Source organism: Pseudomonas sp. SWI7, from assembly GCF_006351945.1.
GTDB classification, from domain to species: Bacteria; Pseudomonadota; Gammaproteobacteria; order Pseudomonadales; family Pseudomonadaceae; genus Aquipseudomonas; species Aquipseudomonas fulva.
Genome location: NZ_CP040930.1, coordinates 1782539 through 1838915, shown reverse-complemented (window position 1 = coordinate 1838915; position 56377 = coordinate 1782539). Strand labels below are relative to the sequence as shown.

Annotated in this window: 57 protein-coding genes (2 of these 57 cut by a window edge); 29 read left to right on the top strand and 28 right to left on the bottom strand. The window is 61.0% G+C overall.

Features of this window, described 5'->3' with window-relative positions:
- Positions 1–159, top strand: the final stretch of a protein-coding gene (gene cobF / locus FH041_RS08250; RefSeq protein WP_140174392.1) for a precorrin-6A synthase (deacetylating). 648 nt of this gene lie to the left of the window's left edge; the window shows 159 of its 807 coding nt (coding positions 649–807); its start codon lies off the left edge, out of view; the stop codon is at positions 157–159.
- Here the strand turns inward: cobF and FH041_RS08245 are convergent.
- A complete protein-coding gene (locus FH041_RS08245) occupies positions 131–490 on the bottom strand; it encodes a response regulator (RefSeq protein ID WP_059183115.1) in 360 nt (119 codons plus the stop codon). The genes cobF and FH041_RS08245 overlap by 29 nt on opposite strands.
- A 235-nt stretch (positions 491–725) precedes the next feature.
- On the opposite strand from FH041_RS08245, the gene FH041_RS08240 reads away from it, so the two are divergent.
- The 5 genes from FH041_RS08240 to FH041_RS08220 are packed head-to-tail and all read left to right on the top strand — an operon-like array spanning position 726 to position 7223.
- Positions 726–4190, top strand: a complete 3465-nt coding sequence (locus tag FH041_RS08240) for a response regulator (RefSeq protein ID WP_028686987.1) — start codon at positions 726–728, stop codon at positions 4188–4190.
- Positions 4187–5008 carry a protein-glutamate O-methyltransferase CheR gene (locus FH041_RS08235; protein ID WP_027914713.1) on the top strand — a complete coding sequence of 274 codons (822 nt, stop codon included), beginning with the start codon at positions 4187–4189 and terminating at the stop codon, positions 5006–5008. Before FH041_RS08240 ends, FH041_RS08235 begins: the two co-directional genes overlap by 4 nt.
- Positions 5005–5580, top strand: a complete 576-nt coding sequence (locus tag FH041_RS08230; protein WP_027914714.1) for a chemotaxis protein CheB — start codon at positions 5005–5007, stop codon at positions 5578–5580. The genes FH041_RS08235 and FH041_RS08230 overlap by 4 nt, the downstream gene beginning before the upstream one ends.
- Complete coding sequence (locus FH041_RS08225; RefSeq protein ID WP_088522968.1) at positions 5574–6800, top strand: hybrid sensor histidine kinase/response regulator; 1227 nt, start codon at positions 5574–5576, stop codon at positions 6798–6800. Before FH041_RS08230 ends, FH041_RS08225 begins: the two co-directional genes overlap by 7 nt.
- 45 nt (positions 6801–6845) lie before the next feature.
- Positions 6846–7223, top strand: a complete 378-nt coding sequence (locus tag FH041_RS08220) for a response regulator (protein ID WP_027914716.1) — start codon at positions 6846–6848, stop codon at positions 7221–7223.
- An 81-nt stretch (positions 7224–7304) separates the two neighbouring features.
- Here FH041_RS08220 and FH041_RS08215 read toward each other — a convergent pair whose 3' ends face one another.
- Positions 7305–8174 carry a DMT family transporter gene (locus FH041_RS08215; RefSeq protein ID WP_028686989.1) on the bottom strand — a complete coding sequence of 290 codons (870 nt, stop codon included), beginning with the start codon at positions 8172–8174 and terminating at the stop codon, positions 7305–7307.
- A 124-nt stretch (positions 8175–8298) separates the two neighbouring features.
- Between FH041_RS08215 and FH041_RS08210 the strand changes: the two genes are divergently transcribed.
- The gene (locus tag FH041_RS08210; protein WP_088522967.1) at positions 8299–9681 is read left to right on the top strand and encodes a PLP-dependent aminotransferase family protein; all 1383 of its coding nucleotides are present in this window, start codon (positions 8299–8301) and stop codon (positions 9679–9681) included.
- 106 nt (positions 9682–9787) lie between these two features.
- Positions 9788–11212, top strand: coding sequence for an MBL fold metallo-hydrolase RNA specificity domain-containing protein (locus FH041_RS08205; RefSeq protein WP_166741476.1), 1425 nt, complete (start codon positions 9788–9790; stop codon positions 11210–11212).
- Here FH041_RS08205 and FH041_RS08200 read toward each other — a convergent pair.
- Positions 11185–12096 (bottom strand): LysR family transcriptional regulator, encoded by a 912-nt coding sequence (locus tag FH041_RS08200; RefSeq protein ID WP_088522966.1) that lies wholly within the window; start codon positions 12094–12096, stop codon positions 11185–11187. The two genes, FH041_RS08205 and FH041_RS08200, sit on opposite strands and share 28 nt — an antisense overlap.
- 94 nt (positions 12097–12190) lie before the next feature.
- On the opposite strand from FH041_RS08200, the gene FH041_RS08195 reads away from it, so the two are divergent.
- Entirely contained in the window at positions 12191–13360 is a 1170-nt protein-coding gene (locus FH041_RS08195; protein WP_027914721.1) for an MFS transporter, read from the top strand.
- Between the two features lie 32 nt (positions 13361–13392).
- Here FH041_RS08195 and FH041_RS08190 read toward each other — a convergent pair whose 3' ends face one another.
- Positions 13393–14016, bottom strand: coding sequence for a glutathione S-transferase family protein (locus tag FH041_RS08190; protein WP_140174391.1), 624 nt, complete (start codon positions 14014–14016; stop codon positions 13393–13395).
- Between the two features lie 166 nt (positions 14017–14182).
- Here FH041_RS08190 and FH041_RS08185 point away from each other — a divergent pair, with 166 nt between their 5' ends.
- Together FH041_RS08185 and FH041_RS08180 are read left to right on the top strand one after the other, a co-directional pair.
- Positions 14183–14485: a DUF3077 domain-containing protein gene (locus FH041_RS08185; RefSeq protein ID WP_088522965.1), complete on the top strand. Its 303-nt coding sequence runs from the start codon at positions 14183–14185 to the stop codon at positions 14483–14485.
- 83 nt (positions 14486–14568) lie between these two features.
- The gene (locus FH041_RS08180; RefSeq protein ID WP_059183110.1) at positions 14569–15291 is read left to right on the top strand and encodes a hypothetical protein; all 723 of its coding nucleotides are present in this window, start codon (positions 14569–14571) and stop codon (positions 15289–15291) included.
- A gap of 7 nt (positions 15292–15298) precedes the next feature.
- Here the strand turns inward: FH041_RS08180 and FH041_RS08175 are convergent, their stop codons facing one another.
- The 3 genes from FH041_RS08175 to FH041_RS08165 form a co-directional block, all read right to left on the bottom strand.
- The gene (locus FH041_RS08175) at positions 15299–15835 is read right to left on the bottom strand and encodes a WYL domain-containing protein (protein ID WP_027914725.1); all 537 of its coding nucleotides are present in this window, start codon (positions 15833–15835) and stop codon (positions 15299–15301) included.
- A gap of 228 nt (positions 15836–16063) precedes the next feature.
- Entirely contained in the window at positions 16064–17917 is a 1854-nt protein-coding gene (locus FH041_RS08170) for an ABC transporter ATP-binding protein (protein ID WP_140174390.1), read from the bottom strand.
- A gap of 126 nt (positions 17918–18043) precedes the next feature.
- Positions 18044–18493 (bottom strand): GNAT family N-acetyltransferase, encoded by a 450-nt coding sequence (locus FH041_RS08165; RefSeq protein ID WP_059183109.1) that lies wholly within the window; start codon positions 18491–18493, stop codon positions 18044–18046.
- A gap of 219 nt (positions 18494–18712) precedes the next feature.
- Here FH041_RS08165 and FH041_RS08160 point away from each other — a divergent pair, with 219 nt between their 5' ends.
- The 5 genes from FH041_RS08160 (at position 18713) to FH041_RS08140 (ending at position 22016) form a co-directional block, all read left to right on the top strand.
- Complete coding sequence (locus tag FH041_RS08160) at positions 18713–19618, top strand: LysR substrate-binding domain-containing protein (RefSeq protein WP_027914728.1); 906 nt, start codon at positions 18713–18715, stop codon at positions 19616–19618.
- Positions 19619–19702: 84 nt separating this feature from the next.
- A complete protein-coding gene (locus FH041_RS08155; protein WP_027914729.1) occupies positions 19703–20407 on the top strand; it encodes an SDR family oxidoreductase in 705 nt (234 codons plus the stop codon).
- Positions 20408–20466: 59 nt separating this feature from the next.
- Positions 20467–20709, top strand: a complete 243-nt coding sequence (locus FH041_RS08150; RefSeq protein WP_023536082.1) for a hypothetical protein — start codon at positions 20467–20469, stop codon at positions 20707–20709.
- A complete protein-coding gene (gene xth, locus FH041_RS08145; RefSeq protein WP_132578772.1) occupies positions 20706–21518 on the top strand; it encodes an exodeoxyribonuclease III in 813 nt (270 codons plus the stop codon). The genes FH041_RS08150 and xth overlap by 4 nt, the downstream gene beginning before the upstream one ends.
- A gap of 270 nt (positions 21519–21788) precedes the next feature.
- Complete coding sequence (locus FH041_RS08140; RefSeq protein ID WP_028686992.1) at positions 21789–22016, top strand: hypothetical protein; 228 nt, start codon at positions 21789–21791, stop codon at positions 22014–22016.
- A gap of 17 nt (positions 22017–22033) precedes the next feature.
- Here FH041_RS08140 and FH041_RS08135 read toward each other — a convergent pair whose 3' ends face one another.
- The 8 genes from FH041_RS08135 to FH041_RS08100 form a co-directional block, all read right to left on the bottom strand.
- A complete protein-coding gene (locus tag FH041_RS08135) occupies positions 22034–23047 on the bottom strand; it encodes a UV damage endonuclease UvsE (RefSeq protein WP_140174389.1) in 1014 nt (337 codons plus the stop codon).
- Between the two features lie 27 nt (positions 23048–23074).
- On the bottom strand, positions 23075–25267 hold the full coding sequence (locus tag FH041_RS08130; protein ID WP_028686994.1) for a xanthine dehydrogenase family protein molybdopterin-binding subunit: 2193 nt from the start codon (positions 25265–25267) through the stop codon (positions 23075–23077).
- Positions 25264–26265 carry a xanthine dehydrogenase family protein subunit M gene (locus FH041_RS08125; protein WP_027914734.1) on the bottom strand — a complete coding sequence of 334 codons (1002 nt, stop codon included), beginning with the start codon at positions 26263–26265 and terminating at the stop codon, positions 25264–25266. The genes FH041_RS08130 and FH041_RS08125 overlap by 4 nt, the downstream gene beginning before the upstream one ends.
- A complete protein-coding gene (locus tag FH041_RS08120; RefSeq protein ID WP_028686995.1) occupies positions 26262–26768 on the bottom strand; it encodes a (2Fe-2S)-binding protein in 507 nt (168 codons plus the stop codon). The genes FH041_RS08125 and FH041_RS08120 overlap by 4 nt, the downstream gene beginning before the upstream one ends.
- 97 nt (positions 26769–26865) lie before the next feature.
- Positions 26866–28653: a thiamine pyrophosphate-requiring protein gene (locus FH041_RS08115; protein WP_028686996.1), complete on the bottom strand. Its 1788-nt coding sequence runs from the start codon at positions 28651–28653 to the stop codon at positions 26866–26868.
- A gap of 107 nt (positions 28654–28760) precedes the next feature.
- Complete coding sequence (locus FH041_RS08110; protein ID WP_027914736.1) at positions 28761–29141, bottom strand: hypothetical protein; 381 nt, start codon at positions 29139–29141, stop codon at positions 28761–28763.
- A gap of 82 nt (positions 29142–29223) precedes the next feature.
- Positions 29224–30702, bottom strand: a complete 1479-nt coding sequence (locus FH041_RS08105; protein ID WP_028686997.1) for an MFS transporter — start codon at positions 30700–30702, stop codon at positions 29224–29226.
- 111 nt (positions 30703–30813) lie between these two features.
- Complete coding sequence (locus tag FH041_RS08100) at positions 30814–31257, bottom strand: hypothetical protein (RefSeq protein ID WP_027914738.1); 444 nt, start codon at positions 31255–31257, stop codon at positions 30814–30816.
- A gap of 216 nt (positions 31258–31473) precedes the next feature.
- Between FH041_RS08100 and FH041_RS08095 the strand changes: the two genes are divergently transcribed.
- The gene (locus FH041_RS08095; protein ID WP_140174388.1) at positions 31474–35130 is read left to right on the top strand and encodes a CheR family methyltransferase; all 3657 of its coding nucleotides are present in this window, start codon (positions 31474–31476) and stop codon (positions 35128–35130) included.
- A gap of 144 nt (positions 35131–35274) precedes the next feature.
- On the opposite strand, the gene FH041_RS08090 is transcribed toward FH041_RS08095, so the two are convergent.
- From FH041_RS08090 to FH041_RS22730, 3 genes are all read right to left on the bottom strand, one after another.
- Positions 35275–36399 (bottom strand): mechanosensitive ion channel family protein, encoded by a 1125-nt coding sequence (locus FH041_RS08090; protein ID WP_028687000.1) that lies wholly within the window; start codon positions 36397–36399, stop codon positions 35275–35277.
- Positions 36400–36609: 210 nt separating this feature from the next.
- Positions 36610–36993, bottom strand: a complete 384-nt coding sequence (locus FH041_RS08085) for a low affinity iron permease family protein (protein WP_042139293.1) — start codon at positions 36991–36993, stop codon at positions 36610–36612.
- Positions 36994–37058: 65 nt separating this feature from the next.
- A complete protein-coding gene (locus FH041_RS22730) occupies positions 37059–37208 on the bottom strand; it encodes a hypothetical protein (protein WP_154665190.1) in 150 nt (49 codons plus the stop codon).
- Positions 37209–37335: 127 nt separating this feature from the next.
- Between FH041_RS22730 and FH041_RS08080 the strand changes: the two genes are divergently transcribed.
- Positions 37336–38049, top strand: a complete 714-nt coding sequence (locus FH041_RS08080) for a DUF72 domain-containing protein (RefSeq protein WP_132578777.1) — start codon at positions 37336–37338, stop codon at positions 38047–38049.
- Positions 38050–38122: 73 nt separating this feature from the next.
- On the top strand, positions 38123–38347 hold the full coding sequence (locus FH041_RS08075) for a hypothetical protein (protein ID WP_027914742.1): 225 nt from the start codon (positions 38123–38125) through the stop codon (positions 38345–38347).
- Between the two features lie 182 nt (positions 38348–38529).
- Here the strand turns inward: FH041_RS08075 and FH041_RS08070 are convergent, their stop codons facing one another.
- Positions 38530–38775, bottom strand: coding sequence for a hypothetical protein (locus tag FH041_RS08070; protein ID WP_027914743.1), 246 nt, complete (start codon positions 38773–38775; stop codon positions 38530–38532).
- A gap of 185 nt (positions 38776–38960) precedes the next feature.
- Here FH041_RS08070 and FH041_RS08065 point away from each other — a divergent pair, with 185 nt between their 5' ends.
- Positions 38961–40070 carry a Gfo/Idh/MocA family protein gene (locus FH041_RS08065; RefSeq protein ID WP_111475345.1) on the top strand — a complete coding sequence of 370 codons (1110 nt, stop codon included), beginning with the start codon at positions 38961–38963 and terminating at the stop codon, positions 40068–40070.
- Positions 40071–40112: 42 nt separating this feature from the next.
- Here the strand turns inward: FH041_RS08065 and FH041_RS08060 are convergent, their stop codons facing one another.
- Both FH041_RS08060 and FH041_RS08055 read right to left on the bottom strand, forming a co-directional pair.
- On the bottom strand, positions 40113–40583 hold the full coding sequence (locus FH041_RS08060) for a hemerythrin domain-containing protein (protein WP_027914745.1): 471 nt from the start codon (positions 40581–40583) through the stop codon (positions 40113–40115).
- 100 nt (positions 40584–40683) lie between these two features.
- Complete coding sequence (locus FH041_RS08055) at positions 40684–42438, bottom strand: glycoside hydrolase family 15 protein (RefSeq protein WP_082693216.1); 1755 nt, start codon at positions 42436–42438, stop codon at positions 40684–40686.
- A 224-nt stretch (positions 42439–42662) separates the two neighbouring features.
- On the opposite strand from FH041_RS08055, the gene FH041_RS08050 reads away from it, so the two are divergent.
- A complete protein-coding gene (locus FH041_RS08050; protein ID WP_027914747.1) occupies positions 42663–42956 on the top strand; it encodes a DUF6555 family protein in 294 nt (97 codons plus the stop codon).
- 75 nt (positions 42957–43031) lie between these two features.
- Here FH041_RS08050 and FH041_RS08045 read toward each other — a convergent pair whose 3' ends face one another.
- Complete coding sequence (locus FH041_RS08045; RefSeq protein WP_140174387.1) at positions 43032–43415, bottom strand: hypothetical protein; 384 nt, start codon at positions 43413–43415, stop codon at positions 43032–43034.
- Between the two features lie 133 nt (positions 43416–43548).
- Positions 43549–44052, bottom strand: coding sequence for a CinA family protein (locus FH041_RS08040; RefSeq protein ID WP_027914749.1), 504 nt, complete (start codon positions 44050–44052; stop codon positions 43549–43551).
- Positions 44053–44217: 165 nt separating this feature from the next.
- Here FH041_RS08040 and FH041_RS08035 point away from each other — a divergent pair, with 165 nt between their 5' ends.
- From FH041_RS08035 to FH041_RS08025, 4 genes are all read left to right on the top strand, one after another.
- Positions 44218–44451: a PLDc N-terminal domain-containing protein gene (locus FH041_RS08035; RefSeq protein ID WP_027914750.1), complete on the top strand. Its 234-nt coding sequence runs from the start codon at positions 44218–44220 to the stop codon at positions 44449–44451.
- Between the two features lie 9 nt (positions 44452–44460).
- Positions 44461–44625 (top strand): hypothetical protein, encoded by a 165-nt coding sequence (locus FH041_RS22725; protein ID WP_168199527.1) that lies wholly within the window; start codon positions 44461–44463, stop codon positions 44623–44625.
- Positions 44626–44736: 111 nt separating this feature from the next.
- A complete protein-coding gene (locus tag FH041_RS08030) occupies positions 44737–45261 on the top strand; it encodes a hypothetical protein (protein ID WP_023536033.1) in 525 nt (174 codons plus the stop codon).
- A 107-nt stretch (positions 45262–45368) separates the two neighbouring features.
- Positions 45369–47402, top strand: a complete 2034-nt coding sequence (locus FH041_RS08025) for a PAS domain-containing sensor histidine kinase (RefSeq protein ID WP_027914751.1) — start codon at positions 45369–45371, stop codon at positions 47400–47402.
- Between the two features lie 54 nt (positions 47403–47456).
- Here FH041_RS08025 and FH041_RS08020 read toward each other — a convergent pair whose 3' ends face one another.
- The 3 genes from FH041_RS08020 to FH041_RS08010 all read right to left on the bottom strand — a co-directional run bounded on the left by FH041_RS08020 (position 47457) and on the right by FH041_RS08010 (position 50755).
- On the bottom strand, positions 47457–48662 hold the full coding sequence (locus tag FH041_RS08020) for a zinc-dependent alcohol dehydrogenase (RefSeq protein ID WP_027914752.1): 1206 nt from the start codon (positions 48660–48662) through the stop codon (positions 47457–47459).
- A 114-nt stretch (positions 48663–48776) separates the two neighbouring features.
- Complete coding sequence (locus FH041_RS08015; RefSeq protein WP_104926097.1) at positions 48777–49949, bottom strand: PAS domain-containing sensor histidine kinase; 1173 nt, start codon at positions 49947–49949, stop codon at positions 48777–48779.
- Positions 49946–50755, bottom strand: coding sequence for an alpha/beta fold hydrolase (locus FH041_RS08010; RefSeq protein ID WP_027914754.1), 810 nt, complete (start codon positions 50753–50755; stop codon positions 49946–49948). The genes FH041_RS08015 and FH041_RS08010 overlap by 4 nt, the downstream gene beginning before the upstream one ends.
- A 227-nt stretch (positions 50756–50982) precedes the next feature.
- On the opposite strand from FH041_RS08010, the gene FH041_RS08005 reads away from it, so the two are divergent.
- On the top strand, positions 50983–52581 hold the full coding sequence (locus FH041_RS08005) for a histidine kinase famiy protein (protein ID WP_028687009.1): 1599 nt from the start codon (positions 50983–50985) through the stop codon (positions 52579–52581).
- A gap of 85 nt (positions 52582–52666) precedes the next feature.
- Positions 52667–52906 (top strand): hypothetical protein, encoded by a 240-nt coding sequence (locus FH041_RS08000; protein ID WP_033695037.1) that lies wholly within the window; start codon positions 52667–52669, stop codon positions 52904–52906.
- A 79-nt stretch (positions 52907–52985) separates the two neighbouring features.
- On the opposite strand, the gene FH041_RS07995 is transcribed toward FH041_RS08000, so the two are convergent.
- Both FH041_RS07995 and FH041_RS07990 read right to left on the bottom strand, forming a co-directional pair.
- Entirely contained in the window at positions 52986–53393 is a 408-nt protein-coding gene (locus FH041_RS07995; RefSeq protein ID WP_140174386.1) for a response regulator, read from the bottom strand.
- A 161-nt stretch (positions 53394–53554) separates the two neighbouring features.
- Complete coding sequence (locus FH041_RS07990) at positions 53555–54250, bottom strand: type 1 glutamine amidotransferase domain-containing protein (RefSeq protein WP_027914758.1); 696 nt, start codon at positions 54248–54250, stop codon at positions 53555–53557.
- Between the two features lie 232 nt (positions 54251–54482).
- Between FH041_RS07990 and pstS the strand changes: the two genes are divergently transcribed.
- Together pstS and pstC are read left to right on the top strand one after the other, a co-directional pair.
- Entirely contained in the window at positions 54483–55514 is a 1032-nt protein-coding gene (gene pstS, locus FH041_RS07985; protein ID WP_027914759.1) for a phosphate ABC transporter substrate-binding protein PstS, read from the top strand.
- 65 nt (positions 55515–55579) lie between these two features.
- Positions 55580–56377, top strand: partial view of a phosphate ABC transporter permease subunit PstC gene (gene pstC / locus FH041_RS07980; RefSeq protein ID WP_028687012.1) — the 5' portion only. The gene runs 168 nt beyond the window's last position; 798 of the gene's 966 nt are visible here — the first part of the coding sequence; the start codon lies at positions 55580–55582; its stop codon lies beyond the right edge, outside the window.

Sequence of the window (56377 nt, the reverse complement as noted above, 5' to 3'; positions counted from 1 at the left end):
CCACTTGACGCGGTCAAGGCACGCATTGTGGAGGCCCGGTCAACTCTACGCAGGCGCAAGGGCTGGATAATGGACATCTACCTGCTGCGCCGTGAAGCACGCCCGACAACGGATTATCAAGCCGAACCAACTACCCCGCTTGATGGGCATCAAGGATAGAGGCCACCTTGTCTCGCAATTGGTCAATGGAGTAAGGCTTGCCAATTCTGTACATGCCTTCAGGCACTTCGACGTTGTCGCCATAGCCACTGGCGAACAGCACAGGAAGCCCTGGACGCAGTACGCGTGCACGCTTGGCCAGGTCATGGCCATCCATGTCCGGCAAGCCAACATCGGTTATCATGAGTTCGAGCGTTTGGTCAGGATTTTCGAGTACTTTCTGTGCGGTCGTGGCGTCTTGCGCCTCGATCACGTCATATTTCAATTCGTCGAGGACCTCGACCATGAGCATGCGTACGATGTCGTCGTCCTCGACTACCAGAAGGGACATGGTTCAGATCCTGTCTTGTTGAATGTCTTTTGTTCTGTGCGTCGCCAGGGCCCAGAAGTTCCCGAAGAATACCTATCTGATCGATCCGATGGAACGATTGGAGCAGGTATGTTTCAAATGCTGGCTAAATGCCGGGCACGCTGATCAGGGCGTGCGCCAGGCCAGGGGCTGCCCCTTACTATAAGGAAAGATTGACCATGCTGTTCATGGACCTCATTTGCTCGGGCGTTTTCAGATGATACAAGCTGCCTCGATGGATCAACGTAGCTTTCGCAAGCTGTTGAGCCGCAACATCGGCCTGCCCCTGGGGCTCGGCCTGCTCGGTGCCGTGGCGTTCGTCGCCGTTATCAACTACCTGCTGTCTGCCATGCAGTGGGTGGAACATACCGACCAGGTGATCGGTAACGCCAACGAAACGCTCAAGCTCTCGATCGACATGGAAACCGGGATGCGCGGTTTTCTGATCACAGGCGATGAGCGTTTCCTAGACCCGTACGAGGTGGCCAAGCCCAGGATCTTCAACAGCCTGCAAAGCCTGCGAAGCATGGTCGAGGACAATCCCCAGCAGGTCGAGCGCATCGATCGGCTGATCGCGCTGCAGGGCGCGTGGAACGACTTCGGCAGCCAGATGATCGACCTGCGCCGCGCCGAAGGGGGATACCGAGAACTGATCGGTAACGGCCGTGGCAAACGCCTGACCGACGAAATCCGCAAGGAATTCGAGGACCTGATCGGCGCCGAGCAACAGCTGCGCATGACCCGTAACGAGACGGTCAGCACTGTCACCGTCGCGGGCATCATCACGTTCATTGTGTTGCTGGTCGGGCTCAGCGCATTGCTCGCCTACCTCGGACGCCGAGACCTGCTGGCCTTGTCCGACAGCTACACCAAGAACTTGCAGGCCCAGCAGCGCGCTGCAGAGCGACTGGAGCATCAGGCCTGGCTGCGTAACGGCCAGACCCAACTGGCCCAGCAGGTGCTGGGTCAATTGTCCTTGCCCATGCTGGGTGACAAAATCCTGCGGTTCTTCGCTGCCTACCTGGGCAGCGTGGTTGGCGCCGTGTATGTGCGTGATGAACATGGCCGCCTGGTGCGGGTGGCTAGTTATGGGCTCGAAGCCCAGGAACAGGCCCGCGAGCAGGTGCTGGGTGATCATCACGGCTTGCTGGCACAAGCGGTGCGTGAAGAACGGTTGATCCGCCTCGATGCCTTGCCGGAAGACTATTACCGGTTGGCGTCGGGCCTGGGCAAGGGCCTGCCTCGCAGCGGCCTGATCGTGCCGGCCACCGAGGACGGTCAAGTCAACGGTGTCATCGAGCTGGGCCTGCTGCGCCCCTTGCAGGACCGCGACGCGGAGATGCTCGAGCGTGTGGCGGGCAACCTGGGCATGTCCATCGAAAGCGCCCGCTACCGTCAACGCCTGCAGGAAGTGCTGGCCGAAACCCAGCAGCTCAACGAAGAGCTACAGGTCCAGCAGGAAGAGCTGAAAACCGCCAACGAAGAACTCGAAGAGCAGTCCCGGGTGCTCAAGGAGTCCCAGGCTTACCTTGAGACCCAACAGGCGGAGCTTGAGCAGACCAACGAGCAATTGTCCGAGCGCACCGATGCACTGGACCTCAAGAACGAGGAGCTTAGCCGTGCACAGGCCGAGCTTCAGGCTCGTGCCGATGAGCTGCAGCGTTCGAGCAAGTACAAGTCCGAATTCCTTGCCAACATGTCCCATGAGCTGCGCACGCCGCTCAACAGCTCGCTGATCCTGGCCAAGCTGCTTGCCGAGAACGGCGAAGGCAACCTGAGCCAGGAGCAGGTCAAATTCGCCGAGTCCATCTACTCGGCGGGCAATGACCTCCTTAACCTCATCAATGACATTCTGGACATTGCCAAGGTCGAAGCCGGCAAGCTTGAGGTGCGCCCCGAAACGACCCACGTCGAACGGCTGGTCGAGGGCTTGCGTGACATGTTCACGCCACTGGCCTCTCAGAAGGGGCTGGGCTTCGAGGTCACAGCGGCCGAGCACGTGCCGGCTACCCTGTTCACCGATCGCCAGCGCCTGGAACAGATCCTCAAGAACCTGTTGTCCAACGCCATCAAGTTCACCGAGCGTGGTCAGGTCAGCCTGAATATCGGCTACCAGCCCGAGGCCGGCATCGTGTTCGCGGTGCGCGACACCGGGATTGGCATCGCGCCCGATCAGCAGCAAGCCATTTTCGGTGCATTCCACCAGGTCGATGGCACCAGTAACCGCCGCTATGGTGGCACCGGGCTGGGCCTGTCCATCTCCCGCGACCTGGCCCGCCTGTTGGGCGGGCAGATCACCGTACAGAGCACGCCGGGCCAAGGCAGCGTATTCAGCCTGGTACTGCCAGAGCGCCATGATGTCGACGAACAGCCCGTCGCGCCGCTTACCCTACGCCCTGCGGTGACTGCGTTGCCATCGGTCATCCAGCCGCCAGCAGCGGCGGCCAAACCGCCGATCCTGGCCTTCACCGATGACCGCGAGCGGGCGCCGTTCACCAACCGCTGCATTCTGGTCATTGAGGACGAGCCAAACTTTGCCCGTATTCTCTTCGATCTGGCCCATGAACTGGGCTACAGCTGCCTGGTGGCCCATGGCGCCGACGAGGGCTTCGAGCTGGCTGCTCGGTTCCTGCCCGATGCCGTACTGCTGGACATGCGACTGCCGGACCATTCCGGCCTGACCGTACTGCAGCGCCTGAAGGAACAAGCCGAGACGCGGCACATCCCGGTGCATATCATTTCGGTCGAGGACCGCGTCGAAGCGGCCATGCACATGGGCGCAGTCGGTTATGCGGTCAAACCCACCAGCCGCGAAGAGCTCAAGGAAGTCTTCGCGCGCCTGGAAGCCAAGCTGACCCAGAAGCTCAAGCGTATTCTGCTGGTAGAGGACGATGACCTGCAGCGAGAGAGCATTGCCCGGCTGATCGGCGACGAAGACGTCGAGATCACCGCTGTGGGCCTGGCCCAGGAAGCCTTGGCACTGCTGCGCGAAAACGTCTACGACTGCATGATCATCGACCTCAAGCTGCCTGACATGCTCGGTAACGAGTTGCTCAAGCGCATGACGGCTGAAGATATCCGCGCGTTCCCACCTGTGATCGTCTACACAGGTCGTAACCTGACGCGTGAAGAGGAGGCCGACCTGCTCAAGTATTCGCGCTCGATCATCATCAAGGGCGCACGCTCGCCCGAGCGTCTGCTCGATGAGGTCACCCTGTTCCTGCATAAGGTGGAATCGCAGCTGTCCCATGAGCGTCAGCGTATGCTCAAGACGGCGCGAAGCCGCGACAAGGTATTCGAAGGGCGCAAGATCCTGCTGGTGGACGACGATGTGCGCAACATCTTTGCCCTGACCAGTGCCCTGGAGCACAAGGGGGCCATCGTCGAAATCGGCCGCAACGGCCGCGAAGCCATCGAACGCCTCGAACAGCATGAGGATATCGACCTGGTATTGATGGACGTCATGATGCCGGAAATGGATGGGTTCGAAGCGACCCGGCTGATCCGCCAGCAGCCTCGCTGGCGCAAGCTGCCGATCATCGCCGTGACTGCCAAGGCGATGAAGGACGACCAGCACCGCTGCCTGCAGGCCGGCGCCAATGATTACCTGGCAAAGCCCATCGACCTGGACCGCCTGTTCTCGCTGATACGTGTGTGGTTGCCGCAACTGGAGCGAATTTGATTAGCGAACGCAATACCGACATCGAGATCCGCTTGCTCATCGAGGCCATCTACCTCAAGTACAGCTACGATTTCCGCAATTATTCTGGCGCTTCGATCAAGCGCCGGATCCTGCATGCCCTGCGCCAGTTCGACTGCCAGACCGTGTCTGCGCTTCAGGAGCGGGTACTGCATGACCCTGGCATGTTCATGCAGTTGTTGCAGTACCTGACGATTCCAGTCAGCGAGATGTTTCGCGACCCTGGCCACTTCCTTGCCCTGCGCAACGAAGTGGTTCCGCTGTTGCGCACATGGCCGTCGATAAAGATCTGGATCGCCGGCTGCAGCACAGGCGAGGAGGTGTATTCGATGGCCATCTTGCTGCGCGAGGAGGGTCTGCTGGAGCGCACCATCATCTACGCCACCGACATCAACCCGCACTCGCTGGAAAAAGCCAAGCAAGGCATCTATTCCATGCCAAGCATGCGCGAGTATGAAGAAAACTACAGGTTGGCCGGTGGGCGACGCGACTTCTCCGACTACTACACTGCTGCTTACGGCAACGCCATCATGGACAGCACCTTGCGTGAGCAGGTGACCTTCGCCGATCACAGCCTGGCCACCGACAGTGTGTTCTCGGAAACCCAGCTCGTCTCGTGCCGCAACGTGCTCATCTATTTCGACAAGGTCCTGCAGGACCGCGCCCTGGGCCTGTTCCATGAGTCCCTTTGCCACCGGGGTTTTCTGGTGCTGGGCAGCAAGGAGTCGGTTGATTTCTCGGCCTACAGCCAGCGCTTCGAGCCCTGGGTCAAGCCTGAACGGATCTACCGCAAGTCATGAAGGGCATACAAGCTGTCGTGATCGGCGCCTCGGCGGGCGGTGTGACTGCCTTGTTCAAGGTGCTCGGCGGGTTGCCAGGGGCGTGCAAGGTGCCTGTGGTGTGCCTGTTGCATCTGCCCGAGGACCGGCATAGTCATCTGGCTGAAGTGCTGCAACGTCGCTTGGGCCGACCAGTGCTCGAGGCACGCGACAAGCAGCCTTTGCAAGACGGCGGTATCTTCGTGGCGGGCCCTGGTTACCACCTCTCGGTAGAATGCGACTTCACCCTTTCTCTGAGCCAGGAGCCGGCGCAGCACTTTTCCAGGCCTTCGATCGACTACCTGTTCATGTCGGCAGCCGATGCCTATGGCGCGGCACTGCTGGGCATACTGCTCACTGGCGCAAATGAAGATGGCGCCCAAGGCCTTGCGTACATCAAGAACAGCGGCGGCCGGACCATTGTCCAGGACCCTCGCGATGCACAGGTCGCGCTGATGCCGGAGGCCGCTTTGGCCCTGCATCGTCCCGACCATATTCTTCCTTTGAGTGGTATCGAGCAGTTGCTTGGTACTCTGGAATCCAGCGCATGTTAAGCCAGACCATCGCCAAACTGCTGATCGTCGACGATCTGCCAGAAAATCTCCTGGCCCTCGATGCCCTCATACAGGGTGACGATCGCGAGGTGCATCAAGCCCAGTCCGCCGAAGCGGCGTTGTCACTGCTGCTTGAGCACGAATTCGCCTTGGCCATCCTAGATGTGCAGATGCCTGGCATGAACGGTTTCGAGCTGGCCGAGCTGATGCGCGGTACCGAAAAAACCCGCAACATCCCTATCGTGTTCGTGACCGCGGCTGGGCGCGAAATGAACTATGCCTTCAAGGGCTACGAAAGCGGCGCCGTGGATTTTCTCTACAAACCGCTCGATACCATGGCGGTCAAAAGCAAAGTGTCGGTTTTCGTGGATCTCTACCGACAACGCAAAGTGCTCGACCAGCAACTGCAAGCGCTCGAGCGCAGCCGGCAGGAGCAGGAGGCCTTGCTGGATAAGCTGCAAAGCGCGCGCTGCGAGCTGGAGCACGCCGTGCGGATGCGTGACGATTTCATGTCCATCGTTTCCCATGAGGTGAGAACGCCTCTGAACGGTTTGATCCTGGAAACGCAACTGCGCAAGCTGAACCTGGCCAGGGGCAACCTTGAGGCCTTCAGTGAGGAAAAGCTCAAGGCCATGGTCGAGCGCGACGAGCGTCAGATCAACAGCCTGATACGGCTGATCGAAGACATGCTCGACGTGTCACGCATCCGCACCGGTAAACTCTCACTGCGCCCGAAGCTGTTTGACCTCAGCCAGCTGGTAAAGGGGCTGGTGGAGAACTTCACGGCGCAAGCGATCGCGCTGGATACCCGCATCGACCTGCACTGTGACGGGTGCCTGGCTGGCGAGTGGGATGAATTTCGCATTGAGCAAGTGCTGGCGAACCTGCTGTCCAACGCCCTGCGCTACGGGGAGCGCAAGCCTGTGCACGTGCGGGTGTTCGAGCTGGACGGCATGGCATGCGTGCAGGTGCAAGACAATGGCATTGGCATTGGTGCGGCCAACCAGCAGCGTATCTTCCAGCAGTTCGAGCGGGTCTCGAACCACAAGGCGACGGGTGGCCTGGGGCTTGGGCTCTACATCTCCGAGCAGATCGTCCAGGCCCACCGCGGGCATATTCTGGTCGAAAGCGAGGAGGGCCAAGGTGCCACGTTCACCCTGCAATTGCCGTTGGGCGTGTGCGAACAACAAAACGATCAGGCGCGGGCAACCTCTGCGTGAGCCCGGGGTCTGATGGCAAACTGCAAGAATTTCCAAGGTTTCGATATGAGTGAAGATGCACAAGATGTGGTGCTGGTCGTCGAGGATGAACCGGCTATTCGCATGATTTTGCGGGACTACCTGGCCGGGGAGGGGTACCACGTGCTGGTAGCCGAAGATGGCGAGCAGGCGTTTGCCATCCTGGCTAGCAAGCCGCACCTGGACCTGATGGTGACCGACTTCCGCTTGCCCGGTGGCATCTCAGGCGTGGAAATCGCTGAACCCGCAGTCAAGTTGCGGCCAGACCTCAAGGTGATCTTCATCAGCGGCTATCCAGCGGAGATCCTGGAGTCCGGTAGCCCGATCACCCGCAAGGCGCCCATCCTGGCCAAGCCGTTCGACCTCGACACATTGCATGACAAGATCCAGACCCTGCTGCGCTGACAGCGGCAGGTTAAACCAAAGCGGGTGGCCACTGGTTCAGCAATCAGTGGCCTGGTTCCAGTTCCACCGCAGGATTGAGCGTCAATGGGCGAACCGCTTGGCCCCGGCAACACACAGCACCGCACCCACCGTCACCGACACCATGGCCCAGCTCACCTGCTCGTGCAGCAAAACTGCTGCCAAACCCAGCCCAATGAAGGGCTGTACCAACTGCAATTGGCCGACCGCCGCAATCCCGCCCTGGACGAGCCCGCGGTACCAGAACACGAATCCGATGAACATGCTGAACAACGAGACATAACCGAAGCTGAACCAGGCAGAGGCGCCGACTTGCGTCAGGTTCGCCATCGTGGGCATGGTGATGACCGCCAACACCAGCATCGCGGGCAGCGCGAGCAACAACGACCAGCTGATGACCTGCCAGCCGCCCAATGTGCGAGACAGTCGTGCACCTTCTGCATACCCCAATCCGCATACCACGACTGCCGCGACCATCAACCCATCACCCACTATCGAAGCCTGCCCTGCATAGGCCGATGCATAGCCCGCCACCAACCCGGCACCTGCCAACGAAAATGCCCAGAACAGCGGCCTGGGACGCTCGCCGCCGCGCAGCACGGCAAAGCCGGCGGTGCACAGCGGCAATAGCCCCACAAATACGATGGAGTGGGCGGAGCTGACGTGCTGCAAGGCCAATGCAGTCAGTAGCGGAAACCCGACCACGACGCCGAGCGCTGTCACGGCCAGGGAAGGCCAATCGCCTCGTCGAGGCTGGGGCTGACGCAGCAAGATCAGGCAACAAGCACCCACCAACGCGGCAATGGTTGCCCTTGCGCAGGTCAGAAAGGTGGGTTCGAACGCTGCCACTGCCACGCGCGTTGCGGGCAAGGAGCCTGCGAAAATGACCACGCCGATAAAACCGTTGATCCAGCCGCTTGCTGTTCTCTGCATCTCGCACTCCTTGTCGTCAATGAAGCCAGTACAACACCGATGTGCGCGCAGATGCCATGTACAATCCAGTACAGTTTGGCGGAACTGTTAGGTATTGATGGGCAGTACAGGTGGGAAGAATCCAGTGAAAGAGCACAGCACGCGCATTGCAAAAGTCATGGCTGAAATCCATGCCCGCATCGCGGCCCGTACCTATTTGCCCGGTGCGCGGATACCTTCAGTACGGGCAATGGCGCAGAGCATGCAGATCTCGGTGTCGACCGTGGTCGAAGCCTACGAACGACTGGTGGCCGGAGGGGTACTCCATGCCCGCCGTGGCGCCGGGTTTTATGTGGCAGGGGGCGCGGCGCCCTTGGTGCTGACCGAGCTGGGACCCAAGCTTGAGCATGAGGTCGATCCACTGTGGATCTCTCGCCAGGCGCTGGAACCCGCTGGCGCCCTGTTGAAACCTGGCTGCGGCTGGCTTCCTGCGCACTGGATGTTCGAGGCTGGAGTGCGCAAGGCGCTCCGGGCTACGGCGCGCTCGCAAGCCGAGCAGGTGGTTGAGTACGCATCGCCGCAGGGCCATCGGCCGCTGCGCGATTTTCTGTCGCGGCGACTGGCCGGCTTTGGCATCGACGCACCGGCGGAGCAGGTCATGCTCACAGAGTCCGGCACGCACGCCATCGACCTGATCTGCCGTTTTCTGCTCCAACCTGGTGACACCGTACTGCTCGACGATCCCTGTTATTTCAACTTCCATGCCTTGCTCAGGGCCCACAGTGTCAACATCGTCGGTGTGCGTCAGACCCCTACCGGCCCGGATATCGATGCATTCGGTGCTGCCCTGGCGGCGCATTCGCCACGGCTCTACATCACCAATTCCGGCATTCACAACCCAACAGGTGCCTCCCTGTCACCGGGCACTGCGCACCGGCTGCTCAAGCTCGCTGAGGCCTCGGGCCTGTTGATCGTCGAGGACGACGTTTTCGCCGATTTCGAGCATACGCCAGCGCCCAGGCTCGCAGCCTTCGATGGCCTGGCCCGGGTCATCCAGATTGGCAGTTTCTCCAAGACCGTCTCCGCTTCGGTCAGGTGTGGGTATATCGCCGCACGTCATGACTGGATCCAGAGCCTGGTCGACCTGAAGATCGCCACCACCTTCGGAGGCGGTCGTCTGGCAGCGGACATCGTTCACCATGCGATCACCAGCAGCGGCTACCGCAAGCACATGGAGACCGTGAGGATGCGCCTTGCCATCGAAAGGGACAGAACGGCTGAAAAGCTCAAAGCGCTCGGCATCATTCCCTGGCTGATGCCACAGGCAGGGCTGTACCTGTGGTGCCGTCTGCCGCAGGGCAAGGACGCGGCCGCGTTGGCCAAGGTGTGCTTGAACAATGGCGTGGTGTTGGCGCCTGGGAACGCGTTCAGCCAGTCCCAGACGGCAGGCGATTATGTGCGTTTCAATGTTGCGCAGTCAGCCGACGGGAAAATCTACGAGGTACTGGCGCGGGCTCTGAATGCCTGAGCCTTGCGCCTGGGTAGGCCCGCGAACCCTGACGCCCGAGCTTTTCTGAACCCTCGTCAATCGGGCAGTGCCCAACGTTACTCCAGGCTCAAGCAGGCTAGCCATCATGGACCACCCAGAAATCATTCACCACGGCGCCCGTGAGGGCGTGACCGGCTCCTGCCATCAAGTCTGGATGGACCAGACGGCCAGCTTGCTGATCGACTGCGGCGCCTTTCAAGGCGAGGACGAAGATCAAGGCGGGGAGGGCTTGGCCCTCGACTTCGCCATCGATGGCGTCAAGGCCCTGATCGTGACGCATGTACACCTGGATCACGTTGGGCGAATCCCTCATCTGCTGGCTGCGGGTTTCGAGGGACCGATCCTGTGTAGCGAACCGTCAGCTCAGTTGTTGCCCATCGTACTCGAAGACGCGTTCCGGCTCGGTATCAGTGACGATCCCGAGCAACTGGAACGCTATCTCAAGGTTGTGGAGCAGCGCACCATCGCATTGCCCTACGGCAACTGGTTCACGCTCCACGAAACCGAGGCTGCCCACTGCAAGGTCAGGCTGCAACCGGCCGGCCATGTGCTGGGTTCGGCGTATGTGGAACTCGACATGCAAAGGCCAGGCGCGACTGCCCAACGGGTGGTCTTCAGTGGTGATCTGGGGGCGCCGCATTCGCCACTGTTGCCAGACCTGACGCCTCCCGAGCGCGCTGACCTGCTGATTCTGGAAAGCACCTACGGTGACCGTCGGCATGCCGACCGGAGGCACCGGCGTGAACGCTTGCAGGCCGTCATCGAGCGGGCGCTGAAAGACCAGGGTACGGTGCTGATCCCTTCTTTCTGCATCGGCCGCACCCAGGACTTGCTCTACGAGCTAGAAGAAATCCTCCACGAGCACGAATTGGCGGGAAACGATCAGGCCAACAGCGGCCCGGAAGTGGATTGGCCACACTTGCCGATTATTCTCGATTCACCGCTGGCTAGCCGCTTCACGCAGGTCTACAAGGGCTTGCAAGGGTATTGGGACGAATCGGCCCAGGACCGTATCAAGGAAGGGCGCAAACCCCTGTCCTTCAAGCAACTGATCACCATCGACAGCCATGAGGAGCACCAACGCATCGTTCAGCACCTGGCCGAAACGGCTCGGCCGGCGATCGTCATCGCGGGCAATGGCATGTGCTCGGGCGGGCGTATCGTCAACTACCTCAAGGCGATGCTAGGTGATGCCCGGCACGATGTGGTCTTCGTCGGTTACCAGGCCCATGGCACACCTGGCCGGGACATCCTGACCCACGGCCCGGAAGGCGGGTACGTCATGCTGGACGGCGAACGCATAGACATTCGTGCCGGGATCGAGCGTGTGGAGGGCTACTCAGCCCATGCCGACCAGGCGGATCTGGTCGGTTTCGTCACGCGAATGCAGGTTTGGCCGTCGCATATTCGCCTGATACACGGAGAGCCTGAGGCCAAGCAGTGCCTGGCCGGCGTTCTGCAAGCGCGCTATCGCGAGAGCGGTCACGAGGGACTTGTGCACATCCCCTGATGGTTAGCGACCAGAAAGTCCACGAACACCCGCACGCGTGCGGGCATGTTCGGTCCACCGGCGAAAACGGCGTGGATGGGCTCCCGGTCGCCTGGATTGAAGGCCTCGAACAGTGACACCAGGCGGCCGCTGGCCAGGTCATCGGCGACGGTGAAGGTGCCTATCCGCGCGATGCCTGCGCCCAGCCTGGCCAACTGGGCCAGGGCTTCGCCGCTGCTGCACTCGATGTTGCCGCTTACCTTCAGTGCGAACTCGCGACCGTCACGTACGAACGGCCAGTCCGACGTGGCTCGCCTGAAGTTGAATCGCAGGCAGTTGTGCTTTGCCAGGTCCTCGGGTAGCAAAGGGGTGCCCCACCGGCTCAGATAGTCTGGCGAGGCCACGACCACCTGGCCCGTTTCATCGATTTGCCGAGCATTCAGAGAGCTGTCTGGCAGCGTGCCGAAGCGCACAGCCACATCGGCCTGGCCACCGAGCACATCAACGACTTCGTCACTCAGGGTCAGGTCGACCAATACCTGCGGGTACTGCACGCTGAACGCCGCCACCAAGGGGACGATGCGCAGTCGGCCGTGCCCAAGTGCAGCGCTGACGCGAACTCGACCACGGGGCACGCCCTGGTCCGTAATGGCCTGCTCCACCTCCTGAAGGTCGGTCAGCACGCGGCGTGCCCCGCGTAGATAAGTCTCGCCTTCGGGTGTGAGGGTAATCGCGCGCGTGGTACGCAGCATCAGCCGTGTTCCAAGACGCTGCTCGGTGCGCGCCAGTATGCGGCTGACGGCAGAGGGTGTCAGGCCCAATGCACGGGCGGCTGCCGACAGGCTGCCTGCTTGCGCCACCTGGGTGAACACCTCCATCTCACCTGATCGTCCTGTCAGATCCATTTGTGCCTCGTACGCAAAGGTGGTTCGCACAATCGCTATCTAGTGCCTTGGTGAAACAGATCGTAGCATTCACGGCACAGATAAGGAGTTAGCCATGCGTATCAATCCACCCCTTGTAGCACTCGCCATGGGCGCGTTCGGTATCGGGGTTACCGAGTTTGCTCCCATGGGCATGCTGCCCAACATTGCCACTGACCTGGGTGTGTCCATTCCGGCCGCTGGTCTGCTGGTCAGCGCCTATGCACTGGGTGTGCTGATCGGCGCCCCGCTCATGACCCTGGCAACCGTACGCGTACCGCGCCGATACCTGCTGATCGGGCTGATGGCCATCTTCACCTTGGGCAACCTTATGTCGGCCCTGGCCAGCGACTACGCCAGCCTGTTGGTCGCACGGGTAGTGACCTCCCTCAACCACGGCGCCTTCTTCGGTATAGGTGCCATCGTCGCGGCCAGCGTGGTGCCCGCCGAGAAACGTGCCGGCGCCGTGGCCGCGATGTTCATGGGCCTGACGCTGGCCACCATCGGCGGTGTCCCCCTGGCAACCTGGTTCGGCGAGTTGCTCGGCTGGCGCACGGCGTTCTGGGGCATAGCCGGGCTCGGCCTGGTGGCGATGACCACGCTGTGGTATGCCTTGCCCAATGTGCCATCGCCCAAGGGCGACGGTGCGCTGGCCGAGATACGCGTGCTGACACGTGGGCCTGTGTTGGCAGCCTTGCTCCTGACCGTGGTGGGCTCCAGCGCGATGTTCACGGTGTTCACCTACATTGCGCCCATCCTGCAAAACGAAGCCGGCGCGTCTACCGCATTCGTCACCTCCATGCTGGTGCTGTTTGGTGTTGGCCTGACCCTGGGTAACGTCTGGGGCGGCAAAGCGGCGGACCGGTCCGTGGATCGAACCCTGATTGTCTCGCTCGCCATATTGATCGCGGTACTGCTGGTGTTCCCACTCGTAATGGGCTCATCCCTGCTTACTGCCGGCGCCATCCTGGTCTGGGGCGCAGCCAGTTTCGCCCTGGTTCCGCCCCTGCAGATGCGCGTGATGGAGGCGGCCAAGGATGCACCCAACCTGGCCTCGGCCGTGAACATCGGTGCTTTCAACCTGGGCAACGCCATCGGCGCTGCATTGGGGGGCGCCGTGATCAATGGCGGCCTCGGTTACTCGGCCATCGCGCTGGCGGGCGCAGGCACCGCAGCGCTGGGCTTGATAATGGTGCTGACGTTCGCCTGGCGTGGTCGTCACCAGGTTACCCAGGTCGCGGCCTGAGGCATGCGCCTTCGCGAAGGCTGTGCTAGCTGTCAAGGCGTGCCGTTACGCCCATGTTCGTGATAGGCCGGGCGCTCGCTCAGGCGCTCGTAATAATCGCGTAGGGCAGGCAGGTGAGGGTGTTCGAGCGGCGTTTCGAACCAGCGGTTGACCGACAGGCCTATGGGAATGTCGGCCAGGGTGAAGTCACGCCCGGCTACATAGGCGCCGGTGCGTGCCAACTGGCGCTCGAGAATGAGCATATTGCGCCCCCAGTCGGCACAGGCGTTGGCCAGGGCATGCGGGTCTTGATGGGCGGGGGAGTGTCTGACCAGCGACAGGAACGCGTAGCGCCAGGATGCGTTCAGGTCCGAAGCCTGCCAGTCGATCCATTGGTCGATCCTGGCCCGAGTACGGGCCTCCCCCGGGTAGAAGGCTGCTGGGCCATAGCAATTGGCCAGGTAGCGAATGATGCTGTTGGACTCCCACAAGGTGAAGTCGCCGTCCTGGATGACCGGCACCATGGCATTGGGGTTGAGCGCCAGAAACGCTTCGCTGTCGGTAGCCTGGAAGCCCGTTCCCCAGTCCTCCCGCGCGAATGGGACCTGGAACTCCGCGCACGCCCACAGTACCTTGCGTACGTTGATCGATGAGGCTTTGCCCAGTATGCGCAGCATGTTGACATCCTTGTAGGCGGAGCTTCGATCCTCGGTGACCGACGGCAAACGGTCAAGAGGTAGCGATCGTGTAGGCCCTTTCTGAAATTGCGCGCAGGTACTTGCTGCTCGTTGTGCTCAGGGAAGCACCTGCCTAGTCTCGGCTCTCCAGACAGGAGCAAACAGCATGGACAATGACATCACCAGCCCCCCCCAAGGCCCCACCGTGGTCAACGCAACCCGTCGATTCGCGAGCGCCGGTACCGACCTGGTCCAGATGAAGCCAGCGTTGCCCTTGCGTACTGCCTTAGTGGAAGCATCCGTCATCATGGGTTGCATCACCGAGCTTACCCGCAAGGCCATCGACAAGCCTGCAGACCGCAAGAACGCAATGCTCGCCACCTGCTACCTGGCCGCAATGGCCAAGGCCCTCATCGACGGGCAATTACAGGCGTTGCGCCATGTTCGTGAGGACGATGTCGAACGATAGCGGTCAGGCGCTTGCTTGGGGGCCGCGAACTTGGCACCCTTGGCGGCGCGTATCGCCTGTAACTCGACAAAAGGAAGAGTGCATTGAGCTGGGACAAGGTGGGGAAACTCCTCGTAGCCGTTCTGATCGGGCTGGCGGCCCTGTTGTTCGTCTACAAGGCAGTGATGGGCAACCCGCGCCTGGAAGCGTCGCTGACCTACGCGTACCTGACCTATCCGGGACAGTTCAGCGAGCGTATCAGCAAAGCCAGCGAGCAGCTCAAGTACGAGCAGTTGAGTGCACGCATAAACACGATCGGCCAAGGTCAACTGAGCCGCGACCAGGTCGACCGGCTGGTCGAGATGGCACAGGCGCCTTATGCCCAGCTGTTTGCAAAACCTTTCGAGGCCGGCCTGGTAGACCACCGGACCGGCTTGCTCATCGAGTTGCAGAACACCGGCAATGCCCCCGTGGATCAGGTAAGGATCCGCTTGCCCTCCAAAGGCCTGGTGCAGATCCGGGATTCGGCCGGCAATGACACCTTGCTCGAGGCGGCCACCGCTCAGCTCGAGATCCCGGCGATCGAGGCCGGCGGCTCCAGCAAGGTCTGGGTGTATTTCGATGCTGACTATTCGCAGATTCGCCAGAGTGGGGTAGGCATCAGCTATGCCGAGGGGACGGCGGATGTGCAGGTGTATCAGTCGGTCGCCGGCTTCCCGGCCTGGGCTGCCCGCTACAGCACAGAGCTGATGGGGCTGTTGATTGTAATGGGGTTGAGCGTGTTGGCACTGGGTTACGCCTGCCTGTCCCGCCGGCGGCCGGCCTAGGCATTGCTCAAGCGCCGGTGTCGTGCAGTGCCAGGCTCTGACGCAAGTGCTCCAGCAAGGCCAGGCGCACCGATTGCGGCCCCTGAACGCGGATCGCTCCGGCCTGGGACAGCAGCCAGCCCATCAACGCTCGATCATCCGCTACCGTTGTGACCAGGATGGCACCGCCGTTGGGCAGGCATGTGAGGCGCATACCTGTGCCCAGCGGATGCATCTCCAGATGATGGTAGAGCGACTCGTCCACCCAGGCGTGCAATTCCACTTGAGCGGGCGCATCCCCTGGCGCGGGCGGTGCCCCATCGCGCAATTTGCGTCCGGGCTGCCAGTGCCAGCTATACGGCATGCACGCGCTGTTGCACTGCAACGGGAACAGCCCTGCCAGCTCCACCAGGTCACGCTCGACCGTACGCTTGGTCGTGGCATGGCCCGCGCTCGACAGTGCCGCCTGTAACTGCGTGCAGCTCATGCCGGGATCGCGGCCCGGAAGGAGCTTGAGGAGTTCCCACTGGCGGGCGATGGTGTGACGCGATGACTGACTGGGCAAAGGCTCTTCCTTGAGGGGCAGACAATGAATGCCTAACTGGTGGCTTTAAGCTACCGGAGGATACCGTTTCGCAGGTTTTGAACCAAGTCATTCATACCCGTGAGGCAAGCGACGAGCGCAAACGGTGTCTTCGTACTTGCAACGCCATCGCCCCCGATCAACGACACAGGGGCGATGGGTTAACGCTCGAACATCATCTGTCCAGGCAACGGGTCAGCGTGCGCCCACTCAGTTGAGCGCGTGCGCCATACCCTGGTCTTCGCCAAGGAAACCACCGCTCTGGTGCTGCCACAGGCGCGCGTAGGTACCGTTTTTCTCGAGCAGCTGGGCGTGGGCGCCTTGCTCGATGATGCGCCCTTCATCCATCACGATCAGACGATCCATGGCGGCGATCGTAGACAGGCGATGGGCAATCGCAATTACAGTCTTGCCCTCCATCATCTCGTCCAGGCTTTCCTGGATGGCGACCTCTACCTCCGAATCCAGTGCACTGGTTGCCTCGTCAAGCAGCAGGATAGGTGCGTTCTTGAGCATCACCCGGGCGATGGCGATGCGCTGACGTTGCCCACCGGACAGCTTGATACCGCGCTCACCGACCATGGTGTCGTAACCGGTGCGGCCCTGTTGGTCGCTGAGCTGGCTGATGAACCCGTCGGCTTGCGCATCGCGGGCGGCGGCCTGGATTTGCGCGTCGGTGGCGTCCGGCCGTCCATAGGCGATGTTCTCGCGTATGGTGCGATGCAGCAGTGACGTATCCTGTGTCACCATGCCGATGGCGCTGCGCAGGCTGTCCTGGGTGACCTTGGCTACATCCTGGCCATCGATACGGATCTGGCCACTGTCCACGTCGTAAAAGCGCAGCAGCAGGTTGATCAGCGTCGACTTGCCAGCACCGGAGCGGCCGACCAGGCCCACTTTCTCACCCGGCTTGATGTCCAGACTGAGGTCGGTCAGTACCTGGCGCTCACCGTTGTAGTTGAAACTGACCTTGTCGAATGTCACTGCGCCACCACGGGTCACCAGAGCGGTGGCGTCCGGGGCGTCCTGCACTTTCGGACCGCGCGTCAGGGTGGCCATGCCGTCCTGCAGTGTGCCGATATTTTCGAACAGTGAGGTCATCTGCCACATGATCCAGTGCGACATGCCATTGATGCGCAGGGCCATGGCAGTGATGGCCGCCACAGCGCCGGTGCCCACTTGGCCCTGGTGCCACAGCCACAGCGCATAACCGCCTGCACCAAGGATAAGCCCTACCACCAACGCCTGGTTGACGATCTCGAACTGGCTCACCAGACGCATCTGCCGGAAACCGGTCTGCTTGAAGTCCTCCATGGCCGCTCGGGCGAAATGGGCTTCGCGCTTGGAGTGCGAGAACAACTTGACTGTAGTGATGTTGGTGTAGGCGTCGGAAATGCGCCCGGTCATCGACGACCGCGCGTGGGCCTGCTCTTCGCCTACTGCGCCCAGGCGTGGAACGAAATAAACCATCGCCAGCCCGAATAGCACCAGCCAGGCAATGAACGGCAGCATGAGTTTCAAGGCAAAGCCGCCGGCCAGGGCGATGATGGCGATGAAATAAACGCCAATGCCGGGCAGGATCTCGATGACCGTGAACAGCACCTCGCGCACGGCCAGTGCAGTCTGCATGACCTTGGTGGTGACGCGCCCTGAAAACTCGTCGGAGAAGAACGACAGGCTCTGGCGCAGCATCAGCCGGTGAAAATCCCAGCGCAGTCGCAGCGGCAGGTTGATGGCCAGCACCTGGTGCTGGACCATGGTGCGTAGCGCCACCAGGCCGATGCTGATCACCAGCACGATGCCAATGCCCCACAACACGTGGCTTTCCTGGGCGGCAGCGGTGTCGCCGGCCTGCCAGGCTGACAGCAGGTCCACCACCTGGCCGAGGAAGCTGAACAGCCAGGCTTCGTAGAGGGACACGCTAGCGCTGAGCAGGGCCAGCGCAAGAATGTAGCCGCGCGCCCCACGGGTGCACGCCCACAGGAAAGGCATGAGGCCAACGGGGGGCGGCGGCACCTCATCGGGAGGGAAAGGGTCGAGCCTACGCTCAAAGATACGAAGCATGCAGTGTCTCCGGAAAAACGAATGGCGTGGCTGCCCTGGTACTTCACCAGCAGTGCCCGCCTTTACATAGACACAATGAGTGTCCATCTGATCAAAAACTTCAGCGCCATGGGCCTGCGTAAGGCTTCACATGCTCAAGACCTTTTGCATTGGCTGGTAAATCAGCCCCGCGTGCTCCCCAACTTCACCTGCCTGGCTGAAGCCATAACGCTGATAGGCCGCCACCGATGGCAGCGACGCGCTTACCGTAACCGTCTGGCTGCGGGCATGGCCGAGAGCGGCCTCGATCAAGCGGCGGCCGATACCCTGGCGCTGACGAGCGGGGCATACGAAGAGCATTGCCACATGACGGCCTTGCTTGAGTTCGACCAGCCCCGCAAGCCTTCCTTGGACCTCGCACACCAGCATGAGGTTGTCACCTTGCAATCGCTCTGCAAAGGCGTTCACGCTCGCCACTTCGGTGAATGTCGTGATGGCCTGCACAGGCAAAAGTGGCGCTACCGAATGCATGAACGAAGCCATGCACAGAGCATTGGCCTGATCGAGTTCATGGCGAGAGAGGGTGCGTATTTGCATGCTGACGGTCCGTGTGGGCAAGCGGTGAGCTAATAGTACCAGCGCTTCTTTCTGGCAATTGCAAAGGAGTGTATTCGTGCCTGCTTGAGCGTGCAGCCGGAGAGTTGCTGATCGATTCCATATCACCAGGCGAGTACCCAGTCCTGGACGCTCATCGACTTCCTGCACGGATGGGGCTAGCCTCGTGCCAACCTGCCCAGCCTGGATCGCCTACCCCCTATGCCTGCCGTTTTTTCCGAGTTGCCGTCCCTTGGCGCCCTGCGGGTGTTCGAGGTCGTGGCGCGGCATCTCAATTTTGGCCTGGCCGCCGAAGAGCTGGGTGTCACCCAGCCCGCCGTGGCCCAGCAGATTCGGGGGTTGGAACGCGCCTTGGAGGTACGCCTGTTCGAACGCCTGCCTCGAGGCCTGGCATTGACCGACGCTGGCCGCGGGTATAGCGAGACCGTGCGTACGGCAATGGCCATGCTCGATGAGGCAACGCGCCGGCTGCGCCCTGCGCCTTCTCATATCACCGTCAGCGTGACACCCACTTTCGCCGCCAAGTGGCTGATCCCCAGGCTCGGTGGACTGGCCGAGCGCTACCCGACATTGGATGTGCGAGTATTGGCCACCGATCGTCTGTCGCATTTTCATACCGACGGCGTCGACCTTGCCGTGCGTTACGGGCGGCCACCTTTCGGGCCAGGGCTTGAGCAGGCACTGTTGATGGGTTCGGAGATCATCGCGGTGGCGAGCCCCACCCTGGTAGCGGCGCTTGGCCCGCCTGAAGACTTCGCAACACTGGAGCGCTATGTAGCTCTGTGTGATGCCCACGACTTGTGGCCGTCTTATCGCGCGCAGGTCTATCCCGGTCACCCTGCCGTTGGTGCAAGGTCAGTCCAGTTCAACCAGACATCACTGGCCATTGACGCGGCCATTGGCGGGCAGGGCATTGCGCTGGCAGAACGCGCCTTCGTGGCTCAGGAGATCGACGCAGGGCGCCTGGTCCAGGTTGCCGAATCGCATCTGCGCCCAGACAAGGCGTTCTACCTGGTGTGGCCACGCAAAGCTCGAGACGCGCAGCAGCTGCAGTGGGTCATCGACTGGCTCAGGTCAGACGCAGGCGATAGAAAAACTACTGGCTGACGCGTTGGGAGCTATCTCCCTCGCTTCTCTGCCCCTTGGTAGCCTGGTTCCTGTACCCACTCGATGCCCATCACAGGAGACAGCATGACAAACGAAAAGGTTGCAATCATTACCGCAGGTGGCAGCGGTATGGGCGCGGCGGCGGCCAGGCGCCTGGCCGCCGATGGCTACAAGGTCGCGATTCTTTCGTCCTCTGGCAAGGGAGAGGCCTTGGCCATGACGCTGGGCGGGCTGGGCGTGACGGGGAGCAACCAGTGCATGGAGGACCTCGAGCGGCTGGTCGAGGCAGTCATGCAGCGGTGGGGCCGCATCGACGTGCTGGTCAACAGTGCTGGCCACGGGCCTCGGGGGCCTGTGCTGGAACTGAGCGACGCCGACTGGCATGCCGGCATGGAGACCTACCTGCTCAACGTCATCCGGCCGACACGCCTGGTCACGCCGGTGATGCAGCGCCAGGGCGGCGGGGTCATCGTGAATATTTCCAGTGCCTGGGCCTTCGAACCCAGTGATCTGTTTCCCACTTCCGCCGTGATGCGTGCCGGGCTCGCTGCGTTCAGCAAACTTTTCGCCGATACGTATGCACGTGACAATGTGCGCATGAACAACGTGCTGCCGGGGTGGATAGACAGCTTGCCGGCCCTTGAGCAGCGTCGCGACAGCGTGCCGCTCAAGCGCTATGGCAGCAGCGACGAAATTGCCGCCACGGTCGCGTTTCTGGCAAGTGACGGCGCCGCCTACATCACCGGGCAGAATATCCGGGTCGACGGTGGCGTGACGCGAAGCGTCTGAGTTGAACGATGCGCTCAAGGCAAGCTCACAACCCCAAAGGGTTTCACAGGAGCAGTGCGATGAGTATCGAACGCAGTATCCCTGAACTCGCGGCCTGGTACGCGCAGTACGACGACATCAGCTACCGCCGTGAGTCACCCGATGCCTACCACCATGAACTGGTGCGTACCGCCGAAGCGTTGCGTGACGATGGCATCATCGATTGGGACGATTGGCTGGCGCTCAAGGCCTTGGCCGACCAGGCGCATGTGCATGCCCTCGAAGATGCCGTGCGCGCCCATGTAATCGACCCTGACACATGAAAGCGCTGAGGATTGCCACATTCAACATCAACGGCATTCGCAGCCGGCTGCCTGCACTGCTGGCCTGGCTCGAACGTGAAAAGCCCGATGTGGTCTGCCTTCAGGAGCTCAAGGCACCCGACCATCAGTTCCCGGGTAAGGCTCTGGAAGCCGCTGGCTACGGGTATCTGCACCTGGGCCAACCTGCCTGGAACGGAGTGGCGATCCTGGCGCGCGGCAGCGAGCCGCTCGAGGTACGGCGAGGCTTGCCGGGCATGGAGGACGACACCCAGAGCCGCTATCTGGAGGCAGCGGTGCATGGGGTGTTGATAGGGTGTTTGTACCTCCCCAACGGCAACCCGCAACCAGGTCCGAAGTTCGACTACAAGCTGCGTTGGTTCGAATGCCTGATCGAGCATGCCCGGCAGTTGCAGGGCAGTGGTCACCCCACCGTCCTGGCCGGTGACTTCAATGTCGTGCCCACGGACCTGGATATCTACGACTCCAAGTCCTGGCAAAAGGATGCGCTGCTGCAACCCGAATCGCGCGATTGCTTCGAGCGTTTACTGGCCAGCGGCTGGATCGATGCTATCCGGCACCTGCATCCGCAAGAGCAGGTGTTCACGTTCTGGGACTACTTCCGCAACCATTGGGCGCGCAATGCGGGTCTGCGCATCGATCACCTGCTGCTCAACCGGGACTTGGCGCCGTACCTCAAGCGAGCGGGCGTCGATGCCTGGGTGCGCAATGAGCCCAAGGCCAGTGACCATGCCCCGACCTGGATCGAGTTGGGGAGTCGGCGCAGCCGCAAGTCGGCTGGAGTCACCTAATAAGGTCAGGAGCTCAAGCGCCTGATTGCACGATCCTATACGCATCTTTCCAGCTGCCCTGTACCCCATCCATCATCTCTTGAGTTCCCCTATGGGAGCGGTCCGATGCCCCGGCAAGGCCGCTCCCACAGGGGGAGCGCTGGCCAGGCGTCAAAGCTGCGCTTACAGCCAGTTACCTGCGCGTACGACTTAATGAACGTCATAAACATGCATGAGTCTACTTGATGCTTTCTCTTAGCGTGACTAATACTAAGGAACGGCCGGTGAGGGATGATCATGCAGATGCGATTCGTTGTGGTTCCAGCTGTACCGCAAACAAAAGAATGGCTGCCACGGCGACTCGGCTTTCGATCATCACTGGGGGAGGGCTACGACCTGTACGACACGCAGGACAAGGTCAGGCTGAGCCTGAACCTGCCTACTCGCGCACAGGCCGAGTACGAGTGCAGCTGTCGCAACGGCTGCGAAGTGGCCGGTGACCTGACCGGAAGCGGCTGAGGGCCTGCCCGGCCCGATCAAGCCAGGTAGTCGTTGAAGTAGTCAAGCGTGGCCAGGTTCTTGTCCTTGGACTCGAACATGATGTCGAACCTGTCGAGAAACTGAAGTGCGTAGCGGTTCGTCCAGCGGTTCCACATGCGAGCGCTGTGGGCGTACAGATCGCGTTTGTTCACCTGTTCCAGCAACTCACCGATCACCAGCTTGCGATCAGGCCCGAACCCCAGCGCCTGCAGGTGCTCCGGGGGCTGAGAGTAGTGCATGGTGGGGCGTACGCCGCGCCAGCTCCCGATCACCCGCTCAACTCGCGTATCGCCCGGGTCGATGTAGTCACCCTCATGAATCCAGCAATGGTGGATATCCAGCACCACCGGCGCCAGGTCAGCCAACGCCAGGCAGTCGTCGAGCCCATAGGTCTTCTCGTCATTCTCGAAGGTGATCACATTGCGGGCCACCTCGGACAGGCGTGGCCATACGGTGCGAATCCCCGCACCGCCCAGCCGGCCGGCAATGTGCACATTGCATTTGAAGTCCTGGAAGACCTGCCCGTAACCCATCATGCGGATCATGTCGGCATGGTATTCGAATTCGGCCAGGCTGTTCTCCACCACCTCGGGGCGGTCCGAGCCCAACACGCAGTACTGTCCAGGGTGAAATGACAGGCGTATCTGCCTGGCGCGCGCGAAAGCACCGATGGCGGCGAAACGTTCGGCCATCAGCGCTTGAAAGTCGGCCTCGCGGTACACGTGGGCCACGCTAGGGTGGCTGTACAGCGGCAGCAGGTCGCTGCTCAGGCGCAGCATGCGCAGCGCCTGGGGCAGCTGGGCCACATAGTCGAGCAAGCGCAGCTGGGCCTGGAGGTTGTGTTCCGCCAGTTCAAGCAACTTGTTCCGAGCCGCCTCGCGGGAGGCGCCCGAAACCCAACGCAGCGTCGTGCTGCGCGGGTTGAACGTACGCTCGATGGTCTCCAGCTCCTTGACCGACAAGCTGCGGTGCGGGTGTCGGTACATGCAGGCGAAACCCAGGCGTGGCATGCGATTACTCCAGAGGGCAGGGCCCGTTTACAGCAGCTTGTCCAAGGTGATCGGGAACTCGCGGACCCGCTTGCCGGTGGCGTGATAAATGGCATTGGCCACGGCCGCAGCGACACCTACCACGCCGATCTCGCCCACGCCCTTGGAGCCCAGCTCGTTGACCACATCATCGTGCTCTTCCACAAAGATCACCTCGATATCATCAATGTCGGCATTCACCGGCACGTGGTACTCGGCCAGGTTGTGGTTGAGGATGCGGCCCAGCGCATGGTCGGTCTGGGTTTCTTCGTGTAGCGCCATGCCGATGCCCCACACCACGCCCCCCAGGATCTGGCTGCGCGCTGTCTTGGGGTTGACGACCCGGCCTGCAGCCACCGCACTGACCACGCGCTTGACGCGCACGGTCCCCAGGTCTTCGTCCACCGATACCTCGACGAAGACCGCCGAATGGGTGGCAGTGGAGTAGGGCTTGCGCTTGTCGTCAGGGCCCGCCTCGACCTGCACCTCGAAGCAGGCCTGCTGGGCACTGGGCAGCAGGTCGGCGAGGGCGAACGAATGCTCACCGGCGCTCACCTGGCCACCTGCGATCACGAAGTCGGAATCGTCCAGGCTGGCCAGGCTCTGGTGCTGTTGCCTGGCTTGCTCGACAACCTGCTTGCGCAGCTCCAGGCACGCTTTGCGCACGGCAGAACCGACGGAGGACACGGTGAACGACCCACCTTGCAACGGCGCCTTGGGCAAGGAGGAGTCGCCAAGCAGGAACGTGACATCGGCCATGTCGAGGCCCGCGGCATCGGCAGCGATCTGCGTCATGACGGTATAGGTGCCGGTGCCGATGTCCGTGGTGGCGCTGCTGACGGTCAAGTGCCCGTCACAGCCCAGACGCGCCTTGGCGCTGGCTTGCATCTGCATGGCTTCCCATACACCGCCGGCCATGCCCCAGCCTATGCGTTGATTGCCGTCCCGCATCGAGCCGGGCGCAGCCTGGCGCTTGGCCCAACCAAAACGCTCGGCCCCTTGTGCGTAACAGGCTAGCAGTTCCTTGCTCGAGTAAGGCTTACCCTCATTGCCATTGTGGCTGGCGAAGTTTCGTCGCCGCAACTCGACCGGGTCCAGCCCTGTTGCGCAGGCCAGTTCGTCCATGGCGCACTCCAGCGCCAGCATGCCCGAACCTGCACCCGGCGCGCGCATGTCCAATGGGGTGTAGACGTCCAGTGGGGCCAAGCGGTAGCTCAACGCGACGTTGTCGCATTGGTACAGCATGCCGCTCCACTCGACGACGTGCTCGGCAAAGTCTTCAAACCGTGACGTCTGGCCGATGGCGTCATGCCCAATGGCAGACAGGCGGCCTTGCTCATCGGCCGCCAGGCGCAGGCGTTGCTGTGTGCGTGGACGGTAGCCAAAGGTGAACATCTGCTGGCGGGTCAAGGTCACGCGCACCGAGCGCATCAGGTGCAGGGCAGCCATGACCGCCAGGGGCAGCTGGTACTGGGGACGCAGGCCGGAACCGAAGGCGCCACCGACGAAGGCTGCCTTGACGCGCAATTTTTCCTTGGGCAGTCCGAATACGTTGTGCACGTATTCCTGGCAATTCTGCGTGCCTTGGGTCTTGTCGTGGATGACCAGGCTACCATCGAGCTGGTAGCACACGGTGGAGGCGTGGGGCTCCATCGGGTTGTGGTGTTCGTTGGCCGTCCAGTAGGTGGCGTCCACGCGGGTAGGGGCGCTGGCATACCGGCCTGGGAAGTCACCACGGGGCTCAGGTGTTTCAGCCGGCGCCTCGTGTGCTTGACCCAGTACCTTTTCCAGGTCGGATTCATGGCTTTCCTGGCTGTAATCGATCTCGACCAGCGAGCCCGCATGCCGAGCGATTTCCAGCGTCTGTGCGACGACCAGTGCGACGGGCTGACCGCTGTAGAACACGCGGTCATTGAACAACGGCCTGAAGGGTGAGCCCTCGGCTGCATCATCGTCACTGTAGTCATCGTCGTAGCTGGAAATGCGCGGACGGTTGATGTGGTCCAGTACTGCCACCACGCCTGGCACCTGTAGCGCTTTGTCGCTGTTGACCTTGACCACCCGGCCGCGGGCGATGGTGCTGGAAACGACGCTGCCGTGCAGCAGGCCTTCTTCCGGGTAATCGGCGGCATAACGTGCCTGGCCGGTGACCTTCGCTGCGCCGTCGACGCGGTCCGCTGGGGTTCCTACTACCTTGCTCATTGCGCGTCCCCCTCGAGGCTGCCGCCGGCGGCGGCCTCGTTCAATGCCCGAATGATGGCTTGTTGTGCCAGTTGCACCTTGAAGCCGTTCTGGCTCAGGGGTTGTGCCCCTTGCAGCAGGGCAGTGGCCACTTGCGTGAAGAGCTCGGTGCTGGGCGCCTTTGCTTGCAACATCGCTTCGACAGCTTCGTTGCGCCATGGCTTGTGGGCCACGCCACCCAAGGCGATGCGGGCCTCCTGAATAACCCCGCCTTCGATGTGCAGGGCAGCGGCGACCGAGACCAGCGCGAAGGCATAGGAGGCACGATCACGTACTTTCACGTAGCGGAAATGCTCGGCGAAGCCTTGATCAGGCAGCTCGATGGCGGTAATCAGCTCATCAGGCGCCAGGTGGTTGTCCTGCTGCGGCGTATCGCCGGGCAGGCGATGGAACTCGGCGAACGGAATCTGGCGTTTGGCGGCGGGCCCTTGCACATGCACCACGGCCTTCAGGGCAGCCAATGCCACGCACATGTCCGAAGGATGAGTCGCCACGCAAGCCTCGCTGGCGCCGAGAATCGCATGAATGCGATTCAAGCCGCTGCGTGCCGGGCAACCGCTGCCGGGTTCGCGTTTATTGCAAGGCGTACCGGTGTCGTAGAAGTAGTAGCAGCGCGTACGTTGCAGCAGGTTGCCGCCGGTGCTTGCCATGTTGCGCAACTGAGGCGATGCACCGGCCAGGATCGCTTGCGACAGCAGTGGGTAACGCTGGCGGATGAGCGGGTCCCAGGCCAGGTCCGCGTTGCTGACCAACGCGCCGATCATTACACCGCCCGCGTTGGAGGACTCGATACGGTCAAGTTCCAGTCCTGTGATATCGATCAGTCGCTCGGGCCGTTCGACATTTTCCTTCATCAGGTCGACCAGGTTGGTCCCGCCTGCAATAAAACGCGAGGACGCATTGGTCAAGCGCAGTGCCTCGTCCAGCGAGGCAGGCTTGTGGTAGCTGAAAGGGGTCATGTGCGTGCCCTCTTGATCAGCGGCAGGGCCTGTTCGACGGCGGCCACGATGTTGCTGTAAGCGCCGCAGCGGCAAAGGTTGCCGCTCATCTGCTCGCGGATGTCGGCACGGGTATGGGCGTGACCTTCATTGGCGAGGCCCACGGCCGAGCAGATCTGGCCAGGGGTGCAGTAACCGCACTGGAAGGCGTCCTGAATGATGAATGCCTGCTGCATGGGGTGCAGTTGGTCACCCTCGGCCAGGCCTTCGATGGTGACGAGGTCGGCACCTTCGCACATCACGGCCAGGGTCAGGCAAGCGTTCACCCGGCGGCCGTCGCGCAGCACGGTGCAGGCGCCGCATTGGCCATGGTCGCAACCTTTCTTGGTGCCCACCAGGTCCAGCTGCTCACGCAACAGGTCGAGCAGGGTGGTCCAGGGTTGTACTGTCAGGGCCTGGGGTTGGCCATTGAGGGTGAAGTTCAGGGTCTGCTGTGCAGCGCCCTGTTCAGGGAGTGCAGTCATGGTAGGTCCTCACGGTTCGATTGCGCACAGTAGGCTGTGTCTATGGAGTGCGACTGGTCAGGCGCCCGGAACGTTCATCCCAAGCGCCAAGCCCTTGTCATTTCTTGCCTGGAAGCACCGCGCTCAGCACTTGCTTGGCGGTCTGCACGATCACGCCGGCTTCATCCGGGTCACCCTTGAGCAAGGTGGTCGCAAACTTCCTGGCCTGCTCAAGTTTCAGGTGCGGTGGCAGTGGCGCTACGTTGGGGTCCGTCTTGAACTCGATCAGGACTGGGCGATCGGCCGCCAAGGCACGCTCCCAAGCGGGAGCGACATCTTCTTCACGCTCGACGTAGATACCCTCAAGACCAATCGATATGGCGAACAAGTGATAAGGCACATCAGGGATCGACTGAGAGGCTTCGAACTTCGGATCGCCCTCCATCACGCGCTGCTCCCAGGTCACCTGGTTGAGGTCTTCGTTGTTGAACACCGCGCAGATCCACGTGGGGTTTTCCCACTGCTGCCAGTATTTGGCCACTGTGATCAGCTCGGCGAGGTTGTTCATCTGCATGGCGCCGTCGCCCACCATGGCGATCACCGGCCGGGTCGGATGGGCGAACTTGGCAGCAATGGCGTAAGGTACGGCCGCACCCATGCAGGCCAGGCCCCCCGACAAGGAACACTGCATCCCTTCGCGGATCATCAGATCACGGGCGTACCAGTTGGCGCACGAACCTGAATCACTGGATATGATCGCTTGGTCCGGCAGGCGCGGGGAGAGCTCATGCACCACTCGCTGCGGGTTGATCGGGTCGGCCTTGACCAAAGCGCGTTTGGTCAATGTCTTGTCCCAGCTGGCGCGCCACTTCTCGATTTTCTTGCGCCAGCTGTGATCAGGGCGCGCGTGCAGCAAAGGTAGTAATGCCTGCAACGTCTGCGCCGCGTCACCGACCAGGTTCACCTCCATGGGATAACGCAGGCTGAGCATGTCGGGTTGCAGGTCGATTTGCACGCCGCGCGCCTGACCTTCCTTGGGTAGGAATTCGGAATACGGGAAGCCAGAACCAATCATCAGCAGCGTGTCACATTCGGCCATCAACTTGTAACTCGGCTCCGTCCCGAGCAGGCCGATGGCGCCAGTCACCCACGGCAGCTCATCGGGCAGCACGCCCTTGCCCAGCAAGGCCTTGGCAACGCCAGCACCCAGTTGCTCGGCCACTGCGGCTACCTCGTCACTGGCACCCAGCGCGCCGGCCCCGACCAGGATGGCGACCTTGCGTCCGGCGTTGAGCACATCGGCGGCGCGTTGCAGGTCAGCATCGAAGGGAACCACCTTGGGTTTACTGTAACCAACGCCCGAATGAACGGTGCCATGGGCGCGGGGCGGGTCTTCGTAGGGCAGGTCCTGCAGATCGTTGGGCAGAATCACGGCAGTCACACGTCGCTCTCCAACGGCCGTGCGCACGGCGCGGTCTACCAGATGACGTACCTGTTCAGGCGTGGATGCCTGTTGCACGAACGCACCAGCGACGTCCTTGAACATCGAGACCAGGTCCAGCTCCTGCTGATAGTGACCGCCCAAGGCTGCGCGCGCCTGCTGGCCCACGATGGCCAGCACCGGCTGATGGTCCATGCGCGCGTCGTACAAACCGGTCAGCAGATGCGAAGCACCCGGGCCGGACGTCGCGATGCAGACGCCCAGCTCGCCAGTGAACTTGGCGTGGGCACTGGCCATGAAGGCAGCCATCTCTTCGTGCCGGGCCTGGATGAATTCGATCTTGCCGCCCGCGCGGTTCAGGGCGCCGAACACACCGTTGATCCCGTCGCCCGGGTAACCAAAGATGCGGCGTACGCCCCATTGGTACAGCCGCTCGACCAGAAAATCGCCTACAGTGCCGCTCATTGTCTTCTCCTGCCGCGTCTCGGATAAGTTCTGGACTTGACAGGGAATACTAAAGTTTCAACGGACTTGAAGCGGTTCAGCCGACCGGAATAACCCGTTCGTGCAAATCAACCGTGCTTGCGCAGCGCTTCGATCAACTCGGCCTTGGTCATGGTCGAGCGGCCCTTGATGTCCTTGCTGCGTGCCTCCTTGAGCAGACTTTCCTTGGTCTGCGATTCGAGGGAAGCCGAGCTGTTGCGCGCGTGCCCCTCACGGGTCTTGGCAGCTCGTTTGGCAGAGTCCGAACGTGCGCTTTCCTTGTCTGTACTGCTGGTCTTGCTGCCAGAGCCACCTTGCTTGTCGCCCCCACCGGATTGCTTGTTCACCGTAGCCCAGGCGCGCGCCTCGGCTTTGTCCTTGGAGAGCCCTTTGTCCTCGTAACTTTGCTCGATGTGCTCGGCTTTGCGCTTTTGCTCTTGGGTGTACTTGTCTTTGTCGCCGCGTGCCATGGTCGCCGCTCCTCTCTGATGGATATAGGGTTGAAGGCCAGCACGCGCTCAAGTGCCGGTTGGCGGACGGGCGGTGGCCCTTTTAATCGGCGGACTCCACCTGAGAAAGGGGACGGGCAACGTGCTCCAGTGACCGGCGCTCTGCGGCTACGCCGTAAACGGCCTGAACGAATGCCGCTACCAGCATGAGCGCGGCGCCGAGCAGATACCCATACCAGACCTGGGTGCGCTCGCCCGATTCGATCAAGGCACCGAACAACGTCGGCCCCACCATGCCACCGAGCCCTGTGCCGAATGCATAGAACACGGCAATGGCCAGAGCGCGGATCTCCAGCGGGAAGGTTTCTGCGACAGTAAGGTAGGCAGAGCTGGCCGCAGCCGATGCGAAGAAAAAGATCACCATCCAGGCGATCGTTTGCTCGATGGCATCGATCATCCCCTGTTCGAACAGGTAGCCGCTCAGGGTCAGCAGTATGCCCGACAGGGCATACGTGGCGCTGATCATGATACGCCGCCCCAGCACATCGAACAGCCGCCCGAGCAACAGCGGGCCACAGAAGTTGCCGAGCGCGAACGGCAAGACATACCAGCCAACGCTGGAGGAGGGCACATCGTAGAAATCGGTCAGCACCAGGGCATAGGTGAAGAAGATGGCATTGTAGAAAAACGCCTGCGCCGTGAGCAGCGTCAGGCCTACCATGGCCCGGCGTCTGTGGACCACGAACAGGCTGTGAAAGATCTCGGGCAAAGGCGTGTGATGCCTGGCACGCAATTGCAGGGGCGGAACATCTACCGCAGGCAGTCTCAAGCCTTGAGCGCGGCACTTGCGCTCGATATCGGCCACTATACGCTCAGCAGCTTCGGGCTGATCGTGAATCATCAGCCACCGCGGGCTCTCCGGCACCCACAGCCGCATCAGCATGATCAGCAATCCCAACGCGGCGCCGGTGCCGAAACAGAGGCGCCATCCGAGGTCGCCGTTCGCGATCGACGGGTCCAGAAGCACGATGGCGCCCACTGCACCCAGCGCAGCGCCGAGCCAGAATGTGCCGTTGATGGTCAGATCGACCCAGCCCCTGTAGCGCGCTGGGGTGAACTCCTGGATGGTCGAATTGATGGCCGTATATTCCCCACCTATGCCCGCGCCTGTGAGAAAGCGAAATGCCAGAAAGCTCCACAGGTTCCAGGAAAATGCCGTGGCTGCGGTGGCCCCGATGTAGAGCGCCAGGGTGATGAAGAACAGTTTGCGCCGGCCCAGGCGGTCGGTCAGCCATCCGAAAAAGAGTGCGCCGAGCACCGCCCCTGCGATGTAGATGGCGCCAGCCAGACCAACGTCGCGGTTGCTCATGGCCAGAGCAGGGCTGTCCTTCAGGGCGCCGGCCAGTGACCCGGCAAGGGTGACTTCCAGGCCGTCCAGTAGCCACGTGATGCCAAGCGCCACCACCAGCAACGTGTGAAACCGGGTCCATGGCAGTCGATCAAGGCGGGCAGGAATATCCGTGCTGTAGAGCCGCTGATCGGGGCTGCTGGCATGTGTGCCGTGTCTAGGTTTAGTCGTCACGCCAGCCTCGAGCCTCTATCGCTGCCGTTTACAGGAAGGGCTGCGAAGCAGCCCTTAGATTCCAGGTATCAGGCTCGGTGAGCCTTTGCGATGATCAAGTACCCCTGATGATCAGCTACCACCACCCGAGCCGCCTGCGCCGCCCGTACCGCCACCTGTACCGCCGCTCCCGGTCCCACTGCCCATACCGGTACCTCCGCTGCCGCCCATGTCGCCTCTACCGCCCATGTCGCCGCTCCCGGTACCGCCCATGCCTGAGCCACTCCCGGTGCCGCCGGGACCCGTGTTCGCCCCACTACCGGTACCCGAGCCTGAGGTTGTGCCATCGCCACCCGTGGCGTCCGTACCATTGCTTCCGGTGCCACTGCCGGTACCCATGCCGTCCCCTGGGGTGCCGGAACCGGTAGCGCCGCCGGTGCCATTCATGGTCCCGTGATCACCCGACTGCATGCTGGGGGTGTGCTGATCGTTCATGTTGGTAGCTGCCATGACCATTGGCGCGGACGCACCCAGGCAGAGTGCAAGCAGCAAGGAAGAAGGTTTTAGCATTGTCATGATGAAGCTCCTTTTATGAGGTGTCCTCGTAGTGTTCGTCAGGCTGCACTACCACGCCGTGCCCTGTAGGCGACGAACGGGCCTTTCCCTAGGGCGATGAAGTGCCAACCGACCGCCTGGCAGGGCATGCGGTTTTTTGCGGGTGTTCCGGCGCTTGACGGGGGTCATACAGGAAAACCACGTCACTTCGTGGATGTTTTCAGACAGGAACCAACGATGAACAGCCCGTCCAGCACCGCCGCCAACACAGATCGAACCGTACCCAGCCAGCTTGGGTTTCCGGTGGTAGGCATTGGTGCCTCGGCAGGCGGTATCGCCGCGCTCAAGGTTTTCTTCGAACACATGCCGGCTGAGAGCGGCATGGCATTCGTCATCGTGCTGCACCTCTCGCCCGATCATCAGCGCGTCGCGGACGGGATCATTCGGGCCGCGACTTCCATGCCGGTCGTACAGGTAAACAGCTGCGTGCCCATCGAGCCCGATCACGTCTATGTCATTTCACCTGCCTGGCAACTGATCATGACTGACGGCCACCTCAAGGTCGTTCCCTCTTCGCGGCCTTCGGGAAAGCATGTCGCCATCGATTTGTTCTTCCGTGATCTGGCCGATGTGCACAAGCAGCGAAGTTTCTGTGTAGTGCTTTCCGGTGCAGGCAGTGATGGTGCAGTGGGCTTGTCGCGTATCAAGGAGCAAGGTGGCATCACCTTGGTGCAGAGCCCGGCCGATGCCGAATTCGACGGGATGCCGCTGGCTGCCATTGCCACCGGACTGGTCGATGCGATACTGCCGGTAGCCGACATACCGCAAAAACTGCTCGGTTTCTGGATGGGCATGCGCAGCATCCGTGTCGCCGATGCAGAGGCCGGAATCCAAGCCAACGCTGCGCAAGCGGGAGAGGATAGCGAGCAGGCGCTGCAGGACATTCTCATGACCCTGCGCAACTGTACCGGGTACGATTTCCAGCACTACAAGCGCGCGACGGTCATACGGCGCATCGAACGCCGCTTGCAGATCACTGGCCGGGCCGACCTGCCGAGCTACCTGCGTCATCTTGAGCAGCACCCTGATGAGGCAAAGAACCTGCTCGAAGACCTGCTGATCGGTGTGACGAACTATTTTCGCGACCGGGAAGCCTTCGAGGCGCTCGAGCGCTTGGTATTGAGCGTTGTCTTGAACCCAGGTGGCCCTGAGGACAAGCGTGAAGACGTGCGAATCTGGTCCGCTGGCTGCTCAACGGGAGAAGAGGCCTACAGCCTGGCGATACTGTGTGCCGAACACCGCAAACTTGAGCCTGCTCTGCTCAAGCTGCAGGTATTTGCCACCGACATCGACGAGCGTGCGATTGCCATAGGTCGCGCGGGGATCTACCCCGAGGCGATCATCACCGATGTATCAACCACGCGCCTGCGCCAGTACTTCGCCAAGGAGAACGATCACTACCGGGTAAGGAAGGAAATTCGTGAGAAGGTTCTGTTCGCCAGGCACAGCTTGCTTTGCGACCCGCCTTTCTCACAGGTAGACCTGATCGTGTGTCGCAACGTGCTCATCTATCTGGATCGCGAGATCCAGAAACAAATGCTGCAGATGTTCTATTTCGCGCTGCGCCCTGGCGGCTACCTGTTCATGGGCTCCTCGGAGTCTGCTGACCTGTGCCCGGAGCTGTTCAAGGCGGTCGATAAACGCAACCGGATTTTCCGCGCCAATGTCGCCGCCAACATCCCCGTCGAGCAAAATCAAAATCAGGTGATGACGAGCCTGGAGAGCGAGCTGCATCGCACCAAGCTGCACCTGCAGGAAACCATCGAACAGTCGGAAGTCTCCAGCGAAGCGTTAGAAGCTTCCAACGAAGAACTGCAAGCCACCAACCAAGAGCTGCGCTTGGCTACCGAAGAGCTGGAAACCAGCAAGGAAGAGCTTCAGTCGATCAACGAAGAATTGCTCACGGTCAATTTCGAGCTCAAGAGCAAGGTCGAAGAAACCGACAAGATCAACGACTACTTGGCCAACCTGATCGCTTCTACCGACATCGCCACAGTGTTCGTGGATCGCAACATGCATATCCGCTGGTTCACGCCGAGAGCGCAAGACATCTTCAGCATGCGCCAGACGGACACGGGCCGTTCGCTGCTGGATATCACCCATCGGCTCGATTATCCGAAAATGACCGAAGACGCGGCTGCGGTTCATCAATCGCTGACCGTCAGGGAACGGGAGGTCAGTAGCAGTGACCGGCGCTGGTACATCGCTCGCCTGTTGCCTTATCGCTCGAGCGAGGACCACATCGACGGTACGGTGCTCACGTTCATCGACATCACCAAACGGCGTGAAGCTGAACAGGACCTGCGCCTGGGACAAGAGCGCATGCGACTGGTAGCGGAAAGCACCCAGGACTTTGCCATCATCATCCTGGACGGCAACGGCGTCATCTGTGAGTGGAATCGCGGTGCGGAGTCTATCTTCGGCCACAGTGCCGAGCAGATTGCCGGCAGCCATTTCGACGTGCTGTTCACGGACCAGGATCGAGCTGCTGGTGTACCTGAAGCCGAATTGCGCAAAGCCCAGGTAAATGGGCGTGCCGAAGACGAGCGCTGGCATATGCGTCGCGACGGGAGCCGCTTGTACTGCAGCGGGGAAACGGCGCGCTTGCGTGGTGATACCCCGGGGTACGTGAAGATTGCCCGTAATATGACGGGACAGAAGCACCTGCAGGATGAACAGGGCAAGCGCCTGACTGAGACACGCACCAGCAGCTTGCTCAAGGATGAATTCTTTGCCGTCATGTCACACGAGCTCAAGCACCCGCTGAACCTCATTCAGCTCAATGCCGAGATCTTGCGCCGACTGCCCGCCGTGCAGAACACGGCCAAGGGTGGCAAGGCGCTTGCCGTGATCAACGACGCAGTGACCAGCCAGACCCGCATCATCGATGATTTGCTGGACGTCGCTCGCCTGCGGACCGGAAAGCTCATGCTCAAGAAAGAGCTTCTGGATCTGGCCGATATGCTCAAGTCGGTACATGCCATGGCCATTGAGGAGCACCCCACGGCCCGTATACTCCTCGTACTGCCCGACCCGCGCGGTCCGATGGTGGTTGAGGGTGATGCGACGCGTCTTGAGCAGATCATCTGGAACCTGATCAACAATGCCCTGAAGTTCAGCGGCCCGCAGGCACAGGTCACGGTCGAGCTCTCGCGTACCGAAAAAAACGTGCGCTTGGCTGTCAGCGACAACGGCCCTGGCCTGTCTGCAGATGATGTGACAGACATCTTCGAGCTGTTTCGGCAGCCCCACCACACCCGTCATCACGGTGACGGCCTGGGCATCGGCCTGTCACTGGTCAAGCAACTGGTGCAGGCCCATGGCGGGACGGTGAGCGCACACTCTGCGGGGCTGGGGCATGGTTCGACATTCAGTGTCCAGCTACCGCTGTCGCAGCGCACCCTTGAGCGGGGCGCAGCCAACCCCGAGGCTGCGTCCAGTACAGGCAGGCTCAAAGGCGTTCATGTGTTACTGGTAGATGATTCTGCAGACGTTATCGATGTCATGCGCATGCTGCTGGAAATGGAAGACGCCCACGTCACCTCGTTCCTCAATCCAGTCGAGGCGCTAGAGAACGTAGGGGGGCATCCGTTCGATGTGATACTGACCGATATCGGCATGCCTGAAATGGACGGGCACGCGTTCATCACGGCGATTCGTGAACAAGCTCAGTATCAGGCGACGCCTGCAATCGCGTTGAGTGGCTATGGGGTCAGCCCGCCAAGCCGGGAGGGTCGGGTCGCGCACTTCGACCTGCAACTGACCAAGCCCGTGCACTACGACGAGCTGGTAGGCGCCATTGAGTCACTCTGTCGTGCCTCGCAAACGCTTTGAAAGGGAATCGGTGGGCAGTGCGGCTCACCGCAACCGATGACCGGTGCCGAACTGGGCAAGGTCAATGGTGATGAGCCTATGTGAGACGGCAGGGCAGCGGACCGCCGGGTCCGCTGCCACGTTCAAGCGTCACAGGTGACGCTCTCAAGCCCCCCGCATACCCAGGTTGTCTCGCCCTTGCGCATGCACGTTCGCCTCCTGCGGCAGCGCCGTAACCTTGATGGCCCGCACCGGTACGGCGAACTTGGCGCCGATTTTCGAGAACCGCTCAAGCAGCTTGAAGTTGATGGCCTGTTGAATGTCCATGTACAGGTTGTAGCCTGGGTCCTGCACGATATAGACACATTCGAACTCAAGCGCTTCCTTGCCGAAGCCCCGCAGGTGCGCGCGGTCGAAGCGTGCTTGCGTTTGCGCCTTGATCGCTTCCTCTACGATCCCGGGTGCCTTCTTCACCGCCTCGGTAGGCGTGTCATAGGAAAGACCAAATTCGAACACGATGCGTCGTTCTTGCAGGCGCTTGTAGTTCTGGATGGTGCTGCTGATCATGCTGGCATTGGCCATGACGATCTGCTCGCCGCCCAGGCTGCGGATGCGCGTGGTTTTCAGGCCCACATGTTCGACGGTACCGGCCAATGGGCCAATGACGATGAAGTCGCCCACCTCGAAGGGCTTGTCCACGGCGATGGACAGCGAGGCGAACAGGTCACCCAGAATGTTCTGCACAGCCAGGGCGACCGCAATACCGCCCACACCCAAGCTGGCGACGAAGGCGGTGATGTTCACGCCCAGGTTCGACAGCATGGCAAGTAGCACGATCGACCATAACAATACCCGCGCACCCCAGGCCGACAACGTGGCAAGGGCACTGCTCTGCTGGGAACCGTCCGGATTATGGCGGGTGAAGTAGCGGTCCAGGCCCAGACCGATGGCACGGTTGACCCACAGGCCGATCTGCAACGCGGCGACGACGAACCAGAGGCTGCCGACCCGGCTCAACCAACGCTCCGGCAGGTCGAGCATGCTCAACCCCACCAACAGTGAAGCCAGGAACAGTAGCGAGTTGCTGGTGCCTGACAGTACTTTCTCAACCACATGGCTCAAGGCACCGGAGTGAGATGACCAGTGCTTGACGCGCCGCTGTACGAAGCTTATGGCGGCCCTGGCCACCAGGAACGTCAGGACGGCCACAGTGACGGCGAGTAACAGGTTCAGAATGGAAATACCGAAGAACGTGGTATCGGTGAAGAGTGTAATGATGCGATCGCTCATGAAGGCTTGCCTCCTCTAGCAAAGATTTCGAGGTGTCAGGCGTCGAGCAAAACAATTGCCCTGCGAGTGGTTATCAGAGGGTGGGTGCACATCGATCATAAGAAGATGAACAGTGCAGACCGGGTAAGGGACCGTGCGCCCGTAGGCCATTGATTGGCCCACGATTGACAACAGGTGGGGCCCCGTCCAGCGATGCGCTGAGAGGGCTCCTCATGGATGCGGCACATCGTCTTCAAGCGTTGCGCCGGTACGCGCAGCCAGCGCACGGTATTCCTTGCGCAGCTCGCGCAGGGTCTTGCTGTCCATGGCCTCCAGGTCCAGCACCGAACGTTGCGCCGATTGAGTGGCGCGGATCAGCTCATCGAGCTTGACGTGAATGATGTCGTTGTCCCGGTTCTGGGTGTTTTGGATCAGAAACACCATCAGGAATGTGATGATGGTGGTCGAGGTGTTGATGATCAGTTGCCAGGTATCGTTGTAGTGGAACCATGGGCCGGAAACCGCCCACATGATGATGAGCACGATGGCCATCAGGAATGTGCTGGGGCGGCCAGCCTGGTTGGATAGCCACTGACAGAACTGCGCGAACTTCATCGGATCCCTCCTGGTGATTGCAGTGGTTTGCGGCGGCGCAGCGTACGCCGCCAGGTGTGAAACGATCAGCCGTCAGATTGTTCTTCAGGTGGCACCTGGCCTTCCGGCCATTCCGGAGCCGGCTCTGTGGGCGCCTGTTCAGGTGTACCAATGGTGTCACCCGGATTGTGGGGTACGTCGTCCACATAAGGGTCTGGATGATTGGGGTCAGTCATGTTGGATTCCTCTGGGATGTGCTGCGTTAGTGCCCAGCCCGTTGCCGGGTGTTCCATCGATCTGCCCAGTGGAACGTCCTGACACTGAAGCGGCTCCATCATTGAGTGAGTTCAACGGACTACTGAGATGATCTACTTAGGCTGTGCAGGCTGGAGTCTGCCCAAGGAGCATGCTCCGGCTTTTCCCGAGGCAGGCAGCCATCTGGAGCGCTACGCTGCGCGCCTGAGCGCTGTGGAAATCAACAGTTCGTTCTACCGGCCCCATCGGCCGCAAACCTACGCGCGCTGGGCCACATCGACACCTGAGGGCTTTCGCTTCTCGGTCAAGGTGCCCAAGGCCATTACCCATGAGATGCGTCTGCAAGGGTGTGAAGCGGCGTTGGACAGCTTTCTGGCCCAATGCGGGGAGTTGGGGGAGAAACTGGGCTGCTTGCTGGTCCAGCTACCACCGTCGCTAAGCTTTGACGAAGCGGTAGCCAGGCGTTTTTTCGAAGCGCTGCGCCGCCGGTCCGACAAGCCGGTCGTCGTCGAACCTAGGCATGCGACATGGTATTCAGCGCAAACGCTGCTGATTGACCTTCAGGTGGGACAGGTGGCGGCAAGTCCGCCTAGATTCGTGCTAGACGGCCAGCCCTCAGGATGGCCAGGCATAGCGTATTGGCGGTTGCACGGCGTACCGGTTTTGTATCACAGCGCTTATTCCGATCCATGCTTACGGCAGCTTGGCGCGCAGGTGACACGTACCCATGTTCAGGGGGCGATCACCTGGTGCATCTTTGACAACACAGCCAGTGGCGCCGCCGTGGGTGATGCGTTGACGGTTCGCAGTCACCTGGGCTAAGCGAAGCGGATCAAACTTTTCCCCGGCGTTGCGCTCTGCTCATAAAGACACCCTGTTGAAGTTGGAGATGCCCATGAAAGACACTCATACCCACACCGGCGACAAAGTCCCGCGTCCGATCTCCTCTGAGGAAGCGCAAAAAGGCGAGCAGTCACCTGATCCGGTGTTGGAACGCCCTGATCCGGCCACTGAGGCCGTAGACAAGGCGATCACCCCGACATCCATCAAGGAACTGGAAGAGCAGACGCGGGCGATCGAACAGCAGACTGAGAACGTCGAAAAGCGCCTGGATCGCTAAGCGATGGGGTCGTTTTGCTGCATGCGCTGGGCTTTCCCGAAATTGAAGCCAGCGGCTTAGTGCTGCAATGGGCCGCAAAGCGGCCCCACGATTTGAGCTGGGCGCCTGACAGTCAACTTGACACCTTCAGCTACCGGGGCCGGCCCGGCGCTCCGGCAAAGGCACTCACACCTAGATCCACGTCAACCCGGCTCCATCCTCGTATTCTTCTTCCATCCTCGCAGATTCATGACGCACAGCGTGAACTGCAGAATGATCAGCGCCCAGGCCTCGGCGTGCCAGCCCCAGGCCGCCCATAACAGATTGCTTGCAATGAAACAGCAGAAGCCGACTTTGCGGCGGGCGGGTCGCCGCGACCCTATGCACCATGCTGCCACTACCGTCAGCACCATGGCCGGCCATTCCAGCCAATCGATCCAATCCTCCATCGCGCTGTCCTCGGTCTTGGTTTGTTCGTGGGACAGGCCAGCTGAGGACGGGTTCAGATCGATCCTCTACCTGGATACGCATGGCCATGACAGCGCGGGCACACACGTTTTTTTGAACCTCACCCAGCCTTGGCTTGCCCACTTGAGAGGTACTGCTTTGAATCGTAATCAAGAGGAGGGATGTCATGCCCAGTACAGCACGCAAGGTCCGTTATGGTGTAGTGGCCGGGGGCTCGATTTCCCAGGGTGCGTTCATGCCTGGTATCGGGCAGACCGACAACTCGGAAATTACCGTCCTGGTCACCGGGGATGAGGAAAAAGCCCGGCAGTTGGGCGAGCGTTATGCCCTGCGCACCTACCATTACGACCAGTATGCTCAGATGCTTGCTGCGCGGGAGGTGGATGCGCTCTACATCGCAACGCCTAATTTCCGTCACCGTGAATTCGTGGTGCCGGCGCTCGAAGCCGGTATTCATGTATTGCTCGAAAAGCCCATGGGCATCAGCGAAGCCGACTGCAAGGCTATGATCGAAGCCTCGAAACGCACTGGGGCGAAGCTGATGGTTGCCTACCGTCTGCACTGCGAGCCTGGCACGCTGGACATGATCGAGCGTGTGCACAAGGGCGATTTCGGTGATCCCAGGTTGTTCACCTCTATCTTCACGCAGCGGGTCAAGCCCAATAACCACCGTGCCCAGAATGGTTTCGAGGCCGGGCCGGTGCCCGACATGGGCCCCTATCCCCTGAACATGGTTCGCCAGTTGTTCAACGCCGAACCCATCGAAGTCTCGGCCATGGGAGTTCGCTCGCCTGGCAGCACCATGGACACCTGGGACACGGTCACCGTGAGCCTGCGCTTCGAAGACGAACGACTGGCCCAGTTCACCGTCAGCTATACCTTGCCGTCTACCGAGCGGTTCCAGTTATCGGGCACCAAGGGCGAGATCGAGGCTTCACCGTGCTTTGGTTATGGGGAAGGGGTCGCGATCAGCTACAGGGCCACCATCGATGGCGAGACGCGTGTGCACGTTAACCCTGTGGTGGATCAATTTGCTGGGGAAACTGCTTATTTCTCCGACTGCATCCTCAACAACGTCGCGCCCGAACCCGACGGGGAGGAGGGGTGGCGCGATGTACGGGTAGTCGAGGCGATCAAGCGAGCGCTTGAAACCGGTACGCCACAACAGCTGGAGCCGCTGCCCGCTCGCCCGTTCGCGCGGCGATCCGAACAACGCAGGGCCTTTGCCCTGGCCCCAGTACCGCCGATGGTCGATGCCGAATCGCCGGCAGAATAGCGGGCGAGCTGCGCGCTCCCTTGAGGGGGCGCGCAGGCTTGATCACGCGGCTCGCTGCTCCGACTTGCCCTTGAGCAGTTTCTTCTGCGCCATCATCGTCTTGCCCATCTCCTCGAGTTGCTGCTTACCCAGCAGCTTGCGTGCCGTAGGGAACAGCTCGCTTTCTTCTTCCTCGATATGATGCTCCAGCAACTCTTTCATCACCTTGACCCGGCCTGCAAACTCGACCGTGCCGGTGTCTGTGCCTTCAAGGTCAGGCAGCACCAGTGAATCGACGGTACGGTGCTCTTCCTTGGCCTCGTAGTACATCTTTTCCTCTTCCTTGCCGCCAGCCTCTTTAATGGCCGGGTACAGGATTTCCTCCTCCAGCGCGGTATGGATAGTGACTTCCTGCTTGATGCGTTCCAGCAGTTCGGCACGCTTTTTCACCGCGCGCTCCGTTGTCGAAGACAACTCTTCGAGCAGTTTCTTGACCAACTGGTGGTCCTGGGTCAGCAATTCGATGGCGTTCATGGATCACCTCTGCAGGTTGTTGTAATCACGGTTGCCATGGGTTGAGTCGAGCGCCAGGCCATCAGTTCCGCTGCGCAGATGACGTGCCTGGCGTGTACCCTCATCTACACGGTGCGCGGCCACCCAGTGCCAACGCTGCGCGCAGCGCCGCCAGGTGCGTGAGGCCTTGCGGCAGGTTGCCCAGGTACTCTCCCGTGCCAGGGTCGACCATCTCCGAATAGATGCCTGCGCCATGGGCAAGGCCTTGCAAGGCAGCTTCATAGGCGTGCTGCGCGCGTTCGTGTTGGCCGAGCAGTACCCAAGCCTCTACCAGCCAGAACGTGCACGCCAGGAAGCAGCCTTCCTCCTCGACCGCACCGCTGTAGCGGTAGTGGAAGGGGCCTGCCGACAAGCTTTGCTGCACAGCCTCCAGGGTGCTTTGCAGCCTCTCAGGCGCCGGATAGCCGAAGCGCACCGCCAGGGCGATACCTGCGTCCAGCCGGTCGCTGCCTGGGTAGAACACATACGCCTGGCGGCCCTCATGCCAGCAATGGGTTTCGATCCACTCGAAAACACGGTCACGCTCGCGCGCCCAGCGCTGCCGGCAGGTTGTGGGTAGATGGCCGCCGTCGGCCAGTTCGATGGCCCGGCTCAGGGCCTGCCAGCAGCTGATCTTCGACAGGGTGTAGTGCCGCGTTTCTGGTAACTCCCAGATACCGGCATCGGGCTGGCGCCACTGGTCTGCGCATTGATCGGCCAGCCGTGACAGCAGCACTGCACTGCTGCCGTCCAGGATGTTGCCGGTGTCGATGAAACAACGGGCAGTTTCGAAAATGTCGCCGAACACGCCGTGCTGCAACTGGTCGCGGGCGTCGTTGCCCACTACGGGCGGGGATTGCTTGTAGCCCGGCAGGTCGATGGTGCGTGTGCAGTCACCGATGGCCCCGTCCAGGGTGTAGAAGACCTGCGCGCCGTGCTCGGCCAGCCTGCGCAGCAACCAGGTAAACGCAGCCTTGGCTTCAGGCTGAGCGCCAATGCCGAGGAAGGCTTCGATGGTATACCCGGCATCGCGTATCCATGCGAACCGATAGTCATAGTTCTTGGTGCCGCCTATGCGCTCTGGCAACGACGTGGTGGCAGCCGCCATGATCGAACCGCTGGGTGATGACAGCAACAACTTGAGCGCCAGCGCGTTGCGTATCACCACCGACTGATAGGGGCCTTTATAGATGAGGCTTTTCGACCACTGCCGCCATTCACGATCAGAGCCGTCGATGCGTTCATCGATCAGGCTCAGTGGCGGCACCACCAAGGGCTCGTCACGCCCCGCGATCAGGGCCACCACGGTGCGTTGCCCCGGCGAGGTGTCGAGTGTGGCGCGCACGCCTATGTCGTCCTTGCGCCGCACGCTGATCTGTTGATCATGCAGGAACATCCCGAGAATATGGCCTGCGTGAAAAACGCAGCCGTTGTCGTTGGGCGTGAGGTACGGGCTAACCGTGTCGGCCTGGGTACCAAAATCGATGGCGATCTCAAGCGTGACCGACCCTTCGATGCCCTCGATACGGCGAGCCAGTTCCGCCCAGGGTAAGCGCCCGGCAGGCCCGCTGTTTAGCGATTCGGTCAATCGCACGCTGCCGGTAGAGGTGATGTACTCGGTTTCCATCACATTGCTGCCGGGGCGATAGCGACGCTTTGCCTGATAGGGCTGGGTTGGGGTGATGGCAAAGTAACCGCCGGTCCTGGGCGAGAGCAGTCGATCGAACAGAGGGGGGGAGTCCATGTGGGGCACGCACCACCAGTCGATGGAACCGTCCAGGCCCACCAGTGCTACCGAGCGCCCATCGCCAAGGGCCGCATACTGCTCCAGCGCCAGCCAGCCACCGGTATCTCGTTGCGGCTCGGCACATTGCCGCGGGCTTTCAGATACGTCTTCCACATTGCAGCTCCTGCACCTTTTGTACAGGTGTGACTGAAGCGAAGCGACAACAGTTCGGCACAAATGGGCAACGGCAAGGCGATGACTGTCGGGTCAAAATAAATGGAATTTTTTGTTACGCCTTTGGCTCCATTAGGCTGAGTTTGATGGAGGAGAGTCCAATGGCAGGACAACAACTGTATGTAATCGAGTACGAGCTACACGGAGAATTCAGGACTTTCATCATTCGACTGGAACGCATGGACAACGCCGAGGCCTGGCACTGGGCGAGTTGCGATGCAGGCGTCGGTATCATCCCGCGGTTCGGTCAGCACAAGATCAAGAAAGTCAGCCGACCCATGGCTGAGCGCTATGGGTTGACCAACGTGCGGTGGCGGGTCTCGGGCAAAGGCCCGGAGTTCGTCGCGCCGGCGGTAGACATGACGAAATTCGCAGTTGCCACTGAGAAGTCCTGAATTAGATTGGCGACACGCCGGTGGCACGGGCCCCGGCGTGTTCGTGTCCAGGCGTGTGTGTTCAGCCGTTCAGGGCTACGGGTACAGGAGTGTCGATAGTCGCACGGCGCTGTTGGCGCCGGCCCGTACGTGACCTGTGACCTGACCAAGTGCTTCATGGCGCACGGTGAGGTGCAACGTGGCCAGCCCTGCTTCGTCTGTCGCCACTTCAACGAGCATTGCCTTCCCTTGGGTTTGAATGCGCAGCGGTTGCGGTTGCACGGTTTCGATGCTCGCCTCCTGAAGCATGCTGCCGCCGAGCTGAACCCAAAGCGGCTTGCTCGGCGCTCCCCTTACTTCAATCGAAAGATCGGCAGGGCTTGCGCTGCGACTCAGTCGTTTGTACTGCACCTGCACCTTGCCATCGGCGCTGCTCGCCTGGGTATCGATCAGCCAGGTACTGGCCGGCATTGCGGCCATTACTACACCCAGGGGCAGCAAAAGTGCACACCATTTAATGCGTCCGGCGGGCCAAAAAGGGTGGTGCGCATTGGCGCTTTCGGGCGCTGGATAATGCTTGGAATTCATCGGGTGCTCATTCATCGAGATGTGATCAGGCTCGTTCGCCGCGTAGCCAGCGTTGGTGATAATGCGCAAGTTGCGACAACCCATAGACTGCCCCCTGGCGCATCACTTCTTCACGCTCGGCAAAAAAACGTTGGGTGCCGGTAAAAACGGCAAGCGGCTCACCCGCGAATGCCCAGGCAAAACACAGCGTACCTGGCGGAATTTTGCCTTGCGCGGCAGGCCCCGCTACGCCCGTGGTGGCGATGGCGACGGTAGCGTTGCTGTCTTTCAATGCGCCCAATGCCATTTCCCAGGCCACCGCCTCGCTGGTCAGGCCATAGCGCTCGATGGTCGTGGGGCTGACGCCTAGCAGACGCTGCTTGGCAGCAGGAGAGTAGACGACGTAGCCGCTTTCGAGCACCTCGGCTGTTCCTGGCAGGGCGGCCAGTGCCGCTACCATGGCGCCTGCAGTGCAGGACTCGGCAGTGGTCAGAACAAGGTCATGTTTTTTCAAATACTCGAAAACGGACTCAATCGGCTCAGTGACCATACCTGTAACTCGCGCAGCATTTTGCAGTGGACGCGAGCGCAAGGCTTTTGGTTCAGTGCATGTGCGCCCGCCCGTCCATCGCGCAACAATCGAGCTGAACTTAGCAGGACTTTCATGCTTCCTCTTCAAAGAGGTTGAAAAACCGATCAAACCTGGAGAGCGGTTATGAACGAGCCTGTGACGTACTTCTGGATTGCCGTGGCGGTCCTCATTCTACTGGTGGACTTGTGGGCGATCGTCAGCGTGTTTCGTAGTGACAAGACCGATTCCACAAAGGCGGCCTGGGCGCTATTGCTCCTGGCGCTGCCTGTTGCGGGTCTGGCGATCTGGGGTATTTGGGGGCCGCGTGGCATCAAGCGCGGCACTGGACCTTCTTCCCCTGAACATAGCAAAGGCTGAGGTGTCTTCATGAGCACATCGAATGAGCAGGACGCCAAGCGCGTTGAGCAAGCGCGTACCACAGGCGAAGAAGAGCGAGACAATGACGCTCACCGTCCAGACGGGTCTACGGGCACCGAGCAGGACACTACGGCGCAGAAGACCGCCAGGGATGTGCCTGCGCACAAGCCGTAAAGCAGTGTTCAGCCAGCTTCGCTACACCGCGCGACGTCAACGGCAGCCAAGCGCTGTTGACTAACGCGTGGGCATTGTCCCTGCCCGTGAATACTTTCTAGGAGCCGTACTGTGCCACGTATCATCACCCCAGCCACCCCGGAGCACGAAATCCAGGAGCATAATGCCCGCATGTTCGGCTCGCCCAAGGAGCGGCTGGACTTCTACCGACAGGAAATCCAGTACGAGACCAGCATCCTTGCCAATCGTACGGATGCTTATCTGGCTGCCCAGTCATTTCTGGTGATTGCCTACGCATCTGCCATGGGCAACACCAATCAGAGTTGGGGTGAAATGTTCACGTTGGTGGTGCCGCCGTTTCTGGCGCTGCTTGGCGTGCTCAGTTCACTGAACGCCTGGCCAGGTATTCACGCCGCCTACAAGATCATCGAGCATTGGCAGCTCAAACAGAGCCATCTGCTGCGAAGCGAACCCATGATGGGCCTGGCTTATGACGAGTCGCCCTTGTTCAGCGAGACCGAAACCTCCCAGGCCGGTCATCGCAAGTCCTTGCTGTTCTCGCTGCGTACACCCTGGATTTTCCTCGTGTGCTGGGTCTTGCTGGGGTCATACGCCATCTTTATTCAGTTGGCATAAAGACCAGGCCTTTCAACTCTTGGCCGCGGGGCCCATCATAGGCGCCTTTTGCACAGCGCGACGTGCCCGGTGCCCGTGCTTGCACTCAGGAAGTTCGAGGTCGATCGATGAATCAACGTACCGCTGGTATCGATGCCAGTGGCCAGGATGATGCCGCGTTAACCGCAGAACGGTTGCAGCTTGCGCTGGACGCGGGCGCGATCATCGGCACGTGGGTATGGGATATACCCAATGACAGGGTTACGGCCGATGAGCGTTTTTCGCATTCGTTTGGCTTGCCGCTGTCCAAATGCCTGACAGGGATGCCTCTGGCAGAAGCGTTTGCCTCCATCTATCCCGATGACCGCGAACGCGTCGCGCAAGCCATTCAGGCGGCCACGGCCCTGGGCGGCCCGTTTCGCTGTGAATACCGGGTCCGCCAGGACGATGGCTGTTATCGCTGGGTTGAAGCCAACGGTCGAGTCGAGCTCGATGAGCAGGGCATTGCGGTGCGCTTTCCTGGTGTGCTGATGAACATCGAGTCACGTCGCAAGGCCCAGGCCGAGCGCGACCGCATGTCCACGTTGCTGCGTACCTTCACTGCCGCGGTTCCCGGCGTGGTGTACGCCAAGGACCTGGAGGGGCGCATGCTGGTGGCCAATCATGGCGCCACGCAGCTGATTGGCAAGCCGCCGGAATTCTACCTGGGCAAGACCGACCTTGAGTTCCTCGAGGATAAGGAGCAGGCCAGGCAGGTGATGGAAACCGATCAGCGTGTGATGGCTGGCGGGACGGCCGTGCAGGTCGAAGAGCGGGTGGACATGCCAGACGGGTCGGCCACGTATTGGCTCTCGGTCAAGGCACCGCTGCTCAGTGACGACGGGGAGGTGATCGGCTTGGTAGGATCCTCCATCGACGTCACGGCCCGCAGGCAGGTAGAGGAGCAACTTCTTGAGCTCAACCGAACGCTCGAGGCGCGTGTTGCCCAGGCGGTAGCCGAGCGGGAGGAGGCCGAAGCCGCTTTGCGTCAGGCCCAGAAAATGGAAGCGGTTGGACAATTGACTGGGGGCATTGCCCATGACTTCAACAACTTGTTGGCGGGCATTTCGGGCAGTCTTGACCTGATCAGGTCTCGCCTGGCCCAGGGCCGTCATGAGGACGTTGAACGCTACATGACCGTGGCTTACGGTGCTACACGCAAGGCCGCCGCGCTGACGCACCGACTGTTGGCGTTCGCCAGGCGCCAGACCCTGGTGCCCGTGCAGACGGATGTCCATGCGCTGATCGATGGTATGGCTGAGCTCGTGCGCCGCACGGTAGGCCCTTCCGTGAAGCTGGAGGTCCAGTTGTCCGCTTCGTTGCACACGTGCCTGGTCGATCCCGTCCAGCTTGAGAACGCATTGCTGAACCTTTGCATCAATGCGCGCGATGCCATGGACGGTAACGGCCGGATTTGCATTCGCACGGCAGACAAGCGCATCGATGGGGATGCAGACCCTGAGATCGCTTCGGGCGATTACCTGAGCATCTGCGTCACGGATGAGGGCATTGGTATGGACGCCGCAACCCTCTCGCGGGCGTTCGAGCCATTTTTCACCACCAAGCCGCTAGGTGCAGGTACGGGGCTGGGTCTGTCGATGGTGTACGGTTTTGCCCGCCAGACCGGCGGGCATGTGCACATCGAGTCGGCGCCAGGGCAAGGCACTCGGGTGTTTGTGCAATTACCGAGTCACGGTGGGCCTGCCCGTGTGGTCAGCGACAGCGTTGCCCCTGCAGTGAATCACCGGGCGCGGCCGGGTGAAACGGTATTGGTGGTGGACGATGAAGCGTCGGTGCGCCTGTATGTCAGTGAAACGCTCAGTGGAATGGGCTACGTCGTCATCGAAGCAGCCGACAGCCTGGCGGGTTTGCAATTGCTGCGCTCGGACACGCGTATCGACCTGCTGATCACCGATGTCGGACTGCCTGGCGGGTTGGATGGCAGAAAGATGGTCGACGTTGCAAGGGGGATCAGGCCGCGGCTGCCAGTGCTGTTCATCACTGGCTATGCACCGCCCACCCCTGAGCAGCAGACCTGGCCCACCCATGGCGGGATGGTATTGAGCAAGCCATTCGATCATGACACGTTGGTCAGGGCCTTGAGCACCCTGATGCACGCGTGAAGCCGGGCTCGGCCCGCTAACCACGGGCCAGGCCACAGACAGCGTGGAATGCCCTTAAATCGGTACCTCGGGAGCCAGCGTACCCGCCGCCGCACCAGGCACTAGAATGACCTTGCGGCAGTCATCCTTTTTCTGGTCGAACATCTTGTAGCCCATCGCCGCTTCCTCAAGCGCCAATCGATGCGTCACGATCAATTCAGGTTGCAGCCGGCCAGCCTCGATATGCTCGAGTAATTCTGGCAAGAACTTCTGGACGTGGGTCTGACCCATCTTGAACGTCAGGCCCTTGTCGAACGCGTCGCCGAACAGGAAGCCATGGATGAACCCGGCGTACACACCAGGGACGCTTACCACGCCGCCGCGCCGTACGGCAGCAATGCATTGACGCAGCGCCTTGCCGCTGCTGCCTTCGATCTTCAGGGCTGTCATGACGGTTTCGGTGGTGCTGCCCTTGGCCTCGAAGCCTACTGCATCGATGACGGCATCAACGCCGCGCATGCCCGGGGTTAGCCGAATGATGCTGTCGGCAGGGTCATCGTCCTGCTCGAAATTGATCGGTACTACACCATAAGCGTCGCGGGCAAACGTCAGGCGGTAGTCGTTGTCGTCGACCAGGAAAATGGTGTGAGCGCCCAGCATGCGAGCGCAGGCTGCGCTCAACAAGCCGACGGGCCCCGCACCGTAGATGGCTACTGTCGAACCCTGGCCCACTTGCGCGTTGGTCACTGCCTGCCAAGCGGTGGGCAGAATATCCGACAGGAACAGCACCTTGTCGTCTGACAGCGAAGTGGGCACCTTGAAGGGGCCTACGTTGGCCTTGGGTACCCGTACATAGTCCGCCTGACCGCCCGGGATCCCACCATACAAATGGCTGTAGCCGAACAGCGCTGCACCTGGTGGAATGATTTTCTTGTTGATGATGGCGCCGCGGCCTGTGTTAGTCGTCTCGCATGCGGCAAACAAGTCGTGCTGGCAGAAGAAGCAGCTGCCGCAAGCGATCACGAAGGGAATCACGACGCGGTCACCAACTTGCACATTGGTCACCCCGCGGCCGACATCCTCGACGACGCCCATGAACTCGTGGCCAAAAATATCACCCTGTTCGGTTTGTGGAATCTTGCCGTGATACAGGTGCAGGTCAGACCCACAGATGGCAGTGGCGGTAACCCTCAAAATGATGTCGTCAGCGTCTTGCAGGATAGGGTCCGGAACCGTGTCGACTCTTACATCCTGTGCGCCGTGGTACGTCAATGCTCTCATGGTTCAACTCCTGCGAAGGCGAGTGTGTTATGCAGGTGAAACCACAGGACAAACAAAAGTTCAGGTCAAAAGCTCGGCGGGCATGCGGACACGCGCATACCCGTGCCGTCGTGCTCAGTCTGCCAGTAACGGTAGACGTATCGTGAAGGTGGTACCGAGCGCCGCATCCGAAGCGACGGTGACATCCCCGCCATGGGCCAAAGTGATTTCGCTGACGATGAACAGCCCTAACCCGACAGAGCGCACCGAGTCGGCACGGTCCGTGCCCCGAGTCATGGGTGCAAACAAGGATGTAAGCAAGGTATCAGGAATGCAGGGGCCATGGTTGTGCACGCTGATGACCGCGCCATGCTCATGAAGATCAGTGGTAACGGTGACGGGATGGGTGAGGTCACCATAGGCCACACTGTTGGCAACCAGATTGCCAATCATTTGTTGCACGCGGTCTGGGTCCAGCGCACGTTGACCCTTGCCTTTGCACAGGTGACGAATGCGCGCCTGGGCGAAGGCGACTCTCAATTCGTTGACGCTTTGATCGACCGTCGAGCACAGGTCTATCGGTTGACGGCAGATGGTGATGCCTTGGCCAATCCTGACCGAGGCAAAGTCGAGCAGATCAGCGATCATGCGCCTGGCGCGCTCCGAAGAATGGCTGATACTGCCCAGCAGACGCCGTTCCTTGTCCCTGTGCTCACCGCGTTCGAGCAACTGCGTCGCCATCTTGATCGCAGTCAGCGGGTTTTTCAGGTCATGACTGGCGATGGCGACCATCTGTTCGGCAAAGGCTGCGCGTCGCTGGGCGCTCTGGTAGGCGTCGGCCAGCTCGGCCTTGGCCTGCTGCAACGCAGCCTCGGCCTCAGTGGTCTGCGCCAGCAATTGCTCGGCGCGGCGCCGGGCGGTGAGCAATTCACGCTCGTAGCGATCTCGCTCGATGGTGCCGAACAGCGCCAGCTCGTGGAACACGCCGTGGGCATATTGACGGCGCACGCCATTGAGCAACATGGTGATGACGTGACCGGTGCGGTGCCGTACTTCGAGCTTAACCTCGGCGACCGAACCCTGCATTCTCATCAGCGGCGCCCAATGGGTCTGATGGAAAATTCGTCCCCCCATGGTCAACAGCTCCTGAAACCTGCACTGCGTCAGGTCCTCGGGCACGTAGCCCAACCACTTGCAGAAGGTCTGGTTTGCCCTCACGATCACGCCCGTCTCGGTGGTGACCACCAGGCCGCAGGGTGCCCCTTCGAACAACGCGTCGACAGCCGGTATCTCACCCGCGCCGGTCATGGCCCGGGTGCCCAGGGTTGCAGGAAGGCGTCCATGGCCTGGGAGCAGGCTGTAGGGGCACTCATGTGCGGGCAATGGCCGATGTTGTCGATCAGGCACAGCGTGCTGTTGGGCAGCACGGCATGGAGGTACTGGCCCACGGAAACTGGCGCGATAAGATCGTCGATGGACTGAAGAATCAACACGGGCGTAGGCAGGCCCTGCACATCCAGCCGGTTGTCAGACAGGAACGTGACACGCGCGAACTGCCGAGCGATGTCTGGATCGGTGCGGCAGAAACTGTTGGTCAGCTCCTCGCTCAGCATAGGCTGGCCCGGCGCGCCCATGATCACCGGCGCCATGGTACTCGACCAGCCCAGGTAGTTGCTGTCCAGTGTTTCGAGCAGTTCGTGGATATCCTCCTGCTTGAAACCGCCGATGTAGTCGCCGTCGTCGATATAGCATGGCGATGGGCCGACCATCACATGAGCTGCAATGCGACCAGGTTGCTGTCGATCCGCCAGTGCACCAATCATGGCGCTGACCGAATGACCGACCAGAATCACGGCGCCTTGGCCGTATTCTGTGATTATCTCGTTCAGATCCGCTGCATAACCCGCCAAGGAGTCGTACCGGACGCGATCGTACGCCGATAAGTCCGATTGCCCAGCACCAACCAAGTCGTAGGTCACGATGCGAAAGCGCGCTTGAAAATGCGGCAACAGGTACTTCCACATCGATTGATCGCAGCCAAAACCGTGGGAAAAGATCAACGTGACAGGGCCAGCACCGGTGATGCGCACGTGGTTACGCGTAGATAAGGTCATGGCTTTCCAAGAGGGTGTGCAGCATCCGTGGCAGGGTGGGTGGGGCATGGCTTGGGCAACGTTGGCTGTTGAATCTACCGCTTACAAGCAAGCGTAGGCCGGAGATGACGAATCGACATTGGCCATCGAACAATAGTTTCGTAAGCAGCCGCTATTGGCGGAGCAATTTACCGCTTGGCGTTGTCAAGAAGTGACGAGTTGCACCATTGCCCAACCAGGAGAGTCACGTGACGGAAAAGAAGGCCCGCGTCAGCAATCAGGCGACCGGAGACATATCCAACCTGCCGCACGACATGTTCTTCGCTGCCGTGCAAACGACGCGCATGCCCATGATCGTGACCGATCCCAGCCGCGACGACAATCCTATCATCTTTGCCAACCGCGCGTTTCTGGAAATGACCGGTTATGAATCCGGTGAGATCATGGGGCGAAATTGCCGCTTCCTGCAGGGCCCCGAGACTGAGCGGTCGGTGGTCGACGCTATCCGTGAGGCGATCGAGAAGCGCGTGGATATCGCCACCGAAGTGCTCAATTACCGCAAGGACGGCTCCAGTTTCTGGAATGCGCTGTTCATCTCGCCGATTTTCAACGAGCGTGGCGACCTGATCTACTTCTTCGCCTCGCAGTTGGACGTCAGCCGTCGGCGCGATGCCGAGGATGCATTGCGTCAGGCGCAGAAGATGGAAGCTCTGGGTCAGTTGACGGGCGGCATTGCTCACGACTTCAACAACTTGCTGCAAGTGATGGGCGGTTACATGGGGCTGGTGGCCAGCGAGACCGACAAGGCGCAGCCGGATCTGAGCCGCATTCGCCGAAGCGTCGGGCATGCGCAAACGGCGGTCGATCGTGCCAGTACCCTCACCAAGCAGTTGCTGGCCTTTGCCCGCAAGCAGAAACTGCACGGCCGCGTGCTCAACCTCAATCATCTGCTCGATGACGTGAGCCCTATCATCGAGCGCACCTTCGGCGCCCAGGTGACGGTCGAATACGACTTGGAAGAGCACTTGCGCAACTGTCGCATCGACCCGACCCAGGCCGAAGTGGCACTGCTGAACATCTTCATGAACGCTCGCGACGCTCTGATCGGTCGCAAGCGCCCCCACGTATTCATCGAAACGCGAAACGTGCACGTAAGCGACATCAATCTGTCCTTCGACGGCCTGTTGCCGGGCAGTTACGTGAGCATTTCCATTACCGACAACGGCATCGGCATGCCTGCCAGCATTCGTGATCGCGTCATGGACCCTTTCTTCACGACCAAGGAGGAGGGCAAGGGCTCGGGGCTGGGTCTGTCCATGGTGTATGGCTTCGCGCGTCAGTCCGGCGGCGCTGCCAGGATCTACACCGAAGAGGGTGAGGGGACCACGCTGCGCTTGTATTTCCCGGTGGACGAAGCCAGCCCGATTCAGGAAAAGCCCGTGAAGCTGGTCGAGCGCAGTTCCGGTACCGAGAGGATTCTTATCGTCGAAGACCGTCCAGACGTTGCGGAGCTGGCCAAGATGGTGCTGGAAAACTATGGCTACGACGCCGACATGGTGCTCAACGCACGCGAAGCGCTGAAGCTTATCGAAGCGGGTGAGCGCTATGACTTGTTGTTCACCGACCTGATCATGCCCGGCGGCATGAATGGGGTGATGCTGGCGCGCGAGGTGCGTCGCCTGCAGCCGCAGATCAAGGTGCTGCTCACCACCGGCTACGCGGAGAACTCGATCGAACGCACCGACATCGGTGGCTCTGAATTCGATGTGATCTCCAAGCCCTGCCAGCCCCATGATCTGGCACGGCGCGTGCGACAGGTACTGGATGGTCATACGGGTATCGTGTGAGGCCGGCTCGCTCGATTACCAACCGGAGTGAACCATCGGTCACTCCTTGGGTTCGATTGAAAAAGCGAGCGCCAGGGAGACCGGCATGACGGCATTCATTGAGCAGCCTTCTACTGACCTGATGTACTTGGAGGCAATCAACCGTTGGTTTTCTACCTTCGATGATCACGTGGCACGCTGCGCCTGCCCCCGTGCCTCCCACCAGGAACTGCTGCGTCAGGCGGACGAGATGAAGCGGCTCGGGCTGATCGCTAGGCAGCAGTGGCGGGACCTTCGACAACTGGCTGACCGGTCGTTGCAGCAGGCACCGGAAGGCGCCCGCTGAAACGGCTCGACCGCAATCGATGCAGACTCACTTCCAAGGATCGGCAGCATGCGGTCGATCCGAACTGGCTGAACCTGGATCAAGCCGCAGGCTGAGCGCGAAGCGACGCTGAACGCGCGAGCTGATCACTGATCACGCCGATGAAATGATCCAGGGTCCAGGGCTTGGGCAGGAATACGGCGCCAGAGGGGAGGGCACAGCTTGACGGGTCGTGATAACCACTCATGACCACGATGCGAGTGTCAGGCTGCGACTGGCCCACCTGGTAGGCCAGCTCCAGTCCGTTCACCGCACCAGGGGTGCGGACATCGGTGAGGAGCATCGAAAATGCCGAGCGCGAGGTTATTTCCAGGCCTTCCTGTGCTGTTTCCACGCTGGTTACCGCTGCGCCCAGGTCCTCAAGGGCAATGGCGATCAGCTCACGGATGATAGGTTCGTCCTCAACCAGCAGAACGGTCGGACAGCTTGGGAATTCGCACGTTTTCATGGCAATACTCTGGCTCTGCGCACGCTGAATAAAGGGAACATCCGATGTAGACTTGCAGCCAGAGGTGCAAGCGATAGCTGTGCGCTACCGTTGTGACCTCGGGCTGTAGCAAAAAATTCCTTTGCGTAGCGTTTGCTGCTTTGCGATGCACAAACCAATGCTCAGGCGCCGGGTTCCTGGGCTAACCGTTTAAGCAATGCCTTGGCAGTTGCTGCTGAGGATGCCGGGTTCTGACCTGTAATCAGATGCCCATCCTCGACCACATGGCTCGCCCAGTCTTCGGCCTTGGCATAGTGTGCGCCATGGCCCCGCAGCATGTCCTCCACCAGAAACGGGACGACGTCGGTCAAACCCACGGCTTGCTCTTCACTGTTGGTGAAGCCCGTGACTTTTTTGCCCTTGACGACAGGGTGACCGTCAGGCGCCTTGACGTTTTTCAACACGCCCGGTGCATGGCATACCGCTGCGATGGGCTTGTTGGCGGCATAAAAGGCCTGCAGCAGAACGATCGAGTCCTGGCTTTCGGCCAGATCCCACAGTGGGCCGTGGCCGCCTGGATAAAAAACGGCGTCGAAATCATAAGGGTCGACTTCGCCAAGGGGGACGGTATCGGCCAGGGCAGCCTGGCCCTCGGTGTCTTTGGCGAAGCGTTGAGTGGCCTCGGTATGTGCATCGTCTTCGTCACTTTTCGGGTCCAGCGGCGGCTGCCCGCCCTTGGGCGAAGCGAGCGTGACGTCGGCGCCGGCATCCACGAATGCGTAATAAGGTGCCGCGAACTCTTCCAGCCAGAACCCGGTTTTCTTGCCGGTGTCACCCAGTTGGTCGTGGGACGTCAACACCATCAGGATCTTCTTCATGCAGGTTTGTCCTCCAGCTCAGGTTGTGCAGGGCCGCTGCCCTGATAAGGGTGGGAGTGCGGTAAACGGTGAGTGTTCCATGGACGTGAGCGTAAGGCATTGAAAAAATGCCGCAGCTCAATGGGGCGCAGGGCAGGGCGTGGCGTGGAGAGGAGCGCGGTGCCACGCGGTGGTCACAAAGCTGTAACACAGCTGATGCAAAGTGTGCCGGCCATCACACGGAGCGCTTTCAATGATACGCCTGATGAAGTCTGCTGCACTCGCCGTCGCGGTCTCCCTTTGCGCCACATCGGCTTCGATCGCCGCAGAAAACATTCGCCTGACCGGTTCCGGGGCCAGCTTCCCCGCACCCATCTACCTGACCTGGTTCAAGGACTTCAGCAAGAAGTCCGACGGCGTGACCGTCGACTACCAGTCCAAGGGCAGCGGCGCCGGGGTGCAGGATTTTCTGAACAGGACCGTGGACTTTGCCGCCAGCGACTCGGCCATGAGCGAAGCTGACATGGCCAAGGTGGGCGAGGGCGTACAACTGCTGCCCATGACCGCCGGCGAGATCGTGCTGGCCTACAACCTGCCTGGCAACCCGAAAGGGCTCAAGCTGCCGCGCGAGGTGTACTCCAATATTTTCCTTGGCAACATCACCCGCTGGAACGACCCGCAGATCGCGGCCGCCAACCCGGAGCTCAAGCTGCCCGATACCCCCATCACCGTCGTGGTGCGTGCCGACTCCAGTGGCACGACAGCGGTGTTCACCAAGCACCTCTCGGCTATCAATGCCGACTTCAAGCAAAAGCTGGGTGAGGGCAACACGGTCAACTGGCCGGCTACCGACAAGTTCATCAAGTCACCTAAAAACGATGGTGTAACCGCCACCGTACGCCAGACCCCAGGCGCCATTGGCTACATTGAGTACGGTTTTGCCAAGTTGGCCAAGGTGGACTTCGCCCAACTGCAGAACAAGGCCGGGCAGTACGTGGTGCCCAATGCCGAAAGTGGCGCCGAGGCCCTGGCCGCCGTGAACATGCCGGAAAACCTGGTGGCCTGGCTGCCTGATCCGGACGGCGCCAAGTCCTATCCCATTACCTCCTACACCTGGATGATCTTCCGCAAGGACAATGGCAACCCCGCCAAGGCCAAGGCCATGCGCGACATGGTCGAGTACAGCCTGACCGAAGGGCAGAAGATCGCCGACTCGATGGGCTACATCCCGCTGCCGCCTTCGGTGGTCGAGCAAGTGCGCAAAGCCTCCGCCAACATCAAGTGATACCGGCGTCCCCGGCGTGCGCCTGATACGCCGGGGGTGTCAGCACCCTGTCCCGGAACCTGCCAATGAACACACCCTTCGACCTACCGGATAACCCCGACTCCGCCTGCCGGCCGCCGTCTGCCAGGGACGTGCTGGTGGACCGCACCTTCCGTGCGCTGGCCCGCATTGGGGTTGTGCTGGTCCTGGCACTGGTCTTCGCACTGGTTTACGAGGTAGGCCGCAAGGCTTTGCCCGGCATCGAGAAGCATGGCTTCGACGTGCTGCTGGGCAGTGTCTGGGACGTCAACCAAGGCCAGTACGGCATTCTTCCTGCCATCTGGGGCACGCTGTACAGCGCATTCATCGCCTTGCTGATCGCCGGTTTCTTCGGCGTCAGCATGGCCATCTTCCTGACCCAGGATTTTCTGCCGGCCAGACTCGCGGCGGTGTTTCGCACCATCGTCGAGCTGCTGGCCGCCATCCCCAGCGTGGTGTACGGCCTGTGGGGCATCTACGTGGTGATTCCGGCCATACGGCCACTGACCACCTGGCTCAACAGCGAGCTGGGCTGGATCCCGTTCTTCGGCACGTCCCTGAGCGGGCCGGGGTTGCTGCCTGCAGCCTTGGTGCTGGCGATCATGATTCTGCCGACCATCGCCGCGGTCTCCCAGGACGCGTTGACCAGTGTGCCGATGAAAACCAAGCAAGCCGCCTATGGCATGGGCACGACGCACTGGGAGGCGATTCTCAAAGTCATGGTGCCCTCGGCTGCGACCGGCATCTTTGGCTCGCTGGTGCTGGGCCTGGGCCGCGCCCTGGGCGAGACCATGGCACTGGCCATGCTGGTGGGCAACGCCAACACCCTCTCTGTGTCACTGTTC

Bases quoted from the DNA above. Each gene is read 5' to 3' on its own strand.
- xth (WP_132578772.1), top strand. From the start codon at position 20,706: ATGAAAGCGCTGAGGATTGCCACATTCAACATCAACGGCATTCGCAGC.
- FH041_RS08080 (WP_132578777.1), top strand. From the start codon at position 37,336: ATGATCTACTTAGGCTGTGCAGGCTGGAGTCTGCCCAAGGAGCATGCT.
- FH041_RS08150 (WP_023536082.1), top strand. From the start codon at position 20,467: ATGAGTATCGAACGCAGTATCCCTGAACTCGCGGCCTGGTACGCGCAG.
- FH041_RS08070 (WP_027914743.1), bottom strand. From the start codon at position 38,775: ATGGAGGATTGGATCGATTGGCTGGAATGGCCGGCCATGGTGCTGACG.
- FH041_RS08160 (WP_027914728.1), top strand. From the start codon at position 18,713: ATGCCTGCCGTTTTTTCCGAGTTGCCGTCCCTTGGCGCCCTGCGGGTG.
- FH041_RS08095 (WP_140174388.1), top strand. From the start codon at position 31,474: ATGAACAGCCCGTCCAGCACCGCCGCCAACACAGATCGAACCGTACCC.
- FH041_RS08155 (WP_027914729.1), top strand. From the start codon at position 19,703: ATGACAAACGAAAAGGTTGCAATCATTACCGCAGGTGGCAGCGGTATG.
- FH041_RS08035 (WP_027914750.1), top strand. From the start codon at position 44,218: ATGAACGAGCCTGTGACGTACTTCTGGATTGCCGTGGCGGTCCTCATT.
- FH041_RS08170 (WP_140174390.1), bottom strand. From the start codon at position 17,917: ATGCTTCGTATCTTTGAGCGTAGGCTCGACCCTTTCCCTCCCGATGAG.
- FH041_RS08120 (WP_028686995.1), bottom strand. From the start codon at position 26,768: ATGACTGCACTCCCTGAACAGGGCGCTGCACAGCAGACCCTGAACTTC.
- FH041_RS08050 (WP_027914747.1), top strand. From the start codon at position 42,663: ATGGCAGGACAACAACTGTATGTAATCGAGTACGAGCTACACGGAGAA.
- FH041_RS08010 (WP_027914754.1), bottom strand. From the start codon at position 50,755: ATGACCTTATCTACGCGTAACCACGTGCGCATCACCGGTGCTGGCCCT.
- FH041_RS08025 (WP_027914751.1), top strand. From the start codon at position 45,369: ATGAATCAACGTACCGCTGGTATCGATGCCAGTGGCCAGGATGATGCC.
- FH041_RS08200 (WP_088522966.1), bottom strand. From the start codon at position 12,096: ATGGATCTGACAGGACGATCAGGTGAGATGGAGGTGTTCACCCAGGTG.
- FH041_RS08100 (WP_027914738.1), bottom strand. From the start codon at position 31,257: ATGACAATGCTAAAACCTTCTTCCTTGCTGCTTGCACTCTGCCTGGGT.
- FH041_RS08140 (WP_028686992.1), top strand. From the start codon at position 21,789: ATGATCATGCAGATGCGATTCGTTGTGGTTCCAGCTGTACCGCAAACA.
- FH041_RS08065 (WP_111475345.1), top strand. From the start codon at position 38,961: ATGCCCAGTACAGCACGCAAGGTCCGTTATGGTGTAGTGGCCGGGGGC.
- FH041_RS08045 (WP_140174387.1), bottom strand. From the start codon at position 43,415: ATGGCCGCAATGCCGGCCAGTACCTGGCTGATCGATACCCAGGCGAGC.
- FH041_RS07995 (WP_140174386.1), bottom strand. From the start codon at position 53,393: ATGAAAACGTGCGAATTCCCAAGCTGTCCGACCGTTCTGCTGGTTGAG.
- FH041_RS22725 (WP_168199527.1), top strand. From the start codon at position 44,461: ATGAGCACATCGAATGAGCAGGACGCCAAGCGCGTTGAGCAAGCGCGT.
- FH041_RS08195 (WP_027914721.1), top strand. From the start codon at position 12,191: ATGCGTATCAATCCACCCCTTGTAGCACTCGCCATGGGCGCGTTCGGT.
- FH041_RS08115 (WP_028686996.1), bottom strand. From the start codon at position 28,653: ATGAGCGGCACTGTAGGCGATTTTCTGGTCGAGCGGCTGTACCAATGG.
- FH041_RS08130 (WP_028686994.1), bottom strand. From the start codon at position 25,267: ATGAGCAAGGTAGTAGGAACCCCAGCGGACCGCGTCGACGGCGCAGCG.
- FH041_RS08110 (WP_027914736.1), bottom strand. From the start codon at position 29,141: ATGGCACGCGGCGACAAAGACAAGTACACCCAAGAGCAAAAGCGCAAA.
- FH041_RS08135 (WP_140174389.1), bottom strand. From the start codon at position 23,047: ATGCCACGCCTGGGTTTCGCCTGCATGTACCGACACCCGCACCGCAGC.
- FH041_RS08230 (WP_027914714.1), top strand. From the start codon at position 5,005: ATGAAGGGCATACAAGCTGTCGTGATCGGCGCCTCGGCGGGCGGTGTG.
- FH041_RS08060 (WP_027914745.1), bottom strand. From the start codon at position 40,583: ATGAACGCCATCGAATTGCTGACCCAGGACCACCAGTTGGTCAAGAAA.
- FH041_RS08075 (WP_027914742.1), top strand. From the start codon at position 38,123: ATGAAAGACACTCATACCCACACCGGCGACAAAGTCCCGCGTCCGATC.
- FH041_RS22730 (WP_154665190.1), bottom strand. From the start codon at position 37,208: ATGACTGACCCCAATCATCCAGACCCTTATGTGGACGACGTACCCCAC.
- FH041_RS08040 (WP_027914749.1), bottom strand. From the start codon at position 44,052: ATGGTCACTGAGCCGATTGAGTCCGTTTTCGAGTATTTGAAAAAACAT.
- pstS (WP_027914759.1), top strand. From the start codon at position 54,483: ATGATACGCCTGATGAAGTCTGCTGCACTCGCCGTCGCGGTCTCCCTT.
- FH041_RS08245 (WP_059183115.1), bottom strand. From the start codon at position 490: ATGTCCCTTCTGGTAGTCGAGGACGACGACATCGTACGCATGCTCATG.
- FH041_RS08015 (WP_104926097.1), bottom strand. From the start codon at position 49,949: ATGACCGGCGCGGGTGAGATACCGGCTGTCGACGCGTTGTTCGAAGGG.
- FH041_RS07990 (WP_027914758.1), bottom strand. From the start codon at position 54,250: ATGAAGAAGATCCTGATGGTGTTGACGTCCCACGACCAACTGGGTGAC.
- FH041_RS08000 (WP_033695037.1), top strand. From the start codon at position 52,667: ATGACGGCATTCATTGAGCAGCCTTCTACTGACCTGATGTACTTGGAG.
- FH041_RS08220 (WP_027914716.1), top strand. From the start codon at position 6,846: ATGAGTGAAGATGCACAAGATGTGGTGCTGGTCGTCGAGGATGAACCG.
- FH041_RS08020 (WP_027914752.1), bottom strand. From the start codon at position 48,662: ATGAGAGCATTGACGTACCACGGCGCACAGGATGTAAGAGTCGACACG.
- FH041_RS08090 (WP_028687000.1), bottom strand. From the start codon at position 36,399: ATGAGCGATCGCATCATTACACTCTTCACCGATACCACGTTCTTCGGT.
- FH041_RS08205 (WP_166741476.1), top strand. From the start codon at position 9,788: ATGGACCACCCAGAAATCATTCACCACGGCGCCCGTGAGGGCGTGACC.
- FH041_RS08190 (WP_140174391.1), bottom strand. From the start codon at position 14,016: ATGCTGCGCATACTGGGCAAAGCCTCATCGATCAACGTACGCAAGGTA.
- FH041_RS08085 (WP_042139293.1), bottom strand. From the start codon at position 36,993: ATGAAGTTCGCGCAGTTCTGTCAGTGGCTATCCAACCAGGCTGGCCGC.
- FH041_RS08240 (WP_028686987.1), top strand. From the start codon at position 726: ATGATACAAGCTGCCTCGATGGATCAACGTAGCTTTCGCAAGCTGTTG.
- FH041_RS08165 (WP_059183109.1), bottom strand. From the start codon at position 18,493: ATGCAAATACGCACCCTCTCTCGCCATGAACTCGATCAGGCCAATGCT.
- FH041_RS08225 (WP_088522968.1), top strand. From the start codon at position 5,574: ATGTTAAGCCAGACCATCGCCAAACTGCTGATCGTCGACGATCTGCCA.
- FH041_RS08215 (WP_028686989.1), bottom strand. From the start codon at position 8,174: ATGCAGAGAACAGCAAGCGGCTGGATCAACGGTTTTATCGGCGTGGTC.
- FH041_RS08125 (WP_027914734.1), bottom strand. From the start codon at position 26,265: ATGACCCCTTTCAGCTACCACAAGCCTGCCTCGCTGGACGAGGCACTG.
- FH041_RS08185 (WP_088522965.1), top strand. From the start codon at position 14,183: ATGGACAATGACATCACCAGCCCCCCCCAAGGCCCCACCGTGGTCAAC.